The sequence below is a fragment of the Providencia sp. PROV116 genome, from assembly GCF_028482485.1.
Lineage (GTDB): Bacteria > Pseudomonadota > Gammaproteobacteria > Enterobacterales > Enterobacteriaceae > Providencia > Providencia rettgeri.
The window spans coordinates 57,672-115,342 of the sequence record NZ_JAMPQO010000008.1 but is presented as its reverse complement, the minus strand read 5'-3'; the positions used below and the strand labels follow the sequence as shown (position 1 = coordinate 115,342).

The 57,671-nt window shown below is 39.8% G+C and carries 50 protein-coding genes (2 of these 50 cut by a window edge); 23 read left to right on the top strand and 27 right to left on the bottom strand.

Annotation, left to right across the window (positions count from 1 at the left end; genetic code table 11):
* The 3 genes from relA to dgt form a co-directional block, all read right to left on the bottom strand.
* Positions 1 to 1,248, bottom strand: partial view of a GTP diphosphokinase gene (relA, locus tag PSE72_RS06870; protein WP_115166795.1) — the 5' portion only. It extends 984 nt beyond the left edge of the window; 1,248 of the gene's 2,232 nt are visible here — the first part of the coding sequence; it begins with the start codon at positions 1,246 to 1,248; the stop codon falls past the left edge of the window.
* A 16-nt stretch (positions 1,249 to 1,264) separates the two neighbouring features.
* Positions 1,265 to 2,596: a 23S rRNA (uracil(1939)-C(5))-methyltransferase RlmD gene (gene rlmD / locus PSE72_RS06865; RefSeq protein WP_115166794.1), complete on the bottom strand. Its 1,332-nt coding sequence runs from the start codon at positions 2,594 to 2,596 to the stop codon at positions 1,265 to 1,267.
* Positions 2,597 to 2,768: 172 nt separating this feature from the next.
* On the bottom strand, positions 2,769 to 4,295 hold the full coding sequence (gene dgt / locus PSE72_RS06860; RefSeq protein WP_115166793.1) for a dGTPase: 1,527 nt from the start codon (positions 4,293 to 4,295) through the stop codon (positions 2,769 to 2,771).
* A gap of 246 nt (positions 4,296 to 4,541) precedes the next feature.
* Between dgt and mtnN the strand changes: the two genes are divergently transcribed.
* Positions 4,542 to 5,234, top strand: a complete 693-nt coding sequence (gene mtnN, locus PSE72_RS06855; RefSeq protein ID WP_115166792.1) for a 5'-methylthioadenosine/S-adenosylhomocysteine nucleosidase — start codon at positions 4,542 to 4,544, stop codon at positions 5,232 to 5,234.
* 65 nt (positions 5,235 to 5,299) lie between these two features.
* Positions 5,300 to 6,130, top strand: coding sequence for a vitamin B12 ABC transporter substrate-binding protein BtuF (btuF, locus tag PSE72_RS06850; protein ID WP_198641375.1), 831 nt, complete (start codon positions 5,300 to 5,302; stop codon positions 6,128 to 6,130).
* 323 nt (positions 6,131 to 6,453) lie between these two features.
* Here the strand turns inward: btuF and erpA are convergent, their stop codons facing one another.
* Positions 6,454 to 6,798, bottom strand: coding sequence for an iron-sulfur cluster insertion protein ErpA (gene erpA / locus PSE72_RS06845; protein ID WP_004260480.1), 345 nt, complete (start codon positions 6,796 to 6,798; stop codon positions 6,454 to 6,456).
* Positions 6,799 to 7,012: 214 nt separating this feature from the next.
* Between erpA and hemL the strand changes: the two genes are divergently transcribed.
* On the top strand, positions 7,013 to 8,302 hold the full coding sequence (gene hemL, locus PSE72_RS06840; protein WP_115166790.1) for a glutamate-1-semialdehyde 2,1-aminomutase: 1,290 nt from the start codon (positions 7,013 to 7,015) through the stop codon (positions 8,300 to 8,302).
* Positions 8,303 to 8,547: 245 nt separating this feature from the next.
* Here the strand turns inward: hemL and mrcB are convergent, their stop codons facing one another.
* Both mrcB and hrpB read right to left on the bottom strand, forming a co-directional pair.
* Complete coding sequence (gene mrcB / locus PSE72_RS06835; RefSeq protein ID WP_115166789.1) at positions 8,548 to 11,073, bottom strand: bifunctional glycosyl transferase/transpeptidase; 2,526 nt, start codon at positions 11,071 to 11,073, stop codon at positions 8,548 to 8,550.
* A gap of 181 nt (positions 11,074 to 11,254) precedes the next feature.
* A complete protein-coding gene (hrpB, locus tag PSE72_RS06830) occupies positions 11,255 to 13,714 on the bottom strand; it encodes an ATP-dependent helicase HrpB (protein WP_217007911.1) in 2,460 nt (819 codons plus the stop codon).
* A 100-nt stretch (positions 13,715 to 13,814) separates the two neighbouring features.
* Here hrpB and sfsA point away from each other — a divergent pair, with 100 nt between their 5' ends.
* The 7 genes from sfsA to panD all read left to right on the top strand — a co-directional run bounded on the left by sfsA (position 13,815) and on the right by panD (position 20,114).
* On the top strand, positions 13,815 to 14,525 hold the full coding sequence (gene sfsA / locus PSE72_RS06825; protein WP_217007910.1) for a DNA/RNA nuclease SfsA: 711 nt from the start codon (positions 13,815 to 13,817) through the stop codon (positions 14,523 to 14,525).
* 195 nt (positions 14,526 to 14,720) lie between these two features.
* Positions 14,721 to 15,176 (top strand): RNA polymerase-binding protein DksA, encoded by a 456-nt coding sequence (dksA, locus tag PSE72_RS06820; protein ID WP_004260494.1) that lies wholly within the window; start codon positions 14,721 to 14,723, stop codon positions 15,174 to 15,176.
* Between the two features lie 744 nt (positions 15,177 to 15,920).
* Positions 15,921 to 17,267 carry a polynucleotide adenylyltransferase PcnB gene (gene pcnB / locus PSE72_RS06815; protein WP_206608472.1) on the top strand — a complete coding sequence of 449 codons (1,347 nt, stop codon included), beginning with the start codon at positions 15,921 to 15,923 and terminating at the stop codon, positions 17,265 to 17,267.
* Between the two features lie 17 nt (positions 17,268 to 17,284).
* Positions 17,285 to 17,776, top strand: coding sequence for a 2-amino-4-hydroxy-6-hydroxymethyldihydropteridine diphosphokinase (gene folK / locus PSE72_RS06810; protein ID WP_004913705.1), 492 nt, complete (start codon positions 17,285 to 17,287; stop codon positions 17,774 to 17,776).
* Positions 17,777 to 17,834: 58 nt separating this feature from the next.
* The gene (panB, locus tag PSE72_RS06805) at positions 17,835 to 18,626 is read left to right on the top strand and encodes a 3-methyl-2-oxobutanoate hydroxymethyltransferase (RefSeq protein ID WP_004913707.1); all 792 of its coding nucleotides are present in this window, start codon (positions 17,835 to 17,837) and stop codon (positions 18,624 to 18,626) included.
* A gap of 30 nt (positions 18,627 to 18,656) precedes the next feature.
* A complete protein-coding gene (gene panC, locus PSE72_RS06800; RefSeq protein ID WP_115166787.1) occupies positions 18,657 to 19,520 on the top strand; it encodes a pantoate--beta-alanine ligase in 864 nt (287 codons plus the stop codon).
* A 213-nt stretch (positions 19,521 to 19,733) separates the two neighbouring features.
* Positions 19,734 to 20,114, top strand: coding sequence for an aspartate 1-decarboxylase (gene panD, locus PSE72_RS06795; RefSeq protein WP_109912045.1), 381 nt, complete (start codon positions 19,734 to 19,736; stop codon positions 20,112 to 20,114).
* 124 nt (positions 20,115 to 20,238) lie between these two features.
* Here the strand turns inward: panD and PSE72_RS06790 are convergent, their stop codons facing one another.
* Positions 20,239 to 21,009 carry an ABC transporter permease gene (locus PSE72_RS06790; RefSeq protein WP_004913713.1) on the bottom strand — a complete coding sequence of 257 codons (771 nt, stop codon included), beginning with the start codon at positions 21,007 to 21,009 and terminating at the stop codon, positions 20,239 to 20,241.
* Positions 21,006 to 21,947, bottom strand: coding sequence for an ABC transporter ATP-binding protein (locus PSE72_RS06785; RefSeq protein ID WP_004913716.1), 942 nt, complete (start codon positions 21,945 to 21,947; stop codon positions 21,006 to 21,008). Before PSE72_RS06785 ends, PSE72_RS06790 begins: the two co-directional genes overlap by 4 nt.
* A 257-nt stretch (positions 21,948 to 22,204) precedes the next feature.
* Here PSE72_RS06785 and can point away from each other — a divergent pair, with 257 nt between their 5' ends.
* Complete coding sequence (can, locus tag PSE72_RS06780; RefSeq protein ID WP_042851647.1) at positions 22,205 to 22,858, top strand: carbonate dehydratase; 654 nt, start codon at positions 22,205 to 22,207, stop codon at positions 22,856 to 22,858.
* A gap of 254 nt (positions 22,859 to 23,112) precedes the next feature.
* On the opposite strand, the gene hpt is transcribed toward can, so the two are convergent.
* Complete coding sequence (hpt, locus tag PSE72_RS06775) at positions 23,113 to 23,649, bottom strand: hypoxanthine phosphoribosyltransferase (protein ID WP_004260548.1); 537 nt, start codon at positions 23,647 to 23,649, stop codon at positions 23,113 to 23,115.
* A gap of 126 nt (positions 23,650 to 23,775) precedes the next feature.
* Complete coding sequence (gene cueO / locus PSE72_RS06770) at positions 23,776 to 25,377, bottom strand: multicopper oxidase CueO (RefSeq protein WP_217007909.1); 1,602 nt, start codon at positions 25,375 to 25,377, stop codon at positions 23,776 to 23,778.
* 240 nt (positions 25,378 to 25,617) lie between these two features.
* On the opposite strand from cueO, the gene PSE72_RS06765 reads away from it, so the two are divergent.
* Complete coding sequence (locus tag PSE72_RS06765) at positions 25,618 to 25,965, top strand: YacC family pilotin-like protein (RefSeq protein ID WP_004913725.1); 348 nt, start codon at positions 25,618 to 25,620, stop codon at positions 25,963 to 25,965.
* Positions 25,966 to 26,024: 59 nt separating this feature from the next.
* On the opposite strand, the gene PSE72_RS06760 is transcribed toward PSE72_RS06765, so the two are convergent.
* Entirely contained in the window at positions 26,025 to 27,074 is a 1,050-nt protein-coding gene (locus PSE72_RS06760; protein WP_272690933.1) for an AbrB family transcriptional regulator, read from the bottom strand.
* Positions 27,075 to 27,271: 197 nt separating this feature from the next.
* Positions 27,272 to 27,904 carry a TetR/AcrR family transcriptional regulator gene (locus PSE72_RS06755; protein ID WP_115166784.1) on the bottom strand — a complete coding sequence of 211 codons (633 nt, stop codon included), beginning with the start codon at positions 27,902 to 27,904 and terminating at the stop codon, positions 27,272 to 27,274.
* Positions 27,905 to 28,280: 376 nt separating this feature from the next.
* Between PSE72_RS06755 and PSE72_RS06750 the strand changes: the two genes are divergently transcribed.
* Together PSE72_RS06750 and PSE72_RS06745 are read left to right on the top strand one after the other, a co-directional pair.
* The gene (locus tag PSE72_RS06750) at positions 28,281 to 29,498 is read left to right on the top strand and encodes a Tm-1-like ATP-binding domain-containing protein (protein ID WP_115166783.1); all 1,218 of its coding nucleotides are present in this window, start codon (positions 28,281 to 28,283) and stop codon (positions 29,496 to 29,498) included.
* Between the two features lie 12 nt (positions 29,499 to 29,510).
* Positions 29,511 to 30,338, top strand: coding sequence for a phosphoenolpyruvate hydrolase family protein (locus PSE72_RS06745; RefSeq protein WP_004913739.1), 828 nt, complete (start codon positions 29,511 to 29,513; stop codon positions 30,336 to 30,338).
* 73 nt (positions 30,339 to 30,411) lie between these two features.
* On the opposite strand, the gene PSE72_RS06740 is transcribed toward PSE72_RS06745, so the two are convergent.
* Together PSE72_RS06740 and PSE72_RS06735 are read right to left on the bottom strand one after the other, a co-directional pair.
* Positions 30,412 to 31,134 (bottom strand): hypothetical protein, encoded by a 723-nt coding sequence (locus PSE72_RS06740; protein ID WP_004913743.1) that lies wholly within the window; start codon positions 31,132 to 31,134, stop codon positions 30,412 to 30,414.
* 171 nt (positions 31,135 to 31,305) lie between these two features.
* A complete protein-coding gene (locus tag PSE72_RS06735; protein ID WP_109912038.1) occupies positions 31,306 to 32,202 on the bottom strand; it encodes a diaminopimelate dehydrogenase in 897 nt (298 codons plus the stop codon).
* A 339-nt stretch (positions 32,203 to 32,541) separates the two neighbouring features.
* On the opposite strand from PSE72_RS06735, the gene PSE72_RS06730 reads away from it, so the two are divergent.
* Together PSE72_RS06730 and PSE72_RS06725 are read left to right on the top strand one after the other, a co-directional pair.
* The gene (locus PSE72_RS06730) at positions 32,542 to 33,888 is read left to right on the top strand and encodes an MATE family efflux transporter (RefSeq protein ID WP_004913749.1); all 1,347 of its coding nucleotides are present in this window, start codon (positions 32,542 to 32,544) and stop codon (positions 33,886 to 33,888) included.
* A gap of 208 nt (positions 33,889 to 34,096) precedes the next feature.
* A complete protein-coding gene (locus PSE72_RS06725; RefSeq protein ID WP_115166782.1) occupies positions 34,097 to 35,419 on the top strand; it encodes an L-cysteine desulfidase family protein in 1,323 nt (440 codons plus the stop codon).
* A 270-nt stretch (positions 35,420 to 35,689) separates the two neighbouring features.
* Here the strand turns inward: PSE72_RS06725 and yjiA are convergent, their stop codons facing one another.
* The 7 genes from yjiA to PSE72_RS06690 form a co-directional block, all read right to left on the bottom strand.
* Positions 35,690 to 36,658, bottom strand: a complete 969-nt coding sequence (gene yjiA, locus PSE72_RS06720) for a GTPase (protein ID WP_109912036.1) — start codon at positions 36,656 to 36,658, stop codon at positions 35,690 to 35,692.
* A gap of 22 nt (positions 36,659 to 36,680) precedes the next feature.
* Positions 36,681 to 36,884, bottom strand: coding sequence for a YbdD/YjiX family protein (locus PSE72_RS06715; protein ID WP_004260586.1), 204 nt, complete (start codon positions 36,882 to 36,884; stop codon positions 36,681 to 36,683).
* Between the two features lie 101 nt (positions 36,885 to 36,985).
* A complete protein-coding gene (locus tag PSE72_RS06710) occupies positions 36,986 to 39,139 on the bottom strand; it encodes a carbon starvation CstA family protein (RefSeq protein ID WP_004913760.1) in 2,154 nt (717 codons plus the stop codon).
* Between the two features lie 432 nt (positions 39,140 to 39,571).
* Positions 39,572 to 40,024 (bottom strand): WG repeat-containing protein, encoded by a 453-nt coding sequence (locus PSE72_RS06705; RefSeq protein ID WP_115166781.1) that lies wholly within the window; start codon positions 40,022 to 40,024, stop codon positions 39,572 to 39,574.
* 464 nt (positions 40,025 to 40,488) lie between these two features.
* Positions 40,489 to 41,667 carry a formate-dependent phosphoribosylglycinamide formyltransferase gene (gene purT / locus PSE72_RS06700; protein ID WP_115166780.1) on the bottom strand — a complete coding sequence of 393 codons (1,179 nt, stop codon included), beginning with the start codon at positions 41,665 to 41,667 and terminating at the stop codon, positions 40,489 to 40,491.
* Between the two features lie 124 nt (positions 41,668 to 41,791).
* The gene (gene rarD, locus PSE72_RS06695; RefSeq protein ID WP_115166779.1) at positions 41,792 to 42,718 is read right to left on the bottom strand and encodes an EamA family transporter RarD; all 927 of its coding nucleotides are present in this window, start codon (positions 42,716 to 42,718) and stop codon (positions 41,792 to 41,794) included.
* 170 nt (positions 42,719 to 42,888) lie between these two features.
* The gene (locus PSE72_RS06690) at positions 42,889 to 43,836 is read right to left on the bottom strand and encodes an aminoimidazole riboside kinase (RefSeq protein ID WP_115166778.1); all 948 of its coding nucleotides are present in this window, start codon (positions 43,834 to 43,836) and stop codon (positions 42,889 to 42,891) included.
* Positions 43,837 to 44,039: 203 nt separating this feature from the next.
* Here PSE72_RS06690 and PSE72_RS06685 point away from each other — a divergent pair, with 203 nt between their 5' ends.
* Positions 44,040 to 45,494: a glycoside hydrolase family 32 protein gene (locus tag PSE72_RS06685; protein WP_272690932.1), complete on the top strand. Its 1,455-nt coding sequence runs from the start codon at positions 44,040 to 44,042 to the stop codon at positions 45,492 to 45,494.
* Positions 45,495 to 45,524: 30 nt separating this feature from the next.
* Here PSE72_RS06685 and PSE72_RS06680 read toward each other — a convergent pair whose 3' ends face one another.
* On the bottom strand, positions 45,525 to 46,520 hold the full coding sequence (locus tag PSE72_RS06680) for a LacI family DNA-binding transcriptional regulator (protein ID WP_115166776.1): 996 nt from the start codon (positions 46,518 to 46,520) through the stop codon (positions 45,525 to 45,527).
* Between the two features lie 472 nt (positions 46,521 to 46,992).
* On the opposite strand from PSE72_RS06680, the gene PSE72_RS06675 reads away from it, so the two are divergent.
* Positions 46,993 to 47,622 carry a response regulator transcription factor gene (locus tag PSE72_RS06675; protein WP_115166775.1) on the top strand — a complete coding sequence of 210 codons (630 nt, stop codon included), beginning with the start codon at positions 46,993 to 46,995 and terminating at the stop codon, positions 47,620 to 47,622.
* 610 nt (positions 47,623 to 48,232) lie between these two features.
* Here PSE72_RS06675 and PSE72_RS06670 read toward each other — a convergent pair.
* From PSE72_RS06670 to PSE72_RS06660, 3 genes are all read right to left on the bottom strand, one after another.
* Positions 48,233 to 48,874, bottom strand: a complete 642-nt coding sequence (locus tag PSE72_RS06670) for a helix-turn-helix domain-containing protein (protein ID WP_115166774.1) — start codon at positions 48,872 to 48,874, stop codon at positions 48,233 to 48,235.
* Between the two features lie 214 nt (positions 48,875 to 49,088).
* Positions 49,089 to 50,423 carry a 30S ribosomal protein S12 methylthiotransferase RimO gene (rimO, locus tag PSE72_RS06665; protein ID WP_115166773.1) on the bottom strand — a complete coding sequence of 445 codons (1,335 nt, stop codon included), beginning with the start codon at positions 50,421 to 50,423 and terminating at the stop codon, positions 49,089 to 49,091.
* A gap of 176 nt (positions 50,424 to 50,599) precedes the next feature.
* The gene (locus PSE72_RS06660; RefSeq protein ID WP_109912089.1) at positions 50,600 to 51,529 is read right to left on the bottom strand and encodes a DUF7916 family protein; all 930 of its coding nucleotides are present in this window, start codon (positions 51,527 to 51,529) and stop codon (positions 50,600 to 50,602) included.
* Between the two features lie 282 nt (positions 51,530 to 51,811).
* Between PSE72_RS06660 and PSE72_RS06655 the strand changes: the two genes are divergently transcribed.
* The 5 genes from PSE72_RS06655 (at position 51,812) to efeB (ending at position 55,826) form a co-directional block, all read left to right on the top strand.
* Positions 51,812 to 52,369 (top strand): iron transporter, encoded by a 558-nt coding sequence (locus PSE72_RS06655; protein ID WP_115166772.1) that lies wholly within the window; start codon positions 51,812 to 51,814, stop codon positions 52,367 to 52,369.
* 95 nt (positions 52,370 to 52,464) lie between these two features.
* On the top strand, positions 52,465 to 52,800 hold the full coding sequence (locus tag PSE72_RS06650; RefSeq protein WP_110732217.1) for a cupredoxin domain-containing protein: 336 nt from the start codon (positions 52,465 to 52,467) through the stop codon (positions 52,798 to 52,800).
* 11 nt (positions 52,801 to 52,811) lie between these two features.
* Complete coding sequence (locus PSE72_RS06645) at positions 52,812 to 53,645, top strand: FTR1 family iron permease (RefSeq protein ID WP_115166771.1); 834 nt, start codon at positions 52,812 to 52,814, stop codon at positions 53,643 to 53,645.
* Positions 53,638 to 54,540, top strand: a complete 903-nt coding sequence (locus PSE72_RS06640; protein ID WP_272690931.1) for an EfeM/EfeO family lipoprotein — start codon at positions 53,638 to 53,640, stop codon at positions 54,538 to 54,540. Before PSE72_RS06645 ends, PSE72_RS06640 begins: the two co-directional genes overlap by 8 nt.
* A gap of 11 nt (positions 54,541 to 54,551) precedes the next feature.
* Positions 54,552 to 55,826 carry an iron uptake transporter deferrochelatase/peroxidase subunit gene (efeB, locus tag PSE72_RS06635; RefSeq protein ID WP_272690930.1) on the top strand — a complete coding sequence of 425 codons (1,275 nt, stop codon included), beginning with the start codon at positions 54,552 to 54,554 and terminating at the stop codon, positions 55,824 to 55,826.
* 112 nt (positions 55,827 to 55,938) lie between these two features.
* Here the strand turns inward: efeB and PSE72_RS06630 are convergent, their stop codons facing one another.
* Both PSE72_RS06630 and PSE72_RS06625 read right to left on the bottom strand, forming a co-directional pair.
* Positions 55,939 to 56,673, bottom strand: a complete 735-nt coding sequence (locus PSE72_RS06630) for a vWA domain-containing protein (protein WP_198641362.1) — start codon at positions 56,671 to 56,673, stop codon at positions 55,939 to 55,941.
* A 180-nt stretch (positions 56,674 to 56,853) separates the two neighbouring features.
* Positions 56,854 to 57,671, bottom strand: the 3' portion of a protein-coding gene (locus PSE72_RS06625) for a hypothetical protein (protein ID WP_115166769.1). 79 nt of this gene lie beyond the right edge of the window; the window shows 818 of its 897 coding nt (coding positions 80-897); its start codon lies beyond the right edge, outside the window; the stop codon is at positions 56,854 to 56,856.

Sequence of the window (57,671 nt, the reverse complement as noted above, 5' to 3'; positions counted from 1 at the left end):
CACCACATCCCCTTTTGGGGTAAAGACATACACTCGGTCATCAAACACTTGACTACGAACTTCATCTAGCATTTCGCCAGAATCTGCCATTTCTTCTTGCCATGCAATCAGCTTACGTAACCATGCAATGCGGTTTTCGTAACTACTGCCTTTACCAATGCCAGTCGCGCCTTCTTTGTATTTCCAATGTGCCGCAACTCCCAGCTCTGCATCTTCATGCATTTGGCGAGTACGAATTTGAATTTCAAGCGTTTTACCGTTTGGCCCTAACACTACTGTATGAATAGATTGATAACCATTAGGTTTCGGGTTCGCCACATAGTCATCAAACTCATCAGGAAGGTGGCGAAAATGGGTATGCACAATCCCTAATGCAGCATAACAATCCTGCAAGCGTTCAACAACAATACGCACCGCTCGCACATCAAACAGTTCATCAAATGCCAATGATTTTTTCTGCATTTTACGCCAAATACTGTAAATATGCTTAGGCCGGCCATAGATATCTGCTTGAATATTCTCTTTTAACATGTACTTACGTAAGGTTGTTACGAAAGTATCTATATACTCTTCACGGTCAATACGACGTTCATGGAGGAGCTTTGCAATTTTCTTATATTCATCGGGATGCAAATAACGAAAACAGAAGTCTTCTAACTCCCATTTTAACTGCCCAATTCCTAGGCGATTTGCTAAAGGAGCATAAATATTTGAACACTCTTTAGCCGCTAAAACGCGCTCATCTTCCGTTGCATCTTTGACTTCACGTAAATGGGCAATTCGTTCCGCTAACTTAATAACAACACAGCGGAAATCCTCTACCATTGACAGTAGCATACGACGAATATTATCGACTTGTGTCGAGCTCGTTTCACTCGATTGCGTGGCTTTAAGTTGACGAATCGCATCCATTTCCAGCACGCCTTTAACGAGTTCGTGAATGGATTTACCAAATTCATCAATAACTTCTTGCTCTTCCAACTTCCCCTCTTCCACTAAGGGAAAAAGTAAAGCTGCTTGTAAGCTGCCGATATCCATACTTAATGTCGATAGGATTTCGGTCATTTCAATACCGCGCCACAGTAACAGAGGGGCGATTTCTTGTCCGGCTAGTTTATCGTGACAATATTGCCAGGTATGGATGAGCTTTTCTTCTGATTGTTTATTGCTCAATCCCAGACCGTTAACCCACTTTTCTGGGGCAAACTCACCTGCTGGGGTAAGATGCGCACTTCTTACTGCAACCATATATTCTCCCTACCTATTAAACCTCTGGGCGACGGATAAATAACGCCATTGACTCTAAATGGCTAGTATGCGGAAACATGTCTAGCATCCGCAACTGTAATAACTGATAGCCCCCATCAAGTAAAACTTTGCTATCTCTTGCCAATGTTGTGGGGTTACATGAAACATAGACAATTTTTTCTGGCATCAGTTTAATTAAATGTTCCATAACACCAGCGGCTCCAGCTCTAGCGGGGTCTAATAATACTTTATTAAAGCCACGAGCCGCCCAAGGTTGTGTGTGTATCTGGGCTTCTAAGTTTTCATTATAGAATGTCGCATTACAAATAGTATTGAGCTGTGCGTTATTTCGTGCCTGTTTGACTAAATTTTCCACACCTTCAACACCCACAACGGATTTCACTAACCGTGCGATAGGTAATGTAAAGTTACCCATTCCACAAAAAAGGTCTAATACCCTATCTTCACTGTTTAGATCTAACCATGCTAAAGCTTGTTCTACCATCAACTGGTTAACTTGCCCGTTCACTTGAATAAAATTTAATGGGTTAAATTTTAGTATTTCCCCAGCAACTTGATACTCAGGTTGTGGCGAATTTGGTGACAGAGCTTGTAAGTTTTCATCATTACCCGCTAACCAGATAGACACTCCATGCTGATTTTCAAAATTGCTTAACTTTTGAGTATCTGATAACGAAAAAGGTGTTAAGTAACGAATCAATACAATTTTGCTATTGTCTGCGTGAATAAGCTCTACGTGGCCCAATTTCGCTTTATTACTGAGCTGGTTAATGCATTCAGAAAGTGGTTTTAATAAGATATCCAAATCAGGAGATAATATAGGGCAATTTTTTATATCAACTAATGTGTTAGATTGAGATTGACGAAACCCCATAACGACATTTTTACTTTTAGGCTGATATTGTAGCCCCAACCGAGCTCGGCGACGGTAGCCATATGACTCACCATAAATCACCTCGGCACAGGATATATCTTGCAATGTTTCGCGTCGCATCAGATAAGCTAAAGCATGAGCTTTACTTTCTCTTTGTAGTGCAATGTCAACATGTTGCTGTTGACATCCCCCACATTGGTTAAAATAACGGCACCGTGGCTTTACTCTTTGAAGGCTCGTGCTCAAACGTTTAATTACCTTCCCTTTAGCAAACTGCCGTTTCTCTTCCGTCAATTCAATTTGGGCTTCTTCTTCAGGCAATAAACCTGTTACAAAAATGGTTTTTCCTTCGATACGAGCAACACCTTGCCCTGCGGCATCAAGGCTATCAGCTACAACCGTGATCTGGCGGCGTGGAGTGGTACGGCGATTAGGAGAGTAAAATTGAGCCATAAAATAGTCACTACAGAATATTAAGTTATAAAAATCATGATTGCCGAGTTTTCAATTTTAATGCGTTTTTTTTTCGCTAATTAATCAAGGAAAACGAGCAGACTATTATACCTACTTTCCTATCATTTGATTGACTACTTTTCTATTTTTATTACGCTATTCAGTTATTATATCAATTGCTAACCATAAATTTACGGTATTCTTCATAGGCATAGTGGTCTGTCATACCGCTAATATAGTCTTGAATCAAACGAGCTCGATAATAAAACTCAAGAATAGATTTATCTGCTTCATTCGTTGCAGAAATTTTCTCAAGTGCTTCTGTGTAAGATAATCGATGCTTATTAGATAATTTATGGAATAACCTCGTTTCAATGAAAAAATGCTTGTGGTAATTTTTGTCCACGAGGTCAGCAAAATCACTTCTATCCATCATCAGTAGTGGACTATAAAAATCTAATAATCCACTGATAATTCGATAGCCTTGTAACTCTAACTCTTCAACTTCATGGTGATTAAACACATGTTTAAAAGCCACTGTTTTCAGCACTTTCAATAACCTATGCTCTGGACTTTTATCTTCTAACAAAGCGCTATTAAAAGTGCCGTTATAAATTTCGGGCAGATTCTTAATAAATTGTTGCGCGCTGTAATGAGATAATTTTCCTGTGATATTTACGCGCAAATACATAAAGAATTGGTCTTGCTGAATGCGCCTTGTGTGGTTGTCACTGATATTATTGAAAGCTCGCATAATGGTTTGATCGAATAAATCATTTTGTTCAATATTTCCCCACTCTGCTTTTAAATACTCAATTAACTGCTCAACAGTAAAAATTCCTTTTTCCGCAGCGTCATCCAAATCAGCAATGCAATATGAAATATCATCAGCCGCTTCCATAATATAGGACAGCGGGAAACGGCAATATTTTTCCATATCGAGCTTTTTGGTTAGCTCACTTACAAAGTCCATCTCTGACCAATAATATCCTGGTTTTTTCATTAAATAATCAAATTCAGGGGGAATTGGCTCCAAATCATAAGCTCCACGCGTATATTTTAAGATAGAGCCAACTTGCGCATAGGTTAAGTTTAGTTTGAGTAAGCGATGCGCCATACGTAGCCCTTGCGCGTTACCTTCAAATGAGCATAAATCTTGCTTTAATTGACGGCGGAATAAATCTTGCTTTTCATTTCCAGTTAACTGTAATGCAGGGATTTGGCATGGATCAGGGGAATTGGGTGTATATAAGTAACTAGGCGATAGTAATTTAGTAAACCACCGTTGAATTGCAGCCTCACCAAAGTGCCCAAATGGTGGATTGCCAATATCATGCATTAAGCAGGCCATTTCGACTAAGCTCTCAAAAGCATCACACCGTTCATCTAGCCCATAAGGTTCAAGCAATTTTTTCTTTTTTAGTTCGCCTAAAACCGTTTTACTGATGTAACGGCCAACCTGCTGTACCTCTAATGAGTGAGTTAAGCGACTGCGAACTGCTGCATTTTGCTCTAAGGGAAAAACTTGCGTTTTTTGTTGCAAACGGCGAATGGCAGCTGAATTAATGATCCGCCCACGGTCACTTTCAAATAAGCGATTAACCGCGTCTTCATCTTTAGGTGAAATTTTTTGGTTTTTCGCACTGCTCATGTAGTTACGCTGAAAGTTTAACTTCTTAACAAAATTAATCTCACCCACTCTGCCCCCCTCCCTATCTCGATTGATGCTTCATTATATAGCCTAAATATAGGAAAAAAACTTCACGACTCACCTTTCAATGTTACACTTCGTGCATCTTTGTAATTTCGTTGTCTAAATCCGAGTTGTTGCAATTAAAATTGCGAACCCACTCGAAGAATACAGCAATAACACAATAAAACATTATCGTCCCTAGTCAAAATATTGACACTAATAGTGCAAATTGAGCAGGGAAAAGGAGACAAAATGAAAGTTGGAATAATTGGTGCCATGGAACAAGAAGTGGCGATTTTGCGCTCGCAAATTGAAAACTGCCAAACTATTAACCGCGCTGGCTGTGAGATTTATACAGGTCAAATTAATGGCGTTGACGTTGCGTTATTGAAATCAGGTATTGGTAAAGTCGCTGCCGCAATCGGCACAACATTGTTACTGGAGCATTGCCAACCAGATGTCGTGATTAACACTGGCTCCGCCGGTGGGCTAGACCCTCGTTTAAATGTCGGTGATATCGTGGTTTCTACTGAAGTTCGTTACCATGATGCTGATGTGACAGCATTCGGTTATGAACCTGGCCAAATGGCACAGTGCCCACCCGCTTTCGTCGCGGATACTAAACTGATTGAAGTTGCTGAGCAGTGCATTCAGCTATTGGATATGAACGCTGTTCGTGGTTTAGTTTGTAGCGGCGATGCTTTTATTAATGGTGCTGAACCACTGGCTCGCATCAAAGCGATGTTCCCGCAAGTTGCGGCAGTAGAAATGGAAGCCACCGCGATTGGCCAAGTGTGTCACCAATTTGGTACCCCGTTTGTCGTTGTCCGCGCCATTTCAGATGTGGCTGATAAGGAATCCCACACAAGCTTCGATGAATTCTTACCCGTTGCTGCCCGTCAATCGTCATTAATGATCACTGCAATTTTATCCAAACTCGCTTAATAATTCTCATAAAAAGTATAACTAATTGTTAGTTATACTTTTTTAATGTCACGATGAATTTTGTTATGAAAAGAATAACGCATTATTTCTCTCTTTCTATTACCTTGTTATGTGCTTTATTGGTGGCTTTTTCTGCTCTAGGAGCGGCAAAGCAACGCGTTATTAGCTTATCACCTGCCAATACTGAGCTTGCTTATGCAGCAGGGCTTGGGGATAGCTTAATTGCGGTCAGCGCTTACTCCGATTACCCAGAACAAGCTAAAAAACTAGAGCAAGTCTCTGATTGGCAAGGATTAAATGTAGAACGTATTATCGCACTAAAACCTGATTTAATCCTCGCATGGCGAGGAGGCAACCCCCAACGCCCTCTTGATCAGCTTGCGAATCTCGGCATTCCAATTATTTATTTTGACCCTCAAACCATTGATGATGTCATTAATTCAGTCACTGAGTTGGCACAATACAGTCCAAACCCAGAGCTTGCACAACAAAATGTAGGAATAATGCGCGCTAAGCTAGCGCCTTATCAAAATACAAAAATTTCTAATAACAAACCTAAGAGAGTGTTCATTCAGCTCGGCTCTCAACCTCTATTTAGCGCTGGTAACCACACGCTGCAAAATGATGTCGTCGAGTTTTGTGGGAGTGAAAATATTTTTGCTAATAGCTCAGTTCAATGGCCACAAGTCAGTCGTGAGCAGGTACTCACTCGCAAACCAGATGTAATAATCATGACGGGCTCAGCAGAACAGGAAAAAGCAGTGAAAGAATTTTGGCACGCCCAGCTCAATATCCCAATAATCCGATTAAATGAAGATTGGTTTCACCGAGCAGGCCCAAGGATTGTGAACGCGACCGAACAACTGTGTGAGCAGTTAAATTCACTATCCAATTGATAATTAAGAATTAAGAATTAAGAATTAAGAATTAAGAATTAAGAATTAAGAATTAAGAATTAAGAATTAAGAAAATTTTCTAAATAGTTCGAGTTGTGGCAAGGCGGCAAATGAAGGTATCTCGGGGAGCATACATAAGTACGTGACCCGAGTAGCTGAATGAAGCCAACACAGCTACAGGTTGAAAAAGAACTCAATAATTCTCTAAATCATTCGGCCTGTAGCAAGGCGGCAAATGAGCTAGAACCTAGGAGCATACAAAAGTATGTGACTAGGTCTAGTGAATGCAGCCAACACAGCTACAGGTTGAAGGATGACGAGAATTAGACGCTAAAGGACGAACCACACCCACAAGTAGACTTAGCATTCGGATTAGTCACAATAAAACGCGAACCTTCCAAACCTTCGGTATAATCAACACTTCCGCCGACTAAATATTGTAAACTCATTGGGTCTACGACAAGAGCAACACCTTGCTTTTCAATTGTCATATCGCCTTCGTTGATTTGGTCATCAAATGTGAAACCATATTGGAAACCGCTGCATCCGCCACCAGTGATATAAACACGCAGACGCAGATTTGGGTTGTCCTCATCAGAGACTAGATCTTTAACTTTAATTGCTGCCGCATCAGTAAATTGCAAAGGCAGAGCTGCATCATCACTCATTTTTTTACTCCAAACCGGTGACCGGTAAATTCATGCGTAGGCTAAAACCTACTCAGATCAATTAACCTAATTATCCGCCACTTGACTAAATGGTTCAAGTGTTGTTAAGCAATTAGACACATTGTGCATATCTTCGTATCAATATTTGGTTTAATTGGTGTGGTGCTTTAGAATGAGAGCAATTTTTTTCTTAGCCTCTTTCTGGAGCCCTGCGATGTCACAATCTGAAAAACTTTACGCACAAGCAAAAGAACAAATCCCTGGTGGTGTAAACTCCCCTGTTCGTGCTTTTAATGGTGTTGGTGGAACCCCATTATTTATTGAAAAAGCGGATGGCGCTTATATTTATGACGTTGATGGTAAAGCCTATGTGGATTACGTTGGCTCATGGGGACCGATGGTATTAGGCCATAACCATCCTGAGATCCGTGATGCCGTGATCAAAGCTGTCCATAAAGGGTTAAGTTTTGGTGCACCGACTGCCGCCGAAGTTGAAATGGCTGAATTAGTTTGTGAGTTAGTCCCCTCTATGGATATGGTACGCATGGTGAATTCAGGTACTGAAGCGACCATGAGTGCAATTCGTCTGGCTCGAGGTTACACAGGCCGCGACAAAATCATCAAATTTGAAGGCTGTTATCATGGCCATGCAGACTGTTTATTAGTCAAAGCTGGTTCTGGGGCGCTTACGATGGGTGAACCAAACTCTCCAGGCGTCCCCGAAGATTTTGTAAAACACACATTAACTTGTACCTATAATGACCTAGCTTCAGTCCGCCAAGCATTTGAAAATTATCCAGAAGACATTGCCTGTGTGATTGTTGAACCTGTTGCTGGAAATATGAATTGCGTACCACCAACGGCTGAGTTCTTACCGGGTTTACGTGCATTATGTGATGAATTCAATGCCGTACTCATCATTGATGAAGTCATGACTGGCTTTCGCGTCGCATTAGGTGGAGCACAAGATTACTATGATGTTCAACCTGATTTAACCTGTTTAGGTAAAATCATCGGTGGTGGTATGCCTGTAGGTGCCTTTGGTGGCCGCCTTGAAATTATGGAAAAACTAGCCCCAATTGGGCCTGTTTACCAAGCGGGAACCTTATCTGGTAATCCTGTCGCGATGGCTGCTGGTCTTGCTTGTTTAAAAGAAGTCTCTCAACCGGGTGTGCACTCACGTTTAAATGAATTAACAGAAAAGTTAGCTCGTGGTTTAAAACGTGTTTCCCAAGAGCAAGGTATCCCGATGGTTATCAATCACGTCGGTGGTATGTTTGGTATTTTCTTCACCGACGCACCAACAGTGACTTGCTACCAAGATGTGATGAAGTGCGACGTTGAACGCTTTAAGAAATTCTTCCACTACATGTTAGAGCAAGGCATTTACCTCGCACCTTCTGCATTTGAAGCGGGCTTTATGTCTATTGCTCATAGCGATGAAGATATTGAGAAAACTATCAAAGCGGCTGAAACAGCACTTGCGAAAATTAAAGCGAATTAATTCACATTGAAATTACGGAGGTGAAATGTTACCTACTTTCACCTCTATTCTTTTACATCGGTAGCGAAAGATTGGATAGCCACCAGTTGCAGCCTTACACCACAATTTTCTAGCTCATTAATTCTCTAAATAATTCAGCCTGTAGCTAGGCGGTCAGCGAGCTAGAGCCTAGGAGCATACAATAGTATGTGACTAGGTCTAGTGAGTGCAACCAACAACGCTACAGGTTGAAGTATGACGAGAATTTAGGGATTATTGCCAAACATATCCTTAACCCAATCCGGTGCATCATCTTGCTGCTCGCCATTATTACCATTGAGATCCCAAATTGGCGCTTCGTTTTCAGACGCTTGGCATAACCCTTCTGGGTTATCCGTCCAAATCGGCAACATTCTACCGCCGCCGAAGTTTGAGCAACTTAATTGGCCATCAGCTGTGACTTGCATCTCAACAATGCCCTCTGGCGCACGGTTGATGAGTGCCAATGGCGCTTGGTTATCTAAGTAACGTTGGTACACTTTTAGTGCCCCTGTTGCTCCTGATAACTGTGTTGGGCCATTATTGTCACGACCAACCCACACAATTGCGACCTCTTTACCATCAATTCCTGCATACCAGCTATCACGCAAGTCATTCGTTGTTCCTGTTTTACCCGCTAAATTATACTTGGCATATTTGGTCAACAACACTCGCCCCGTACCTTGTTTAACCACTTGCTGCATACCATACAATGTGAGGTATGCTGCTTGGGAAGGTACTGCTCGCTCTGCAGATGGATAGCTTTGGTAAATTTCATTGCCATCTCCATCAATAACAGAACGCAATGCCGATAATTTCGCACGATTACCGTTACCACCAATAGTTTGAAAAACTTGTGCGACTTCTGCCGGTGTTAGGTTAACAGCCCCTAAGAACATCGAGGGCACTTTTTCCATCGCCGCTGCGGGAGCTCCTAAGCGTACAAAAGTGTTAAACACTTGGTCTAAACCGACCTCTAGCCCTAAGTTTACCGTTGGAATATTTTGTGATTTTGCCAATGCATCAACTAACATCATACGACCGTTGAAGTTACGGCTGTAGTTTCTTGGGCTCCAATTTTGATTCCCGACTTTTACTGTTAGTGGCTCATCTTTTAACCACGTATTTAAACGAAAACGATCTGGTTCACTTAGTGCAGCGAGGTATACCGGAGGTTTTGCCAGAGAACCAATACTACGCCGTGCATTTAACGCACGGTTAAACCCTGAAAACTGTGGTTGAGAACCGCCAACCATCGCGCGCACTTCCCCATTAATGCGATCAACAACTACCATTGCACCTTCAATATCATCTAATTTACGAGATTTACGTAAATCAGCGACACCGTTCTCAACTGCATTTTCAGCCGCAGTTTGAGCCACTGGGTCTAAAGTTGTAAAAATTTTCGCACCAGAGAGTTCTTTAACTTTATCGCCCAATTTTTCATTGAGTTCTAAACGAACCATTTGCATAAAGGCAGGTTGAGAAGCCACCAGCCCTTCTTTGTTTTTCACACCGAGAGGCCTTGCGCTTAGCACTTGATACATTTCTTGGTCAATTACACCACGCGTTTCCAAGATTTTCAGCACGATATTTCGGCGTTTAATCGCATTTTGTGGCTTAGTCCAAGGGTTATACGTTGATGCCCCTTGCACCATTCCCACTAATAAAGCCTGTTGGTCAAAGCTTAACTCATTGATTGGTCTACCGAAATAATACAGGCTCGCTAACGGGAAACCACGAATTTCGTCATTACCGTTTTGGCCTAAAAAGACTTCGTTTAAATACAGTTCTAAAATGCGCTCTTTGCTGTAATTATAGTCCAGCAAAACCGCCATATAGGCTTCATTGGCTTTACGCTTTAATGTCCGTTCATTGGTCAAAAACAGATTTTTGACTAACTGTTGGGTTAAAGTACTTCCCCCTTGAACGGAGCGCCCTGCACTTAAGTTAGCAACAACAGCACGGCCAATAGAGTATAAACTGACGCCATCGTGCTCATAAAAGTTGCGATCTTCGGTTTCTAATAAGATTTTAACTAGAGATTCAGGAAAATCAGATAAGGGTAAAACTAACCGTTGCTCATTATTCGCCGACTGCATCATCGTGATCAGTTTCGGGTCTAAACGGAAAAAGCCAAATGAGCGACCGTTTTCCATGTTTTCAATCTTGCTCAACGCGTTATTTTCAAACACCATGCGCGCAAGGATTTGCCCTTCTTTTTGATCAGGGAAATTAAACGGCCTACGTAAGATTTCGATGCTATTACCACGCACCACAAATTCGCCCGATGTCGTTATCTTACTCACCTTACGGTATTGCATACCTTCAAGTAGGCGAACCATTTCTGCCTGGCTGTAATCCATCCCCGGCTCAAGGTTGACCATTCGGCCGTATACTGCGGCGGGTAAATCCCAAACCTTACCATCAAGGCGTTCTTTAATTTGTTGATTTAAATAAAAACCATATGCCGCAAGTAAAACAGCAAACACGATCATCAGTTTGACTAGCAGCCAAAACCAACGCCATTTACTTTTTACCTTTCGAGGTTTGTTATTTTTTGAGCCTTTTTTAGCCATTTGCTCTTCTTCATCTTCATCATCGAGATATTGTTCGTCAATATCATCATCTTCGAATAAATCTTCATCGTCATAGTCATCGCGGTCTCTACGGCGGCGGCGGGATGAAGACTGTTTTTTCCCAGCAGTTTTTTTGTTACGTCTGCCGATTGGTTCAAAATCTTTACCTGACATGGTCACTCCATATCACATTACAAAATAACTTAATAACGCACTAGTAATGTCAGTTTAGTGGTTAATTTTGGCCTAGAACCCCAGAGATTTCACCAAAGAAAGCTCTTAATTACATTTCCTTACTCAGTCGGCTCATTGATAGAGCCAATGAGGAAACCCGCTATTAGAGCATAAAAATAGATTATTTCGCACCCATCATCGCTTTTTTTGTTTGTCTCGTTGGCGCAGTATTTACAGGGTCATCTGGCCATAAATGTTTTGGATAGCGCCCTTTCATCTCTTTTTGTATCTCTTTATAGCTGCCTTGCCAAAATGCACCAAGGTCTTGCGTGATCTGTAACGGCCGCATGGCAGGAGACAACAGAGATACTGTTACGGTTATTTTTCCTTGTGCAACAGTCGGATTCGCTTTTTCCCCGTACATTTCTTGCATACGAATCGCTATGACTGGTGGCTTATCTAATGCGTAGTGAATGCTTACATCATGTGAAGATGGCGCTCGATAGGTTACCGGAAACATGCGTTCTAACCACTGTTGCTGCTGCCAATCTAATCGATTAACCAATAAAGAGGCTAAATCAATCTGCTGTAATTTTTGCTTATTTGTTATGCCATCAAGATAAGGTTCTAGCCATTCATCCAGTGAATCCAATAGTGCCGCTTCATCAAAATCAGGCAAATTAATATCAGGAAAATACTGCTTAGCTAACGTGCAGCGGATACACAGTTGTAGAGCATTTTCCTGCCAGTTTAATTGCTGCAAGCCATTTTGCTTCAACCAATATACTAGCGCTTGGCGAATCTCAGTGTTATCAGGGTTGCTTAAACGCTCTGATTTCACCACTAATTGACCGCATTGCAAGCGTTTCCAAGCTAGTAATGTCCCTTTTTGATCATCCCATTCGACCGTTTCTTGTTTATTAAACAGCGATGGGCAATCTACTTGTAGTCTGTCAATCTCGACAGGATAAGCCAAGGAAATACGCGCATCCGCCATATTTTCGGGTTGCCATAAGGACATCACAATTAGCCATGGAGAACCAATTAATCTTTCAGATTCGTTCAGCATCGCTCCTAAACCACTCGCTAATTGATAGCGTTGTTGGTTATCTCGAGATTTCGCAATGCGGTCGGGAAAGCCCGTAGCCAACAACGTTGGTAACCACTCACTAATGAGTGCATCTTGCTTACCAATGGTACTCGATACTCTTTGTTCACAAAGCACTGATGCTCTCTTACACCATCCCTCTGTTGGCCTTTCTATGTAATAACGAAGATCCGCATCTTGTTGCCGAGGAGGCTCCTCGATAATCGCCACCAGTAGTGCAGCTAATTGAATAACATGCTGATTTTTACTTTGTTGTGCTTTACATAGCATGGCCGCTGTTCGTACTGAACTGCCTAACGCCGCCATCTGCTGCCCAAAAGGCGTTAACTTACCTGCGGCATCAATAGCACCTAGTTTGCCAAGTAAATTTTTTGCCGAGGATATTGCCGGTTTCGGGGGTAAAGTCAGCCAGTTTAGCTGTGCGGCATCGTGACAACCCCATTGTAATAAAGATAACCATAAGCTGCTCAAGTCACTTTGCGCAATTTCGGCCTCGCTAAATTGTGCCGCACGCTCAGCCTGCTCTTCACTGAATAAATGCCAGCAAACACCTTCTTCCAAACGGCCTGCGCGGCCTGCACGTTGTGCCATCGACGCTTGGCTAATTCGCTGTTTAACTAGTTTTGTTAGTCCTGTTCGTGGATTGAATTGCCCCACGCGTTCAAAACCACTGTCTATCACAAGGCGGATCCCTTCAATCGTCAAGCTAGTTTCCGCAATATTGGTGGCTAATACGACCTTTCGCACTCCTTCTGGTGCTAGCTGAATCGCCTGTTGCTGGGCTTGTAGGGATAATGCACCGTATAAAGGACATAAAAGTATGTCCTCACTAACCATCAAAGCGAGCTCTGCTCTTACTTTCTCTATTTCCCCCATACCTGGAAGAAATAATAATAAAGACCCATGTTCTTGCTGCAATAACTGCCAAGCCGCCAATGCGACTTCTTTATGAAAGAGTTTATTTGGGTTAATTGGATGATATTCACGTATTACGGGGAATGTACGCCCTTGTGACGTGATAACCGGAGCATCAGGAAACAGCTGAGACAGCCCTTGATTATCCAATGTCGCAGACATCAATAGAATACGTAAATCTTCACGTAAGGCTTGCTGTGAATCAATTAGCAAAGCGAGACCAAGGTCTGCCTGTAAATTTCGCTCATGGAACTCATCTAAAATGACTAAACCAACCCCTTCAAGCTTGGGATCATTTTGCAGTAAGCGAGTGAGTACGCCTTCGGTAACCACTTCAAGACGCGTGTGGCGGCTAACTTTAGTTTCAGAGCGCATGCGTAAACCGATGGTATGACCGATATCTTCACCGAGTTGCTGTGCGAGGCGAGCAGCTACTGAGCGTGCCGCTAAACGACGAGGCTCTAACATGATAACCCGCCCGTTAATAACCCCACTCTTTAATATTTCTAACGGTAAAACTGTTGATTTACCAGCACCTGTCGGTGCATGAAGCAAAACTTGAGGAGAAGAGGTTAATGCGGTAAGTATGTCCTCACAAACTTCAAATATCGGTAACACTGGGGTTATCACTCCATGTATTTAACTTTTACTGTTAGACATTGTAGCATTAGCCTCTTTTGCCAGTAAGCATATTACCGACAACGATAGCGGAGACCCCATGGAATTTGAACCCGCCTTACAACCAGCTACTTTAATTAAGCGTTACAAGCGCTTTTTGGCTGATGTCACTTTACCGAGCGGTGAAGAAATTACCATTCACTGTGCAAATACAGGCGCTATGACAGGTTGTGCTACCCCTGGTGATACCATTTGGTATTCGACTTCCAATAATACAAAACGCAAATACCCGTATAGTTGGGAGTTAACCCAAACCGCAGACGGCCATTTTATTTGCATTAATACCCTTCGTGCGAACCAATTAGTTGCACAAGCATTAACCGAAAAACACATTCCAGAATTATCTGAATATAGTGTAATAAAACCTGAAGTTAAATATGGCACAGAAAATAGTCGAATCGATTTTTTTCTAACGCAAAATGGATTGCCAGATTGCTTTATCGAAGTAAAATCAGTAACTTTACTCGAAAATAATCAAGGATTCTTTCCTGATGCAGTGACACTTAGAGGCCAAAAGCATTTAAGAGAGCTCATGCATATTGCGAAAGAAGGAAAAAGAGCCATACTATTGTTTGTTGCTTTGCACACAGGTATTCACGTAGCATCAGCAGCGGCTCATATTGATAAGCAATATGCGCAATTATTAGAGGTAGCGAGACAAAGTGGTGTTGAAGTGCTTTGTTATCAAGCTGATATAACTGTTCAACAAATGGTGTTAAGTAAGCAGATTCACTTTAACTCTATTAAATAAAGTTTTTTTAACCGATTTTTATACGAGGCCGCAGAGTTCTGGGCGCTAAAAAGGGAATAAACACGCTCGCCCTCACAGCATTACAAAACTCATTGCAGGAACGATTGCCAAGAGAGCAGTCTTCTGCTATTTATAGCGACCTTAATTTTTCCCCCTTGGGGTTTTTGTAAAATTTGCGTGTGTAGGAGAAGCATTATGCAAGAAGGGCAAAAACGTAAGACATCGTCCTTAAGCATTCTCGCCATTGCTGGGGTTGAACCCTATCATGAAAAAGCTGGCGAAGAGTACATGAACGAGGCCCAGTTGGCGCATTTTAAGCTCATTCTCGAAGCATGGCGCAATCAACTCAGAGATGAAGTGGACCGGACTGTTACTCATATGCAAGATGAGGCAGCTAACTTTCCAGACCCCGTTGATAGAGCCGCTCAGGAAGAAGAATTCAGCCTTGAATTACGTAACCGGGACCGTGAACGTAAACTGATTAAGAAAATCGAAAAAACGCTGAAAAAAGTTGAAGATGACGACTTTGGCTATTGTGAATCATGTGGTGTAGAAATTGGTATCCGTCGTTTGGAAGCCCGTCCTACCGCTGATTTATGTATCGACTGTAAAACATTAGCAGAAATTCGCGAAAAGCAAATGGCAGGCTAGTGTCTATATGGAGTCCTGAACGGCGCATATTACTGCGCCGTTACAAGGGAAACGCTTCATGCTATTATGTTCCACTCCTGACATGTTCCGCTCCTGACTTTTGATTTACATTAACCATCAAGTCAACCCCATCCTACTCCCTATTTTCTGCCAGTTGATGGCCACGATCGCCTCTCACTCACCTTTAAATAAGATAAATATTTACTTTCACATAATTTTTTACGCAAATAGATTATGTTATTTTTTTGCTCTACAGTTTGAGCTTAAATAATTAACTGACAACAAAAAATCGCTTAAAATAAGGCTTCTAATCGTATCCGCCTATAGCGAGAACGCTTTTCTGGCTATTATTTTACGTAAATTTTATTGGTAACGTTTATAATTAGAGGTGACTTTTATTCGTTTAACCATTCTCAAAGAAACTTCTGTGAGCTATGATTAGCCGCTTATTTTGTTTAATGAATATTGGTAATGACATCGAGGTGTACTATTTTTAACCGAGTAGCAAATTTCTGCCGTAATATTTTATCTCGCAATACAGACGCATCCCCTGAAGATGCAGTACAACATCGTGATCCTTCGCGAGATATACAGGCAGCCGGTAAAAGGCCAGTCACTCATTCTGCTCATGCGCAAACCGCATCTAAAGAGCAGAACACAGCTCAACCCCATAAAACAACCCCTATTAAAAAAACGGTTCGTCAATCTCAACGTGCCGATTCAACACCTGAGAAGCGCCCTACAATGACAACCGTAAACGACGAAAACATTACTGTTATCCCGCGTTCCGAGCACCCTATTTCACGCAGTGATATTAGTGACAATGCATTAAAAGTGCTGTATCGCTTAAACAAAAGTGGCTTTGAAGCCTACTTAGTGGGTGGTGGTGTGCGTGATTTGCTTTTAGGTCAAAAACCTAAAGACTTCGATATTACGACAAACGCAACGCCTGAACAGATCCGCAAATTATTCCGTAACTGCCGTTTAGTGGGTCGCCGTTTTCGGCTGGCACATATTATGTTTGGCCCCGAAATCATAGAAGTTGCAACTTTCCGTGGCCACCATGACCAAAATGCATCAGATGACAAAAACTTATCTGCACAAGCACAAAACGGCATGCTATTGCGCGATAACATCTTTGGCTCCATTGAAGAAGATGCGATTCGTCGGGACTTCACCGTTAACAGTCTATATTACAACATTGAAGACTTCACATTACGTGACTACGTCAATGGCTTGAATGACCTCAAAGCTGGCGTTATTCGTCTAATTGGTGATCCTGAAACGCGCTATCGTGAAGACCCTGTTAGAATGCTAAGAGCGGTACGTTTTGCCTGCAAATTAAATATGAGCATCGAACCAAAAACCGCTGAGCCAATTTACCAACTTGCTCATTTATTGAGAGAAATTCCATCTGCTCGGTTATTTGAAGAGTCTCTCAAATTACTCCAAGCAGGCCAAGGTTACGCTACCTATAAAATGCTCAAAAAGTATGGTTTGTTTGAGCAACTTTTCCCTGTTGTCGCAAGCCGTTTTACAGATAACAGTGATTCGCCAATGGAAAAAATCATTGAGCAAGTTCTTAAAAATACTGACTTCAGACTAAAAAATGATAAGCGTGTTAACCCTGCTTTTTTATTTGCTGTTATGTTATGGTACCCAGTTACAGAGCATGCTGAGAAGTTATCTCAAGAAGGCGGGTTGGCCTATTACGACGCCTTTGCGCTGGCAATGAATGATATTCTAGACGAGCAGTGCCGTTCAATTGCTATCCCAAAACGCATTACAACCACAATGCGTGATATTTGGTTATTGCAGTTACGCTTACCTCGCCGCCAAGGCCGTCGTGCCAATAAATTAATGGAACACCCAAAATTCCGTGCAGCGTTTGATTTATTAGAATTAAGAGCTAATGTCGAGCACCGCAACGAGTTACAAGAGCTAGCGTTATGGTGGACTGATTTTCAGCAAGCAAATAATATCAAACAGCGTGAAATGATTTCGGAATTAGGCAATGCACCCACTCGCCGCCGCCATCGTCCACGTTCATCACAAGGCGGTTCTGGGGCACGTCGGTCAAATAAGTCATAATAGATAGAGAGAATATAATGGAACAAGTCTATATTGCTGTAGGAAGTAACCTTGGTGAGCCACTATTACAGGCACAGCAAGCTATTGCAGCTTTAGATGCGATACCCAATAGCCGCGTTGTTTCTACCTCTTCTGTTTATCGAACTAAGCCTCTAGGCCCGCAAAATCAGCCAGATTTTCTTAATCTGGCTGTGTTACTTGAAACAACTCTTGAGCCCGAAGTTCTCCTCAACTATACACAAAAAATCGAACTTGAGCTGGGCCGTGTACGCAAAGAGGAGCGTTGGGGGCCACGAACGCTGGACCTCGATATCATGCTTTTTGGTAACCGTATCATCAATACTGAACGGTTGATCGTTCCACATTATGGGCTAAAAGAGCGTGAATTTATGTTGTATCCGCTTAGTGAAATCGCCCCTTCTCTTGTTTTTCCTGATGGCGAAAAGCTTTCAGAAAGACTCACACAAGTCCCTCGAAATGGCCTAACGTTTTGGGATATTCCAGCCTGAAATGTTCAACCTCTTATGAGGTATGGTCGCAGGGAGATCATTTCCGGAGGTTATTATAATGAAACCAATTTCTCTGGCTGATTTATGTCAGTTTAAAAAAGACAAACACAAATTTGCAACTATGACAGCCTATGACTCAAGCTTCGCTCAATTATTTTATGAGCAAGGTATCCAAGTGATGCTCGTTGGAGACTCACTTGGAATGACGATTCAAGGTGAATCCTCCACCTTACCCGTTACTGTCGAGCAAATTGCTTACCACACCCGATGCGTTCGCAAAGGCGCGCCAAATGCCTTCATTATTGCAGATATGCCATTTATGAGTTACGCCACACCAGAACAAGCTTGCGCCAATGCGGCTATTTTAATGCAGGCAGGCGCAAACATGGTCAAAATTGAGGGTGGCAGTTGGTTATGTGATACGGTAAGAATGCTAGGAGAACGCTCTGTTCCTGTGTGTGGCCATCTAGGTTTAACGCCACAAGCCGTCAATGTCCTTGGCGGTTATAAAGTCCAAGGACGTGATGAAGTCACCGCCAATCAATTACTCAAAGATGCGATTGCACTAGAAAATGCAGGCATCCAATTGTTGGTTCTTGAATGTGTCCCAACCACCTTAGCCAATCATGTTACGGAAGAGCTACTATTGCCCGTGATTGGTATTGGTGCGGGAAATGGGACTGATGGACAAATTCTTGTTATGCATGATGCGCTGGGTATTACCGCACGAGCCCCTAAATTCGCAAAAAACTTTTTAGCTCAAGCGGGCAACCTTCATGATGCTATTCGTATGTATATCCAAGAAGTGGAAGATGGCATTTACCCAAGTGAAGCCCATTCTTTTTCTTAATTGATGTCAGAAATTATAAGGAACACACGTATGCTTATCGTTGAAACGGCGCTTATCTTACGCCGTGAAATCCGCCGCTGGAAACAAGAAGGCAAACGTATTGCACTTGTCCCAACAATGGGTAATTTACATGATGGTCACTTAACACTTATTGACCAAGCGAAAAAACAGGCTGATGTTGTAATTGCCAGCATCTTCGTTAACCCGATGCAATTTGATAGGCAATCTGATTTAGCTAATTACCCACGAACGTTGCAAGAAGATTGCGAAAAACTAAAACGTCGTGACATCAATTTGGTTTTTGCACCTTCCCCTCAAGAATTCTACCCAGAAGGGATGGAAAAACAGACTTTTGTTGAAGTTCCAGAGTTATCGACCATATTAGAAGGCGCAAGCCGCCCTGGGCACTTTAAAGGTGTCGCAACGGTTATTACTAAGTTGTTCAACTTAGTACAGCCAGATATTGCCTTGTTTGGTGAGAAGGATTACCAGCAATTACAATTAATTCGCAAGTTAGTTGCTGACTTATCATTTGATACACAAATTGTTAGCATCCCAACAGTTAGAGCCAAGAATGGCCTAGCACTGAGCTCACGCAACAATAATTTGTCAGCGGAAGAGCTAAAAACAGCGCCTAAGCTGTATCAAATTATGCAACAAGCGGGTGAAAAATTAGTGGCTGAACCTGATGCATCTGAAGTTATTATTGAAGAGATGAACAATAGCTTACGAGAAGCCGGCTTTACTCCTGATGAGCTATTTATTCGCGATGCAGATACATTATTACCACTTGGTGAGTCCAGTAAACGTGCGGTTATTTTAATGGCGGCATGGTTAGGTCAAACGCGTCTTATTGACAATTTACAAGTTGACCTACCAAGTAATATTGCATAAAAATAAATCACTTATAAAAATAAAATAACACATTGCAATTACTGTGTTTATAGCGTTAATTAAAATGCTGTGCTCTGAATGACTTTTATTTTTCAAACTCATTTGATTCACAGCTAGGCGGTAAGTAAACGAGACCCTAGGAGCATACATAAGTATGTGACTAGGGCGAGAGAACGCCACCAACAACGCTGTGAGCCAAATGAGGAAGAAAAAATGTTAAGAAGAATGTTGCAAGGCAAACTCCATCGCGTCACAGTCACACAAGCAGACTTACACTACGAAGGCTCATGTGCGATAGATCAGGACTTTATGGATGCCGCTGGGATCCTTGAATACGAGGCCATTGATATTTACAACGTTGATAATGGCGAACGTTTTTCGACTTATGCAATTTCAGGCGAACGGGGCTCAAAAATCATCTCGGTTAATGGTGCTGCTGCCCGCCGCGCTGCGGTTGGTGATAAGCTGATTATTTGTTCTTATGTACAAATGGAAGATGAAGATGCGCGCCTACATAAGCCAAAAGTGGCTTATTTTGATGAAAACAATAAAATGAGTCGCATCGCAAAAGCAGTCCCTGTTCAAGTGGCATAATGTTGGATTTTATTTATCCAACAATTTGATTAGTATTGCCATTTATATACATATCAATAAAAAACGGCTTTTGATTACGCTAAGTACCAAAAGCCGTTTTTTTTACACAATTTCAGCCCAAAATTTAACTTCTTAAGCCTCTACCTTGCTCAATCAAAAACCATGTTAATGCATAAAAGACGACTAAGAAAATCATTAAGACGCCTAACGTAATCGCGATAGAAACATCGGCTATTCCCAGAAAACCATAACGAAAGCCGCTGATCATGTACACAATTGGGTTCAGTTTAGAAACGGCTTGCCAAAACGGTGGTAACAGCGATAGTGAATAAAATACACCACCTAAATACGTTAATGGTGTTAAGACAAAGGTTGGAACAATACTAATATCATCAAATGTCTTAGCGAAGATGGCATTTAGTAAACCAGCAAGTGAAAATACAATTGCGGTTAGCAATAACGTTATGACTACCATTGCCCATGAATGCACTTGCAATGGAATAAAGAATAACGATACCAATGTAACAAGAAAACCCACTAAAATCCCTCTAGCAACACCACCGCCGACAAAACCTGCGATAATAATATGCGTCGGAACGGGGGCAACCAGTAATTCTTCGATATTTTTCTGAAATTTAGAGCCAAAGAAAGAAGAACAAACATTTGAATATGAATTAGTGATCACCGCCATCATGATTAGCCCAGGGACGATGAATTGCATATAATCCACACCACCCATATCACCAATTCTAGAACCAATTAAGTTACCAAAAATCACAAAATACAGTGACATGGTGATCACCGGTGGTAATAGTGTTTGTATCCAAATACGACCAAACCGCGTGACTTCTTTTATCCAAATGGTTTTCAATGCGACCCAATATAATGAGATCATCTTGCAATCTCCTTCTCGGTTGCATTACTTTCTCTTTTAACTAAGTTAACAAATAACTCTTCTAATCGGTTTGCTTTATTTCGCATACTTAAAATCTGAACACCTTGCTCACTAAATTGGCTAAAGACACTATTTAGACCTTGCTCTCTTTTAACATCCACCTCAAGTGTTGAAGTATCTATCAAACGAGATTCATACCCTAATAATTGAGGGATCGGACTTTTTGGCATTAAATCAAAAATAAAGGTTTCTGATTCTAATTGGCTCAGTAATTGCTTCATACTAGTATTTTCAACTAATTCACCATGTTGAATAATGCCAATATTACGGCACAACATTTCAGCCTCTTCCAAATAGTGAGTTGTTAAAATAATTGTCGTCCCCTGAGCGTTAAGATTCTTTAAAAATGTCCACATTGAGCGACGAAGCTCAATATCAACACCCGCCGTGGGTTCATCCAAAATTAATAGCTTTGGTTGGTGCATCAATGCACGGGCTATCATTAAACGGCGTTTCATACCACCGGACAAATTACGTGCCCGCTCATCACGCTTTTCCCATAAATCAAGTTGGGTTAAGTACTGCTCCGCTCGTTGTACCGCAACAGAGCGCGTAACCCCATAATAACCGGCTTGGTTAAGGACAATTTGTAATACCGTTTCAAATGGATTGAAATTAAACTCTTGAGGCACTAATCCAAGTTGCTGCTTTGCTTGCACAACTTGCTTTTCTAAATCATAACCAAATACTTTTACAGACCCGCTTGTTTTGTTTACCAGCGAGCTAATAATCCCTATTGTGGTTGATTTACCCGCGCCATTTGGCCCCAACAATGCGTAAAAGTCACCGTCTTCAACGCTCAGATCAATCCCTTTCAGGGCTTTCACACCACCTGGGTAGGTTTTGGTTAACTGCGATAACTCAAGTGCATATGTCATATGTAAAAAAAACCTTTATTCTTAGAACGGTTTGAAGGCAATATATCACCATGATGCCACTTTTTTCTGCTCTATGTTATGCAGAAAAGAGATAATTAGTTTATACAATATAATTCAATATGTTATAAATTTAGGGTTGTCTTGTCTAAAAGACAGGTTCATCATAAGGGCATTAAAATTAGTATAACTAATTATTAATTAATCAATAAATGTTGTATAAGATTTTATCGCAAAGTAACACAACTAGGCTATAAGTCATGATGAGAAAAATCGAAGAGCTGTTTGCTAACAATGAAGCATGGTCAGCATCAGTCAATGAACAAGACCCCGAATTCTTCAAAGAATTATCAAAAGCACAAAAGCCGAGATTCTTATGGATAGGCTGCTCTGACAGCCGAGTACCTGCAGAAAAACTCATTAACGCGGCACCTGGGGACCTTTTTGTGCACCGTAATGTTGCCAACTTAGTCATTCACACTGACCTAAACTGTTTATCAGTCATTCAATATGCGGTTGATGTCTTACAAGTTGAGCACATTATTATTTGCGGCCACTATGGCTGTGGTGGTATTGAAGCGGCGGTTGATAATACCGAACTTGGCTTAATTAATAACTGGCTATTACACATAAGAGATATTTGGTACAGACATAGCTCTATGTTGGGTGAATTAAAACCTTGTGAGCGTCTTAACCGTTTATGTGAGTTAAATGTTGTTGAGCAAGTTTATAACTTAGGGCATTCAACGATCATGCAGTCTGCATGGAAACGTGGCCAAAAAGTGATGATCCACGGCTGGGTATATGGGATTAATAATGGTCGATTACAAGACTTACATATTACTGCCGATAGTCGAGAAAAACTTGAATTGTGTTACCGTGAAGCCATTTCTACTTTAACTCAAAAAAAGTAATTTAAAATATAAATTGGAGGCTCTTATAATTAAGAGCTTCTTTCTTATTAATCCCCAAATCAGCATAATTAAAATATAAAAAACTTTCCTTTCAATTGACTAAAAAAAAGAAAATAAAATTCAATTAAAGCAAATTTATCATTAACAACAAATGAGAGTAAACAATTAAAATTAAGATATAATGTGTTGTTAATATTATATTAAAACAAAAGGACAGCTTACGCTGTCCTTTTTATTCATGCTATTCTAAAGTTTTATTCTTCAAGTAACGTTACATGGCCAATATAAGGTAAATGGCGATATTGTTGAGCGTAGTCAATACCGTAACCCACCACAAATTTGTCTTCGATAGAATAACCAATCCACTCAACAGGAACCTGTACTTCTCGACGTGAAGGTTTATCCAGCAATGTACAAATAGCGACAGATTTAGGGCCGCGTAATTCGAAAATCTCACGTACTTTATTTAAGGTATTACCTGAATCAATAATATCTTCAACAATTAAGACGTGTTTATCGCGAATATCTTCATCCAAGTCTTTGACAATTTTAACATCACGGCTTGATGTCATCGCATTACCGTAACTTGAAACAGTCATAAAATCGACTTCATGGGGAACATCAATCTTACGGCATAAGTCGGCCATAAAAATAAATGAACCTTTTAGTAAGCCAACAAGGACTAACTCACCATCAAGTTTTTGATAATGAGCACTAATTTTATCGGCTAATTCGCTGATTCGCTGAGCAATCTCTTCTTCAGAGATCATCACTTCAAGGGTATGTTTCATCTTCTATTACGCATCTATGGGAATGGAAAGCGCGTAATTTTATCATAGGCAGCACGCATATACTAATAAAGGAAAATGCAGTGCTAAAATTTCACACTACATTTTCTCTGAAAGTAAATGTGGCTGTTAACTCACAGTGAAGCCCAACATCATCCCTGTATCTTCATGCTCTAAGAGATGGCAATGAGCCATATAAGGGTGCTGTTGTGTTGCAGGGTGTTTAAATTCAACTAAAATTTCACTCACCTGCCCTTCTACTTTGACAATATCTTTCCATCCTTGACGATGAGGCTCTACGGCTTGGCCGTTTTCTTTTAGGATACGAAAACGCGTGCCATGAACATGGAATGGATGCAACATCATATCGCCACGCCCTGAAACGACCCAAATTTCTTGTTGATTCATAGGAGCGTTGAATGCAGGATGCGTCATTGAGAAAACTTGCCCATTTATAGTATTCGCATTATGAATATCCAAGCCATCAGAACCTGTACCACAATGGCCGCCACTTCCCATTTTGCCATTCATATTTCCATGGTTCATATTACCGTGGTTCATATTCCCCATCATTGCACCATGACCGCCCATATTCCCCATCGCCTGGTCGCCATATTTTTCACGCAACATCATCATGCCTTGCATATCTAAGCGCATATCCATCATTAAATGGAAACGACGGCGATTTAAGCCAGCAAGAGAAGGAATAGCGGGTATGGCTGCTAGTGTTGATGGTAAGTCACCTTCCCCTTTCGTCAACGTTGTTTCGATACGCAGCACTGGCAAAGGCTGGTCAAATGGTGCAATCGTCATTCCCATTTGCCCGACAGGTAGCGTTACCAAATCAAATACGCGGCCATCGGAGGCGTCAATTAATACCTCAAAACGCTCTCCCATCAAGATAGGTAATTCGGTTAGCGCAATCGGCTCAGCTAATAAACCACCATCACTCGCAACGACATACATTTTACGTCCATCACTGGTGGAAATATTTAAGCTTCTAGCATTACAGCCATTTAATAACCTTAATCGTATCCAACCTTTCGGGACAACATGTTTAGGATAAACAGCACCATTCGTTAGCATGATATCGCCAAACCAACCCACTGCGGCACTCATCACATCAAGTTGATAATCAATTTGGCCATCATCTTTTAGGCGTTTGTCTTGCAAAATGACTGGAATATCATCAACCCCCCAATCGTTTGGTAAGCCATGCTTTGTGCTGTCATCATCTTTAATTAATACAAGGCCTGCTAACCCCATAGCCACTTGATAGCCGGTTTTTCCATGAGTATGAGGATGGAACCAACATGTCGCTTCACTTTGGTTTACCGTAAAATTCACTTTTCGGCTTGCGTTTGGTTGGATTATTGCTTGGGGGCCGCCATCTTGTTCACCTGAAATTTCTAAACCATGCCAATGAACTGTCGTGTCTTCTGCCAGTTGGTTAACAATATTGATATTAACATTCTGTCCATTTTTCAAGCTAATTGCAGGGCCTAATAAATTGCCGTTATAACCCCATGTTGTCGTTTGCTTTCCAGGAACAAATTGTGAAACGCCCTTCTGGATAACCAACTGAATGTTACCTTGCGCATCAGGCTCCAATAAGGGGGGGATCGCTAATGTTGGATAATTTCCCGCTGCGACCGCGATGCGGCTCCAAATAGGCAGCGCACTTGCAGCATATGTGATAGCACTTAATTTAAGAAAATCGCGACGTAGCATTGATAACCTTCCTTTTATTTATCAAATCGATAATCATCTGTGGTGTGATTTATGACAAATTACACTTTCGAAGCAAAACATGGTTTAATGACGGTATGATAAAGCTTCCCCTTACAGGAAGGTCAATAAAACCACTCCATAAATGTGGGTTTATTACATGGATTTAAGAAAAATATAGTTGACTAACAATTCTATTCTTATGCTAACGTAACTTGACATAGAAAACAGATAGAATAACGAATGCGCAAATTTATATTGATGTCATGCTTAATGACTCTGTTAGGGATAACCAATTCTGCCAGAGCTCTTTCCACCAACGAAGCTGAAGATCTTGCTGATCTCACGGCCGTTTTTATTTATCTAAAATATGATTGCGGGTATTCACAAATCCCAGATAGAGAAATTGAACGTGCTATTGTTTACTTTGCGAAAAGTAACAAATGGGATCTTAGTAACTATAATGCGGAAAAAATGACCGTTCTTAACAAAGAAAGTTATAGTGATCTAAAAGGGATACCACTCACCACCGAGTTTAAATGCCAGTCTCTTGCTCGCGATTCACTAGGCCTCTTTGCTTACGTCAAATAAGCAGATGAAAAAAGCCTATCAAGAAAACATGCCAAATATCGCCTGCATGTTTTCTTTCTTTACTTTAAATGACTATTTCTTTTTTGCCTTCTTTCTTGCCAAAACAACGCTATCGATGGAATACTTTGAATAATTACCATCCTGATAATGTGGTTTGACATAACAAAGCCCGCGTCTAAATTCATGGTGATTGCTGCGAATGTCATCGCTTCCATACTCCCCGGAGCCCACGCTAACAATAGTACCGAAATATCATAGCCTGTAATCCAAGAGGCAAATACCGTGAAAAGAAAAGTCAGCACGATATTAACCACCACAACTTGGGCCGAAGAGTATATATTTTTAATTAACGATGAAAGTGGAAACACAATGAAATGGTTACCAATGTTCATCCCAATTAATACCATACTGAGTTCAGTCAACATCAACGGGAAATTTAATGGGATATCCGCCCAACCTTGAATGAGAGTTGCTGCCGCTAATGACGTTAACATAAAAGGTGCGGGGACTTTTAAACGCTGTAATATTGCCCCTGAAATTACCCCAACTGCAATAATGAGCACTAGCCATCCCGTTGCAACTAATGTCAATTCTGGAAATTCTATTATCGGTTGAGGATCTCCATCGCTCCCCACAACAATTCCTGCTAATAAAATAAGAATAATTAAGCGAATTGTATGGGAAATAACAATTTTCTGAGGTGGGGTATGAGTATGGTCAGTTAATGCCAGAATAGCTGCCATAGCACCGGGCACAGAGCCAAGCATCGCTTCTTGTTTTGTCCAACCGACTTTGCGGTAAAACCAAAAAAAACTAAATGAAAATTGTACAGCCAAACAGACAACTAGCATCAATAGTAAAAGAAATAAATTGTCTGCTTCATTAAGTGATACTTGATTGAACATCAAGCCCACAGAGGTCCCGAGCGTGACTTGAACAAAGGTAATAGTATGTTTAGGGATGGCAAACGAAATACCAAAACGATGAAAAATGATAATGGCAATGATTGGGCCAAACATCAATGCAAGGGGAACTCCGAGGTAAGTCAGCCCGCCACCAATCAAGGCACAGATGGAAATCCCACCTAACATTTTTAATAATTTCATCATATGGTATTAACCATTAAGTCTTTTTATAGTCCTAATTTATATCATATTATTTTAAGTCATATGGCTTTAGTTTTTATTTATTTATTACCCTAGTGGTATCCACCAGAATTTATCTATTTATTAGGTTTTGATCTTATTATTTTGACTTGGTTTGAAAAATTTCTCTTAACTAAAATTAACATAACGTAGCCATAAAATTATTTTTTCCGTTTTATATTATCAGCACGAGCTTGATTCATTATTGCTTTGGACATCCATTGAGCTAACGCAGTGACTTGGGCATCATCCATTTTCCAAATATCTTTTAATACTAAAAATATTTCGGAACCATAAATAACAGAAAAGGCTCTAATCACTTTATCTATAATTTCTTGCGGATATTCTGATTTCATTGGCGATGTCACCATCGCAAGAATTTCTTTGCGATTTCCACGTTCTAGGCGTTTATCCTTAATACTTTGAGGAGCAGCTCGACCCTGAGCCCACTGCTGCAATGACGCTTGCAATGCGGCCCGTAAAACACCTTCATGTTCAAACATACGCGGAAATGCATAGGTTAATAACTCGTCAATACGATCTTCAGTTTGCTCACTTTGTGGGCGCCAAGTTAAAATTGGCCCTAAACTCTCATTAACCGTTGCAGTAATTAAATCGGCCTGCGTCGGAAAATAACGATAAGCTGTCGCACGAGAAACTCCCGCTTCAAGCGCTAATTCAGAAACAGAAGGCATTGCCCCTTTTTCAAATAAATCTAAAGCCGTCGTAACCAATAATACATAGGTCCGTTTTCGTGCTCCTTTGTATTCTGAGTATGAATTAGTTTTAGACATTAATTTATCCTTAAAATACTGTCACTTACTATAAATCGAGTTAATACTCATGAAAACATATAAGTGTGAATAGGTAAACATACTTGATTGATAATTTGTAAAAATTTATCCATAAAGATGATTTTAAAAGTAATAACAAAAGACAGAATAATTATATTTAAATATTATAAATTTCCACATCCATTCAAAATAATTCAAGACTCTTATTGAGAATTTATTTCTATTAATCAATAGGATATATTACCTAGACACCAATACTCTTCACCATAAAATGTAAAATGAGACTACAATCTCATTTTACAACCAAACAAAATGATACTATAGTCTCATTATGATGAAAAATTCAACGTTAGTTTTACTCTGAAAGGGTTTTTCTATGAAAAAATATCCGAGTTTTATTTATATTGTAACAACGCTTGACACGAAAAGTGCTGAACTATTTTATGTCAGTGAATTAATCAAAAACGCCGGATTGGCGGTACGTACCGTTGACCTGACAACACAACCAACGCAATTAGATAAAAACGCAGATATCAGCGCGCATGCCGTTGCAAGTTTTCATCCACTTGGCGCTGAAGCCGTTTTCTGTGGTGATCGCGGTAAAGCCATTGAAGCCATGGCACACGCTTTTAGCCTTTACCTTGCCGCACAAACAGATGTTGCCGCTATTCTTGGTTTAGGAGGGTCAGGCGGAACCGCACTCATTACACCCGCCATGCAAGTGTTGCCTGTAGGTATTCCAAAATTAATGGTTTCTACGATGGCATCAGGGGATATTTCCGGTTATATCGGCGCCAGTGATATTTCGATGATGTACTCCGTCACTGATGTGTCTGGTTTGAATATCATTTCCCGTAAAGTATTAAAAAATGCAGCCAACCAAATTGCAGGAGCGGTTTGGTTTGATAGCGAAGAACAACCTCACGACTTAAAGCCTGCGATTGCCCTAACCATGTTCGGGGTAACGACCCCATGCGTCCAGCAACTTACAACACAGTTAGAAGCCCAATATGACTGTCTAGTCTTCCATGCAACAGGCAGTGGCGGTAAAGCCATGGAAAAACTGATTGATAGCCAGTTATTGCATTCTGTTTTAGACATTACAACCACTGAAGTGTGTGATTACTTATTTGGTGGCGTACTAGCGTGTGATGAAGACCGCTTTGGTGCCATTGAGCGTACTCAAACCCCTTGCCTGATGTCTTGTGGAGCCTTGGATATGGTGAATTTTGGTCGCCCTTCCACTGTGCCTGAACACTATCAAGATCGCTTATTTTATCATCACAATGCTCAAGTCACTTTAATGAGAACGACCAAAGAAGAAAATCAGCAAATGGGTCGTTGGATTGCCGAAAAGTTAAATCGTTGTCATGGTGAAGTGCGCTTTATTATTCCAACAGCAGGTTTCTCAGCTTTAGATGTTGAAGGTGCTCCATTTTGGGATCCTATCGCAGACCAAGCCTTCATTGATGCTTTAACCGCAAATTTAATAATAACAGAGAAAAGACAGCTTATTTTGAGTCCTTATCATATTAACTCCTCAGAGTTTTGTGATCAGGTTATTCAGCTTCATCAGGAAATTTTGAACAAATAATAGAGGTTAATTATGAAACATAACCGCACAGATTTATTAAAAAAATTTAGAGACATGATTGCTCGGGGAGAACCAATCATCGGTGGTGGCGCAGGAACAGGACTATCGGCGAAATGCGAAGAAGCGGGCGGTATTGATTTAATCGTTATCTATAACTCAGGCCGTTACCGCATGGCGGGTAGAGGCTCCCTTGCTGGTTTATTAGCTTATGGCAATGCGAATGAAATCGTTATGGATATGGCAAAAGAAGTTTTACCTGTAGTAAAACAGACGCCAGTTCTTGCGGGTGTGAATGGAACAGATCCATTCTGCCAATTCGATAAGTTCCTTGATGATATCAAAGCAACAGGTTTTGCAGGGGTGCAAAATTTCCCTACTGTCGGTCTAATTGATGGTAATTTTCGCGCCAACTTAGAAGAAACAGGTATGGGTTATGGGTTAGAAGTTGAGATGATCCGCCTAGCCCACGAAAAAGATTTACTTACAACGCCTTACGTTTTTAGTGCTGAAGATGCCATTGCGATGACTCAAGCTGGTGCTGACATTATTGTACCACACATGGGGCTAACGACTGGCGGGAATATTGGCGCAGAAACGGCACTGACGCTCAAAGATTGTGTGCCATTAATCAATGAATGGGCAAAAGCGGCAAAAGCAGTACGCGAAGATGTGATTGTTCTGTGCCACGGTGGCCCAATAGCTACCCCAGAAGATGCTGAATACATTTTAGCCAACTGCCCTGATTGCCATGGCTTCTATGGTGCCAGCTCAATGGAACGTTTGCCAACAGAAGTGGCATTAACCGCCACCACACAAAAATTTAAATCAATTACACGTTAGTTTTTTACTTTATATTTTGCCAACACCAGGCGCCTACTTTGGTAGGCGTTTTTTTATCTTTCTAGCCACAAAGTTATTTCCCTTTTTCCTGGTAAATAGAATGCCCTTTGCATAAAAAATGTGTTAGGCAAGCCATAAATATAGGCATACCAAAATAGAGCACGCCAAAGGCAAAAGCCACATGGGGTTTATCTGGAAACTCGCCCCCCGTAGAAATACTCGAATAATAGTCAATCGACCTTAAATATTCAGGCGTTAATCCGCCATAAGGTACGAGAAAAGATAAAATTAACACCGAGAAAATACAGAACATAAAATTGAGTGCCATTAACGCTGAATAGCCCATATTTTCAGAGCGTTCTTGCTCTGTTCGACTGGTTAAACCAAAAAGCATTCGATTTGCGACAGTGGCACTATACAAATATAAAATTAATGGGGAATCCCCTAAGACTGACATATTAATAGCCAGAGCAAAAAGGCCATAGAAAAGGGCAAATAACGTTAATATTCGCCAATCACGAAATACCGCCATAAAGACGCCTGAGTGAACTAAAATAAATTCAAAAATCAGGATCAGTGTCAGGTTATAAATAATTTCTACTGTATAGTATTCAGGAAAAAACCATACCGATAAAATAAAACCGACATAAAATAATGAAAAGCCATAATTTATTATTTTAGAAAAAGCACGAATAATGCTGAAAGAATGCGGAGTTTCCTTCACACTTTTTACTGAAGATTGTTTTGGGAAAAAACCTTGGTTGTTATCTTTCCCATTCCTTGGTGGCTTTACCATTACCTCACTCCATGTCATCAATATCACTTTACTAATAAGCTACTTGATAACACAAAAAATAAACAGTGGCTAAAGTCCGAATGGCGGATTCAGGATAAGATAAAGTGTAAGGAATATCGACAAGATGGCATGAACGTACACTCGCCATGCCACAGATAGATTAAATTGAAATTAAACCAATTTGGCGATCAGCGTATCTAAATCACCTTGTAAGAAATTCACGGGTGGAATTTCAATCACGGTATATGCACCTGCAGCTTGTTTCATGGTCGCACGTGCGGCAGAAACCATAAACTGAGAAGTGAGTGCGGGATTATTAATACGCATTGAATATTCGAATAACTGGTTATGTGTTGCCCCTGAAACCCCTTTATGGGTCATGTGCACACCATGCCCAACATCTTTTAATGCATCAATGCTATCGACTTGACGAATATGTGTTTCATCAGAAGAAAAATAGCTATCTGCTTTAATTGCTTGAGTCACTGCATCAAAATTCACGCCACTTTCTAATTCAACATAAACCATACGGCGATGAACCCCAGTCCCTAATGGGATTGTGACAGAAAGTGCATCTTTGACGCCATCAATTGCTTTGGCAGCCACACTGTGCCCCATACTCATCCCTGGTCCAAAATTAGTAAAAGTTACCCCTTTTGGTGCCATCGCTAACATTAGAGTTCGCATAATCGAATCCGAACCAGGATCCCATCCAGCAGAAACAACTGCCACGCTATTATGTTGCTTCGCAATATCATCTAAGCTGTGTTTTAAAGCGACAATATCTGAATGAACGTCAAAGCTATCAACCGTATTAATTCCCAAACTTAAAATTTTTGCTGCTAATGGACCGATTGCACGCGTAGGTGAACAGAGTAGCGCAACATCAACTTCTCCTAGTTTTTCAATATCATCAACCACTTTGTAGGCTGAAAGTTCAGCGGGAATATCTTGTGTATTGCGACGAACTACCCCGACTAACTCAAAATCTTCAGCGGCCAGAACAGCTTCTAGTGCATAGCGGCCAATATTACCGTAGCCCACTATTGCTGCTTTAATTTTTGTCATTTTTACTCCTATACCGTGCTGATGTTGCTTATTAAATTATTTATACCCGTAATCCTTCAAGTTGCAGCGCTTTTCGTTGAGGTATAAGTGACTACGCTCAGCTCGCCGAGTCACATAGTTTATCTATGTTCCCCACCTATCTTCCCTTGTCGCCTACCTGCAACTCGAATTATTTAGGGTATATAGCGAAATTAAATTTAACAGAATAATTAAAAGTAAACAAAACATTAGCCTAATTAAATCAGATGCATTTTAACCCTATTTTCATTGTTGAAATCCATGTAGAATTAGCCACTCAACAAGCTTTCCCTAACATTCATGAATATATAAAGGTTCTCAATGCATCAATCTGATGTGACTGAGCGGTCACTCTTTTCGCTCAGCTGGCCAATTTTTATCGATATTTTTCTTCATTTGGCCACATTATTAATTAATACCTATATGGTTAGCCACGTTTCTACTGCCTACCTTGCTGCTATGGGGGTGGGAAACCAAGTGTTTGACCTATTTATTACTATTTTTAACTTTATAAGTGTGGGGTGTAGCGTTGTTATTGCCCAATACTTAGGAGCAGGCCGCAGAGAAAAAGCCAGCCAAGCAATTCATATTTCAATCGCGTTTAACTTTATTCTTGGTTTTTCTAGCGCGCTAGTCGCATTATTTTTTGGCTATAGCATTCTAACTATCATGAATATGCCATCACATTTAATGGCTGATGGTTATACTTATTTACGTATTTTAGGGATATGTTTAATTCCTGAAGCGATTTCAATTATTTTAGCCGCATGCTTGCGAGTTTATGGTAAAGCACAGCCTGCAATGTGGGTCACATTAATCGCTAATGTGATTACCGTGTTTGGTAACATCATTGTTCTTTATGGTTTCTTTGGGTTACCACAATATGGCCTTGAGGGCGTTGCTTGGTCAACTGTCGTTGGGCGTATTGTTGCCGTTATTTTACTCTTCTGCCTACTGTTTTATGGGTTGAGGATTAAATTTGTCCCAATGATGCTAATACACTGGTCGCGAAAAATGTTGGGTAAAATTTTACATATTGGCTTACCCTCCGCCGGTGAAAACCTCGTTTGGATCCTCCATTTTATGACCGCATCTGCGTTTATCGGTCTCATGGGAGAAACATCTCTTGCAGCACAAACACTCTATTTCCAATTGTCATTATTTATCATGCTGTTCGGTATCTCTATCAGTATTGGTAATGAAATTATGGTTGGCCATCTTGTTGGAGCAAAACGCTTTGAAGATGCCTTTAGGCGCGGAGTAAAAAGCCTCAAAATGGGTTTTTACGTAACAATTGGTGTCGTTATTGCCTTTTGGTTATTCCGTGATCCTATCCTAAATAATATTACGGACGACCACGGTATTATTGAATTATTGCTGCCATTGTTCTTACTTTCGGTGTTCTTAGAACCCGGCAGAACAATTAATATCGTGATGGTGAATGCCTTACGTGCCTCAGGTGATGCCCGCTTTCCTCTGTGTACCGCCATTATTTTTATGTGGGGCGTCGCTATCCCATTAGGCTACTTCTTAGGCATAAAAATGGAGATGGGTCTCTTAGGTATTTGGCTAGGTTTCTTTGCTGATGAATGGTTACGCGGCTTAACGAATGCATGGCGCTGGCGTTCACGTAAGTGGCAAAGTAAACGTCTTGATGTAGAAAGCTAATCTGTTCCGTTATCACTCAGTCCTGCCGAATTTTATAGGCAGGACTTTTGTGACCAGGCTCAAAATTAGAATTTTTTCATTTTTATAATTCAAATTAGAGATAATATTTCTCTTCACTCTCTTTAAATCCCCTAACTTAGTGAAGTTTTTCTCCAGACTGTTGTTTAAAATAATAAAATCGAAAAAGATTTTATTAAGGGGACTTGCCATGCATGCTCAATCACAACCACTACTTTGGCAATATTTTATCAAAGCAGTAAAACAAGAAGTAAAACCTGCCTTAGGTTGTACTGAGCCAATTTCATTGGCATATGCTGCTGCTAAAGCTGCTTCATTTCTTGATGGGCAAGTGATCCGTGTCTGTGCTTTTGTCTCTCCTAACCTCATGAAAAATGGCATGGGTGTAACCGTCCCCGGGACAGGTATGGTAGGTCTACCTATCGCAGCTGCGCTTGGTGCTGTTGGGGGCGATGCCGATGCAGGTTTAGAAGTTTTAAAATCAGCGTCCGCGGATGCCATTGCTTTGAGTAAAACCATGTTAGCGCAAGGAGCTATTACTGTAGATATCAAACACCCTTGTGATGATGTTATCTACTCTGAAGCCACGGCATACACACAAACTGAATCCGCAACCGTCATCATTGCAGGGTCGCATACCAATATTGTTAAAATCGTTCATAACAATCATACCGTATTTGATGCCACAACAGCTCAACCTCACCATGAATCGCCCGTTGACTGTGCGGCTGATGTCCCTCTGCCCCCCGTCACCGCTAAGTCTGTTTATCAATTTGCTACCGAAGCACCTTTAGAGGATATTCGTTTTATTCTTGAAGCCGCACATTTAAACGAAGCTTTATCTCAAGAAGGCTTACGCAACGTTTATGGCTTACATATCGGTAAAACATTACAAACCCAGCGAGACCGTGGCCTGCTTTCAAAAGACTTAATGTCAGAAATTATGATCCGCACCTCTGCCGCCTCAGATGCGCGCATGGGCGGTGCCGTATTACCCGCAATGAGCAACTCCGGCTCAGGCAACCAAGGTATTGCAGCCACCATGCCTGTTGTTGTGACTGCTGATTACCTACAATCTTCAGAAGAACAACTGGCTCGTGCATTGATGCTCTCCCATCTGATGGCAATCTACATTCATAACCAGCTTCCTGCATTATCGGCATTGTGCGCTGCGACAACAGCGGCGATGGGAGCTGCCGCGGGCATTGCTTGGTTACTAGAATCCCGCTATGAAGTCGTTGCAATGGCAATTTCCAGTATGATTGGTGATGTTAGTGGTATGATTTGTGATGGCGCATCAAACAGTTGTGCAATGAAGGTGTCAACCAGTGCGAGTGCCGCTTATAAAGCCGTGCTAATGGCATTAGATAATAGCTGTGTTAGAGGGTCGGATGGTATTGTGTCTGATGATGTCGACCAATCTATTGCCAATTTATGTTCTTTAGCCGCGGGTTCAATGAAACATACTGACGTGCAGATTATTGAAATTATGGCCGCTAAAGCACGCCCTTAACGCCGTCGCGTTGTTGGCTACATTCGCCAACCCTAGTCACATACTTGTGTATGCTCCTAGGGATTATTTCTTTTGCCGTCTTGCTACGTCGCTAATTCTTCGCCCTTAACGCCGTAGCATTGTTGGCTACATTCGCCAACCCTAGTCACATACTTGTGTATGCTCCTAGGGATTGGCTCTTTTGCCGCCTTGCTACGCCGCTAATGACTTTGAATTTCGTTTTGAATTTCGTTTTGAATTTCTTTTTTGAAATTATTTTTTTGAATTGTTCTATTTTGAATTAACTTCTAGGGCTGCGAATTTTTCACGAATTATATCTTCTGGTAGGTCAATACCAATAAACACTAATACACTGCGGCGTTGTTCATCAACTTCCCAGTCTCTATCCCAATCCGCACTATAGAGGCGTTGAACACCTTGGAATAATAAGCGTTTTGGTTCACCCATAATGGAAAGAATTCCTTTATAACGCAGTAAGTTATCTGCAAAACCGAGTAATAGGTCTTCCATTACTTGAGAAACGGCCATCAGTTCAACAGGATAATTAAATTCAAGGACAATCGAGCCGACTTCATTTTGTTGTTTAGGCGCGAAACGGAATGTCGGTTGTTTGACATTCAACTGTGAATCCAATAAAAACCCTTCGATATCCAATAATAAACTCAGGTCGATATCACCTTGAATAACTGGGTAAATCGGTGCTCTCGCATTAATACGTTGTAAACGTTCAATTAAAGCTTCGTTATTCGGCTCAATATCTGTTTTGGTCAATAAAATGCGATCTGCATAGCCAATTTGCGCTTGAGCAATGGCAAAATCATTCAATTGTTTATCAGCGTGAACAGCATCCACTAGTGTAATAATGCCATCTAACACATAACGTTCGCATAGGACTTCATGGGAAAAAAAAGTTTGAGTGATCGGGCCTGGGTCTGCCATTCCAGTGCACTCAATGACGAGACGCTCAAAGTCTAATTTTCCATTATCAAGGCCATCTAATAGGTCTAATAAGGCATTTTCTAATTCATTCGAACGACTACAACAAATACAGCCATTACTTAATGTGGTAATTTGTGTCGCACGATCACCAATTATTGCGTTATCAATGGGGACTTCACCAAACTCATTTTCAATCACTGCAATTTTATGACCGTGCTCAGCATGAAGAATATGGCTAAGGAGAGTCGTCTTACCAGCCCCGAGAAAACCGGTTAAAATTGTTACGCTAATAGGTTTCATTATTGCCCTCACACTTCATTGATTAACAGCAGCGAAATCCGCCTTTACCGCTACCACCATACCGTGCATCTTGTCTTTCGCGAAAAAATTCTTTGTAGGTCATCACAGGTTTATCTGGGTGATTATCACTCATATGCTGCACATAGGTATCATAATCAGGAATACCAATTAGCATGCGTGCTGCTTGCCCGAGGTATTTTCCTGTTTTGCCGAGATTTCCAAACATCAGCCTCTCCAATACAAATGCCCTACATCATGAACACACAATGTAGGGCGACCTTTCATTTACCGAACATCTTCCGATGTTCAATTTCGTTGAAGGGTGACTTAATGTGAAGATGAAACTTTCACGCCCTCTTTAGGTACAGGAACATAAGGTGTTTCTTTGTCTGTACGCTCTGGGTTTTTGTGCGCTTTCATCCCAACGCGAATACCATAGAAAATGATACCGTAGACAACCACCAAGAATAGAATACTCAGCCCTGCGTTGGTGTAGTTATTAATAATAATATGATTCATATTAGTAATTTCTTGTGCAGTTAACTCTGCACCACCTGCCGCAATCTTATCTTTATAAGATTTCGCTAAGTATAGGAATCCTTCCAGTTGTGGGTTATCACTGAATAATTTCAGTCCCAATGCCCAAGTTGTACAGATTAATAGCCATACTGCAGGTAATACAGTCACCATAATGTATTTACTGCGTTTCATCTTAATCAGCACTACTGTACTTAAGACTAAAGCAACCGCTGCTAACATTTGGTTCGAGATACCAAACAGAGGCCATAAGCTCTTAACACCGCCCAGTGGGTCAACAACACCTTGGTACAATAAGTAACCCCACAGCCCAACACAACCAGCTGTACCTATGATACCAGCAACCAGTGAATCTGTTTTCTTCAAGAATGGAACAAAGTTACCCAATAAATCTTGCAGCATAAAGCGGCCTGAACGAGTCCCTGCATCCAATGCGGTTAAGATAAACAGAGCTTCAAACAGAATACCAAAGTGATACCAGAAGCCCATATTTGCCGCAGGCATGATTTCGTGGAAAACAAACGCAATACCCACCGCTAATGTTGGCGCACCACCTGCTCGGTTTAATACCGACGGCTCACCAATATCTTTCGCAGTTTGCATGATTTGTTCAGGTGAAATCACAAAGCCCCATGAACTCACTGTAGCTGCTGCATGAACAGATACATCTTTCAGTTGAGCCATGATAGCCGCGCCATCTGGCCCCCCCAGCTCATGCAAGTTAGGCATGGTAATACCTAATGCGGCTGGCGGCGTATTCATTGCAAAATACAGGCCAGGTTCGATAATAGAAGCCGCGACCAAAGCCATAATCGCAACAAATGACTCCATTAACATCGCACCATAACCGATGTAACGCGCATCTTTTTCATTTGCTAATAACTTCGGAGTTGTCCCTGAAGAAATGAGCGCATGGAAACCGGATACCGCACCACAAGCGATGGTAATAAACAAGAATGGGAATAGAGTACCTTTCCAAACAGGACCTGAACCATCAACAAATTGCGTCACTGCTGGCATTTTTAATTCAGGGTTTAGAATAACGATACCAATCGCTAAACCAACGATAACCCCAATTTTCAAGAATGTCGCTAAATAGTCACGAGGCGCTAAAATTAGCCATACAGGTAATAATGCAGAGACAAACGCATAACCTACTAACGCGTAAGTAATCGTCGTGTCTTTGAATGTCAGTGCTGGGCCCCAGTATGGGTCGTGAGCAATCACACCACCAAACCAGATAGAGGCAACTAACAAGACGATACCAATGACAGAAACCTCACCAACACGCCCTGGTCGGATATATCGCATATATATCCCCATAAATAAGGCGATTGGTACCGTTGACACAACAGTAAAGACACCCCATGGGCTTTCTGCCAAGGCTTTCACCACAATCAATGCTAATACAGCAAGGATAATGATCATGATTAGGAAGCACCCAAAGAGTGCCAGCGTTCCCGGAATTGGGCCTAGCTCTTCTTTAACGATTTCCCCTAATGATGCACCATTACGACGTGATGAAATAAATAACACCATGAAATCTTGCACTGCACCGGCTAACACAACCCCTGCAAGTAACCATAAGGTGCCGGGTAAATAGCCGACTTGAGCAGCAAGAACAGGTCCGACTAATGGCCCCGCCCCTGCAATCGCGGCAAAGTGGTGACCAAATAGAACGTTTTTATTTGTCGGAACATAGTTTAACCCGTCATTATTAATGACGGCTGGAGTCGCACGTGTTTCGTCCAGCTTCATCACTTTTTTAGCGATATATAAGCTGTAATAACGATATGCTATGAGATACACCGCCACAGAAGCGACGACAATCCAAAGAGCACTGATGTGCTCACCACGCCTGAGTGCAACTACCCCCAGACAGACCGCACCGATTATCCCAAGGATCATCCACGGAATGTGCTTTAAAATACCATTTTTGTTCATAGAACACCCTTCTGAGGTAAAACGAACATGCCATTGATTTTGTATTAGCCATCATAAAAAACGATATCGCTGTGTTTTCATTGCTTATCATTTATCGTTGATGGGTTTTTAATTGGCAGTGGTTGAACTGTATTGAATCAAAAAATTGAGCTCTGCCATGGTCTATATGGTATGAAATTACACTCAGCAAATGACTAAAGTTATGCTAAGTGGTGCCATATGGAATTAAGCGGTTTGTTTTTTACTTTGAATGGTTTTTAGGGAGGTCAAATGAGCTTAAAAACGTGATCTGCATTACAATTTCAATTTGTTTTCAATAAGTTAAAAAATGAAGTATGCATGGTTAAAATGACGTTTATTGTGAGTAAATTTCACTAATAACGTAAAAACCTAAAGCTGAGTTACCTGAAACCTTATGATATCTATATACGTTTATCGTGTAATCGTAGTCCAATTACCACCAACCCACCAACTGTGCTCACCATCAGTTTGTGTTTCACATCCGATACCGACTTTCGCTTTCCCTGCTTCAAAGGGATATGCGCAATCATAAATTGCATCAATCACGACTTCCCCTGATATCGCATCTGCAAAACCAATTTTATTTTCTTTACGAATTCGATATACCCCGTCCTGTGCTTCATCTGGCCAGTTGTCAAAATAATAAAGCTGGTAAACTTCTTGCCCTTTCTGGTCAAAAACAGCCAAACCGCTATTTGGTCGTTCACCTAAGCAATACTTAAATGATGATTGCGGTTCAAAACACTCGATTTTATCTTTTTTATTTTCCACCCATAAGCTAAATTGCTGTTCAAGATTTTGTGCTGTTGATAAAAAAGACATTAATCCTAATGACATTAAGCCAGCGACATAACGAATCATCATCACTTTCCTTATTCTACTTTTACGCCGGATTATAGTAAGAAGTGGAGCGCACCAATCTTACTCCAATAAATACTCGCTTATTAAAGATAGCGGATATCTCTTTCAATGAAACTAGGAATAAGGGTAAATAAAATCTTGTACAAGAATAACCTTAAGATTCAAATTAGTAAGAATTCAGCCCCAAGAAGATGCATTTAAAAATATTTACGTAACTCAAAATGCTAATGGGGTTAAGTTAGTCAATAAGCTACCTTACTCTATCAATCTGGCTGGATTAGCGATTAATAATAATTTCTTTAATGACGAGCACTCTAACGGGGCTATTGGCATTCAATTATTAGGTGGAACCCCCGTTATTAGTGCCAATCAAACCCCATTAGCCAAACCAGATGTAACCTCAATTATTTGGGATAATATAAAAAGCAGTAGCGAAACAAAAATGTTCAGCACTAACTTCATTAAAATCAACCAGAAACACACACTGTATTAGCGGTTTTTTGCGCCAGCTCTAATGCACTTTCAATCGAATCTGCAATTGCCAAAGCAACACCTAACCGGCGAGTTCCTGCAATTTCAGGTTTACCAAATAACCGTAATTGAGTATCCGATCCCAATGCTGCACCAATATTTGAAAAAATCACATTTTGGCTTTGTAAACTAGGTAAAATAACCGCGGACGCACTTGGTCCATATTGGCGGATCACACCGATTGGGAAGCCAAGAAATGCACGAACATGTAAAGCAAACTCAGATAAATTTTGTGAAATCAGCGTCACCATGCCTGTATCATGGGGACGAGGCGAAACTTCATTAAAAATAATATCGTCACCGCACACAAATAATTCAACACCAAATATTCCGTAGCCCCCCAGAGAGGTAACAATTTTCTCAGCAACATCCTGCGCTTTTTTCAACGCCACCTCACTCATGTACTGTGGCTGCCAAGACTCACGATAATCCCCTTTTTCTTGTCGATGCCCTACTGGCGCACAAAAGTGAATCCCATCCACTGCACTGACCGTTAATAATGTAATTTCAAAATCAAAATTAACCATTTTTTCAACAATTACACGGCCTTGACCTGCTCGACCACCTTCCTGTGAGTAATCCCAAGCTTGATTTAATTCGTCTCGAAAGCGGATCACACTTTGCCCCTTCCCTGACGAACTCATCACTGGCTTAACAATACAAGGAAAGCCGATTTTTTCTGCTGCTGCGATAAAATCGAGTTTACTGTCTACAAATTGATACTCTGATGTTGGCAATTTCAACTCTTCTGCGGCTAAACGGCGGATCCCTTCTCTATCCATAGTAAGAACAATTGCTTTCGCAGACGGAACCACTTTTTGTCCTTGTTGTTCCAGTTCCATTAATACCTGTGTCGCAATCGCTTCAATTTCAGGCACAATAATATCGGGTTTTTCAATTGAAACTATTTGCTTCAGCGCTTCGCCATCAAGCATGTTTATTGTATAGCTACGGTGTGCAATATGCATCGCTGGCGCATTATCATAGCGATCAACCGCAATAACTTCGATACCCAACCGCTGACACTCAATCGCAACTTCTTTGCCTAGCTCCCCAGCACCTAACAACATGACTTTTGTTGCAGATTTACACAGCGCAGTACCTAATTGATTCATGATTGATAACCTTACCGACAAAAAAGTTACTGCCAATTATATACGCAACCGTTTGCTTTTACTATCAAGGAAAAAAACCATAAGACAAAAAATTTATAATCTGTTGATAATATGATTAATTATTTTAATCTAATGGTGTTTTGTCACGCCCTGTAATAAAGGGTTCTTTATGAGAAAATTTAATATACTGTTTGCGTATGATAGCTAACACACAAAATATTAAACCAATCCAAATAAGTGAAAAACTAATTCCTTTGACCCAATCAAATAGCTCATTAAATAAAAATACGGCTAATAAGAATTGAATTGTTGGTTCTATATATTGTGCTAAACCTATCACCGTTAATGACGTTCGTTTAATTGCCGCAGTAAAAAAGAGCAAAGGAATGATCGTGACTGGAGCCGCTAACATATAAAGAATTTTAATTTGCCAATCCCCTTGCGCCACAGCGCTTAAACCATTAGAAGCTAACCACCAAGAGATCGCTATTGCAATGGGCAGCAACCAAAGCGCTTCTAGAAATAAAGACGTAATCACATCAAATCGAATAAATTTACGGATTAATCCATATACCGCAAAAGCACTCCCCATAACTAACGCTAAAATAGGTAATTCACCATACTGCCAAATTTGGTAACCAACCCCCGCACAAATAAAAATAACAGCCATTTTTTCTGCAAAAACAAGCCGTTCGCGAAGGAACAAAACACCAAGTAGAATAGAGAATAATGGGTTAATAAAATACCCAAGACTCGCGGCTAACACCTGTCCATGAGTTAATGCGTAGGTAAATGTTGTCCAAGATATCGCCATAACAGACGAACTAAATAAACACAAAATTATCGACCGTTTATCAGACCATACCTCGAGCCATAAAGATTTATTTTTAATAATTAAGCGAACAAAAAAAAGTATAGGCACAGACCAAATAAGACGTTCTGCAAGTAGCTCTAAAGGTTCCGCTCCGGGAAGTAAACGATAAAATAATGGTGTGATTCCCCATAAGATATAGGAAAAAATAGCAAGAGCTACTCCCGAGCGAAGCAACATAATTTATCCACAATAAAATCTGATTAAATAATATTAGCTACTTATCATACGCCAAAATGCAAAAAATAAAACTTATCAACATCATAATATAGGTTGAATTATATCAAGTATTCTTAAAATAAAAGGTAACTATATCGCTACCTTTTATTTACTCGCTGCATATATCTTCATCAAAAAACATCACGCTGATGTAATGGTGGTTGCTGCTGCATAAATGCACATAATTCCTCTTGTGTCGGCGCTGCGGCAATAGCACCTTTTTTGGTTGTCGCCAATGCACCACAAGCAGTAGCTTGCGAAATGACCTTCATCAGCCCCTCTTTTTCGTTGACTAGACCATATTGTGAAATGGCCGCCAATAACCCCGCCATAAATGCATCGCCAGCCCCTGTGGTATCAATACTTTCCACTAAATAAGCACTTACGGCCATTTGAATCGAAGAAGTGAACACCTGACAACCTTTAGCCCCTTGAGTAACAATTTTTAATTGGGCAGGATAGCTTTGCAATTTGGCGATTGCATTTTCAAAACGACTTTCTTGCGTTAACCACAGCAGCTCATCATCAGAAAGTTTTAAAATATCCGCTCGTTTTGCAAAATTATCAACAACTTGGTGCATTTCATCGGGATCAGACCACATTTGTGGACGAATATTAATATCAAAACTCAGTAACCCACCAGCGAGTTTTAGTTGTTCGATAGCTGTTGATAGAGACGCTCTACATTGGTGATGCACTAGAGCTAATGAGCAAAAATGCAAAATATCATGACCAAATTGCGGTAAGTTATTTGTCGTTAAAAATTGGTCAGCCGAAGGAGAAACTAAAAAAGAAAATTCACGTTCTCCGTTTTCATGCAGTGAGACGAGAACAGTACTTGTTTTGTACTTTTCATCAAACTCCATCGCACTAGTATCAACCCCTATATCAAATAAGGTTTTTTGCATGAAATGCCCGAAAGCTTCTTCACCGACTCGTCCAATAAAACCACTATTTTGCCCTAAGCGTGCAACCCCAGCGGCGACATTTACAGGCGCACCACCAGCACAAGCTTCATATTGCATGTTTTGAAGAGGAATTAAATCAATAACTGCATCCCCTAATGCCCAAACTTTCATTATATCTCCTTTGCGAGTTTTATATTTTTAACCTTTATTCTTATTCATAAATAACACATTACCAACTCATGAAAATAAAACTAGTAAACGCAAACTGTTAACGTTAACATTAAGTATAAAGAAGCCAGCAAATAAACGCACCTATTATTGAATTTCATGTGCCCATTTTGTTATCGCGATCGAAAAATGTTCAGGAAGCCATAATGAAAAAACAACTTGAATTAGCCAACGAAACCATCAAAACAGCAAGAAAAAACATAAACTTGCAGTTCTACCCACAATACCACCTTGCCCCTTATGTAGGCTGGATGAATGACCCTAATGGTTTGATCTATCACCAAGGACAATACCACGCTTTTTATCAACATCATCCATTTAGTGCGATTTGGGGTCCCATGCATTGGGGCCATGCAACAAGCACTGATATGGTCCATTGGCAACACCAACCCATTGCGTTAGCACCAAGTGAAGATTATGACCGAGATGGTTGTTTCTCAGGCTCCGCAATTAGTTACGATAACAAATTGTATTTGTTTTACACAGGCCATATCTGGTTAGCAAATCCAGGTGATGACAGCCAAATCATCCAATCACAGTGTGTTGCAATCAGTGAAGATGGTATTCATTTCGAAAAGAAAGGTGTTGTACTCCCTTCCCCTGATGGCTATATGCACTTTAGAGATCCTAAAGTTTGGCAACAAGATGGTAAATGGTGGATGGTGGTTGGTGCAAGAGACTCTCAAGATCAAGGGCAAATCCTCTTATTTAACTCTACTGACTTATTAAATTGGGATCAAAACTATCAAATCCTAGCAAAAACTGACGACAATAATGTTTATATGTGGGAGTGTCCTGATTTCTTTCCATTAGGCGAAAAAGTTATTGCCCTTTTTTCTCCTCAAGGAAAAAAAGCAAAAAATTATCAATATCGAAATTTATTTCAAAATGGCTATTTGGTTGGTAATTGGTCACCTAATTTACCTTATCAAATTTCACATTCATTTACTGAGCTTGATTTTGGCCAAGACTTTTACGCACCTCAAACCTTTTTAGCTAAAGATGGCCGTCGTATTGCTATCGCTTGGATGGATATGTGGGAAAGTCATATGCCCACGCAAAAACATGGGTGGTCAGGGTGTTTTACTTTACCTAGAGAGCTAACACTGAATGAGCAAGGTAAAATTATCTCTAAACCTATAGAGGAATTGAAATCATTACGCCAGTCTGCAAGTCATTTTTCCGCAACAATGTTAGCCAAAAACAGCACCATGGTGTTGAATGAAAATGCGACAAGTTGTGAAATAGAACTTATTTGGGATTTACAGCAAAGCCCAGCTGAAAAATTTGGCTTTTGGATAGGATACGGCGTGCAGTTCTATGTTGATAACCAAAGTCAGCAATTAACCTTAATGCGTCATTACCCTGAATATACCATTAGTGATAATCGCTGTGCCCCAATACCGCAAGGTCATCAACTTAAAATAAATGCTTTTATCGACCACTCTAGCTTGGAAGTATTTATTAATGATGGTGAACTCAATTTTAGTTGCCGTATCTACCCACACCAAAGTGAACGAGATTTAAGATTATTTGCAATAAATCACCAGGCTAAGCTAGAAAAAGCGATTTATTGGGAACTCAAGAAAGCGATTGAATAACTGTCTATTCGATTTGCCTTCTCGGCGAAACTAAAAAGAATTACGTTCTAACAAGTCGCAAGCAACATATTCAACACTATTTTGCTGCCGTTCTTCGATGATGTGCAAAGCGGCTTGTTGACCTAACTGATAGTGCGGTAACACAACCGTACTTAATGGTGGATAAAATAGTTCTCCAACACCTATCATATTATCGTAGCCAAGTACTGCGATATCTTGTGGGATACGTAAACCACGGCTAAGTAGTACTTGGTAAGCTAAAAATGCAATACGGTCATTTCCACAAATAATGACATCAAAATCCGGCTTTTTATTCTTAAAGTGACTATTAATTAAAGCTATAACATCTAAATAGTGTTCATCACCTAACTCTAAATGGTATTGCTGAAGCGATTCTAGCGGTAAATTAGCCGTTGCCCACGCAGATTCCACCGCTTCACGGCGCGTTTTTCCAGCAAGTGTTTCTTGCGGGATATAAAGACAAAGAGGATTCCGATACCCTTTCTCTATTAAGCGATTAACTGCATTCAATTGACCATTAAAATCATCTGGTACATAGGCTGGAAACTGTCCTTTTTTATCTATACAATTGGCAAGAACCAAACGATTATTATGTAATCCTTCAGGAATAGTCACTTCTCGAAGGCCCATCGTAGTATAAATAATACCATCTGGCCGCTGGGATAATAATTGTCGGACAGCTCTTTCACTATCTTCACTGGAGGTAATATTAACAACAAAGCTACTCCAGCCGAATTGCCTCGCGGTTTGCTCTATTGAAAGAATGATTTCCACAGAAAACGGAGTTGTTGCTGTATCAAGGGCCAAAACGCCAACTGTGGAAACCCTAGAACTTTTTCCCCTAATCTTACGAGCAGAAAAATCAGGAACATAATTGAGTGACTCAATAGCTTGTTGGACCTGTTTCAAGGTTTCAGGCTTGAGTAATTCAGGACTATTAATTGCCCGTGATACTGTCATCAATGAAACATTTGCAAGTCGAGCTACGTCCTTTAAAGAAGCCATTAAGTATATTCACTCATCGAAACTAGGTTAGAGTAAATTTTAACATGTTAGATATAAAAAGCACTTAATCTTCGTCAATTCACAAGTTAAGTACTATCACCTAAGAAAACAGCATAAAGTGTACATCTAAGACTTTTTATGACTAATGATTTAAGATATTATTGATTAGCTTTAACAATATTTCTATCTATTAATTTATGTTAAAAAACACATTTAATAAGTAAGTTCACCTAACATGTTACACGTCATTAATCGAATATTACCCAATGACACAAACTTTAACTATTGTTTCTATTTTTATATTAAATTTAACTAGATGATGTTTTTAATATAAATTAAGGTCAGTAATACACTAATAAAAAGAACAACGAACAGTAGAAAATATTATTGTGAAATTTTAATTTCACTTTATTTATCTACGTATTTAATCAGATTGGTATGAATATCAAATCAGTTCAACAGGAGTATGGTGATGAATAACACCATTCACGTAATCGTAGAAAGTGATAATGTCTTTAAGAATAAACTGAAACTAATGATGGAATCTTTTGGTTTTATCTTTAGATTCTATAATAACGAAGAAGTGTTTATGAGTAGTTATACTTACCCTGATGAGGATAATGTAAAAGAATGTATTTTATTATTCTTAAACAATGATGAAAGTCGTATTAGTCGATTAAACAATATAAATAATTCATTTGGTATTGTTCCATTCATTGTGCTTGCTGAAGAACCTTCTATCAGTTTGTGCCGTGAGAGTTTTAAAGCCGGAGCTTTTGATTTTTTCACTTTTCCTTTCAAGGACATTGAAATTTTAAACTCCATTAGTAACGCAACAGAATTATTTTTAAATATGTATAAAAAGTATAAGAAATATACCTACCTCTCTGATAAATTTAACCGTCTTTCGGTTAGAGAACGAGAAATCATGGATATGATATTAGAAGGTAATACCAGTAAAGAAACCGCTGAAAAACTGTCACTATCACCAAGAACTGTAGAAGTTCATCGCTCTAACATTTATACGAAACTAGGTATTAAATCACTGCCACAACTTATTCAAGAATACGAATACATTAATACCTACCCTAAATATATTTAATTTATATGATATGTTCATCTTGTTATAGCGTAATTAGTTTCTGGTGGTTTGACTCTAAGCCATCAAAAACTAATTACCTAAAAAATGCCGAGGGCACTATAATTTAGATAAATATAGATAAAAATCCTGTCAATTTTAAAATAATAACTTGTTTTTATAAGTGATAAACAATAGTTCTACTCTATCACAGATTAAAGAAACCTAAGTGAATTGATAATTCCACTCGTAATAATAACTACTAATACTTGTAAAATAATACTTTTTTGTGTTACTGAAATATCATTTAAAATAATAGTGCACCTATCACACCATTTTTTAGTAAGACAATGCGCTTTCTCATCGATATTTATCCATCACAAATCTAAAAAAATAGGGCTGTAAACGACATACAGACTTACCTAACTCAAGCATAATAAGCACCGTTTTCATTTTCTTTTCTCGATGCATCAAGTAACGACACAAGCAGATAGATTACGCTTTATTTATCTATCGACTGTCGTTCAAAATGTTGGTAAATTTTTCGCGCTTCGCTGTTTTTATGTGTTGTTGTTGTCCACAAAAACATGCGAAAGCGCTTTTTTTACGCTCCAAAGCAAGCATATGTGAGAAGCTATTTGTAATCTTTAATGTTAATTTCATACTGCTTTAGTTTGCGCCATAATGTTGTCCGTCCCATATCAAGGACTTTATGCATTTTTTGAATTTTACCTTTACAAGCCTGAGCCACTTCAATAATCAAAGCTTTCTCAACTGAATGAATATCCAAGCTAGCGAATCGTTGCTCTACCTTATTTTCCTTAAAAATTTCTTGTTCATAATAGTGAAATTTCAATTTCCCACTCGCTTCCCTTGCTAAAGCCTGCGTGAGTGCAAACAAAATATTGCAGCTATTCTGAGTTGAAGATAAAGCGACAACTAGAACTGGCTCTCCAGCATGTGAATACACTGGAGCGAGATAATAAAAAATCCCATGTAATTCGATTGGCGCAGCATACAACTTAGCCTGTGCTCCATAAGTTAAATTATCAGATAATAAAGTTGCTATCTCAAAATTGCCACCAAACTCATGACTAAGCCAAAGTGTTTTTCCATCAGGGCTAATTAAAGAACTTCGAATATTATTATCATGTAGTGAGGCTAATCCGCCTTCAATAGTTGTATAAGCAAGCTCTACAATATATTTATAATCATCTGAATTATAAATACTTTCTTTTACAGGTGTTGTAGTTGGAAATATTAAATGAATCGACATAGTTTTCCTTATTCTTCGATAAGAGTTATCTGATTATGTCAATTTTGCATTTAATTATTATATTCTAGATCAAGTTATTAATTGATAGATTTAAATCACTTGATATATATCAATTTCCCACAATTAAAAGCAGTAAATCAATGAGGTAAAAACAAAATGGCTAACTTAATTTACCTAAGTTAGCCATTTGCACTTTTAGAGCGCTCCGATTAAATTAAGAAGTGACAATATTTCCCCACAGGTCATATTCATCTGCATGCTCAACAAATACTTTCACTATATCCCCAGCGTTAACACCAAATTCACCATTAAGATAAACCATACCATCAATTTCTGGCGCGTCTGCCATACTACGCCCAATAGCACCTTCATCATCAACTTCATCAATAATGACTAAAATTTCCTTACCAATTTTATCTTGTAAGCGCTGTGTAGAAATTTGTTGTTGCAATTGCATAAAACGATGATAACGTTCTTCTTTAATTTCCTCAGGGACTTGATCCGCCAGCTCATTCGCTTTCGCTCCCTCGACAGGGCTATACTTAAAGCAGCCTACTCGGTCTAACTTAGCTTCCGATAAGAAATCGAGTAGCATTTGAAAATCGTCTTCTGTCTCACCAGGAAACCCCACAATAAATGTTGAACGTAAGGTGAGTTCAGGGCAAATTTCACGCCAACGCTTAATTCGCTCAAGTGTTCTTTCTACAGCGCCAGGGCGTTTCATTAACTTTAAAATTTTGGGACTTGCATGCTGTAATGGAATATCTAGGTAAGGTAAAACTTTACCTTCTGCCATCAAAGGGATGACATCATCAACATGTGGATAAGGATACACATAATGTAAACGTACCCATACACCCAGTGAAGCAAGTTGTTCACATAACCCCACCATGCTAGTTTTTACCGGCTGCCCATCCCAAAAACCCGTTTTATTTTTAACATCAACACCATACGCAGAGGTATCTTGTGAAATAACCAGTAACTCTTTTACCCCTGAAGCGACTAAACGCTTAGCTTCATTTAACACATCTCCAATTGGACGGCTATCTAAATCCCCTCGCATAGAAGGAATAATGCAAAAAGTACAACGATGATTGCACCCTTCGGAAATTTTTAAATAGGCATAATGCTTTGGAGTCAGTTTTACCCCTTGTTCTGGAACTAAACTCAAGAAAGGGTCATGTTCAGGTTTTGGAACGTAGTGGTGCACGTGGTTAAGTACTTGCTCATAGCTATGTGGACCAGTGATTTCTAAAACTTTTGGATGTACTTCGCGAATTTGGTTCTCTTTCGCGCCAAGGCATCCTGTGACAATCACTTTGCCATTTTCATTCAGAGCTTCCCCAATCGCTTCTAGTGATTCCTGCACCGCGCTATCGATAAACCCACACGTATTCACAATGACTAAGTCAGCATTATCATAGCTTGGAACGACTTGGTAACCATCAGTGCGCAACTCAGTTAAAATGCGTTCTGAATCAACTAGGTTTTTCGGGCAGCCGAGTGAAACGAAGCCAATTTTTGGCACCGGATTAGTATTTTGCGACATAACTCACTTCTTTTATTGTTTTAAAAAATGGGCGAAATTTTACCTGAAGAATTGAGGGAATTGTATAAATTTTTATCGAAAATAATCTGTAATTAACGCGAGGATAATAGAAAAAGCTTATGTTAAATAGGTGATTTCTACAAACCATTTTTGTAAAAATCACCTAAAAATGTCAACTAGCGATTAACCGAACGAGCAATACGTGAATAGGTGTGACGAACACCACGGATAACAATACTATAATTTAAAATATTCTCAGGTAATGCGATTCCGTTATAACCCGAATCACCAATATGGTGTAAATCTGTCCCGGCCATTTTGCACATTAATGCAATTTGCCGAATAGTTTGTAAATCTGCACCTTCTTGAGAAGTGCCAATCGCCGTCATTGTCATCACGCCTTGGGAATGGCAATAACCTACCATTTTTTGCACAAATTCTAATGAAATCCCAGGTACCGTTCCCGGAGCTGGGAGCAAAATAATATCCGCACCATTGTTAATAAAGGTACGAATATCATCATCTGTGATGAGTTGCTCTGCGGAAGCATTTAAAACACCAGCAGCGTGCATTTTTCCCGTAATAAGCACAATATCTTCACCCACAACAGCTTTAAGCTCTTTAAGGCTCTGGTTAATTTCCTGATTAGTTACTCCATTGCCAGGGTTCCCCGTTAGAACAATAATATCCGCACCCATTTCTTTTAATTTAAGAGCATTTTTTACTGTTGCTAATCGCCCTTCTGACATTTTCCATTGCGCATCTTGTGTCGGATTATTAAAGCCCTCAGGTACAGGCTCTAAATTAACACCGATTGCTCGTCCTGTTAAATGCTTAAGTGTGCGAATGATTTCCTCAGGTTCAACCCCTTCGGGTAGGCCTTGCATAATCGGTTGATTAACATCAAAAACATTCAATAATAAAATGTCTGCACCTTGGCTTGCGGCTAATTCAGCATTCGTCACTGTCATTAATACGGGTTGAATTGTGCCTATGGTTTCAGAAACCAAAATTCGCCCTTCACTTGCTTTAATTGATTCTAATAAATTCTTTTTATTGAGTTTTACAATTTCTGAAGCAGAGCAGTCAAGATAACGTCGTTGCATGGCTATACCTTTATTTTCAACAAAATGAATGAAGTGTTCTTTCGCAGTAAAATTCACACCTTCAAAATATATCATGTAGACAATAATAAACTGCCTAATAGAACACACTATTAGCAAGTTATTTTTCAAAGAATAATAACTTTTTCTAACACTTAGATTTTTATATAAAAACAAACATTTTTAGCGACGAGTAATTTACTTATCGTAAATTACCACTTGTTTTTTAGTAATAGTAATGATTATCATTACAGCTCTATATCACTTATGGTAAGGACGAAAATAATGAAACTCGTCTATAAAGCTGCTGTTTCAGGTCTCGCGTTGTTTTCAATCTCAGCATTAGCTCAAGAGTACCCTCTCGGTCACCCTGTGATCAAAAACGGAATGGAAATCCAAGGTGTTTACCTACAACCAATTACAATGGATACCGAAGAAGGCCATCATGCAATGTCTCACTTAGCTGCAGATAAAGCAGATGTCCACTTAGAAGCAGATATCCACGCTGTTGAAGATAACCCAAATGGCTTTGCAGAAGGTGATTGGATCCCTTACCTAACCATTGAATATTCAGTCACTAAACTTGGTGATAAACCACAAACTCAAACAGGCACATTTATGCCTATGGTGGCAAGTGATGGCCCTCATTATGGGGAAAACATCAAATTAGATGGCAATGGTAAATACCGTGTCACCTATAAAATCTATCCGCCATCACACAATAAAGATGTTGCCTTTGGCCGTCATATTGATAAAGAAACGGGTGTGGCTCCTTGGTTCCAACCTTTCGAAGTCTCTTGGGATTTTGACTACGCAGGTGTTGGCCGTAAAGGTAGTTACTAATTTTTTAACCTAAATTAGTTAAGGGCTTAACCAAGGGAATTTTCTTGCGTAAGCCCTTTTTTGTTTGTCGTTATAAAAGGATAAACCAAGCCAAAATGAAAACATTACTGAGCTTTTTACTGGTTATCACTTGTACAATAATTCCCCTATCTTCATTTGCTGCAGAAAAATATACTGTCGAATTAGAAATGAAAAATGGTGATCTTATCCCGCGAGTTCTTGAAGTCCCTGCAAAAACAATTATCCGCATTAAAATTACCAATACAGGCACTGAGCCCGCAGAATTTGAAAGTATTCAATTAAGAAAAGAAAAAGTTTTAGCCCCCGGAGCAAGCTCTGTTGTTGTTATCGCACCATTGAAACCTGGCACATATACTTTTTTTGATGACTTCCACCTTTCTCACCCCAAAGGCGAGATCATTGCGAAATAAAAGGATTTAGCATGGGACAAGTTCTGTTTGTTGTGTGGCGTGAAAGTTTTGAAGCGTTGCTTGTCATTGGTATTATTTATGCATGGATTAAACGTCACCCTGACGCACATAATGGTATGAAATACCTTTGGGCCGGTGTCGCTATTGGGGTTATTACCTCCATCTTACTCGCACTTCTCATCTATGGCGTATTTAATGTCCTTGATGATACAGGGCAATCACTGTTTATGATTTTTATGGAGCTACTCGCTTGTATCCTGATTGTCCAAATGGTGTATTGGATGAACAAGCATGGCAGCTCAATGAAATCAGAAATTGAATCAGGAATAAGCCGTAATGCGGCTCACCATAACTGGTGGGGCGCCGCATTGATTATTGCCATTGCCATTGCCCGTGAAGGAAGCGAAATCGTCGTCTTTTTATCTAGCTTTATTATGTCGTTAACCGCGTCTAATGCATCGGCTTTCTTTATTGAAGTCGGTGGTGGAATTGCAATTGCAGGCCTTACACTCTATGCATTCTTATTAACAAATCGTTTAGTTTCATGGTCTATCTTCTTTAAGGTTACCGGCGTTATTCTATTATTCCTCGCGTTATCTCTCCTACTTAAAGGGGTAGAAGAAAGCGCTAACTTACTGATTGAATATGATTTTTCCATCCCTGATTTTTTAATTTATCCCGCTTGGGATACAACTGCATTTCTTGACGATTCGGGTATTGCTGGTAATTTTATCTCATCTTTCTTTGCCTATCGTTCACAGCCTATTTGGCTCAGTGTCATTACCTTTATCCTTTATTGGGCTATTGTGATCCCATTGCTTACTCGGAGCAAAAAAAATGTCTAGCTCACTGAGGCATAACATCAAATGGGTCTCGATTAGCTTAATACTCAGTATGGCACTACCTAACTTGGTTCAAGGTAAAGCACTGAGATCCCCTGTACAAACAGGGGATAACATCATTATCGCTAAAGGGGATATTCCTACTCCTGAAAAATATCAACATGCTATCCAAACCTATTTAGCCTTTGCCACTGCTGAATTGGCAGAAATGGTGACGCAATTGGAATTGTTACAACAGAGTTTACAACAAGGAAAGCTAGAACAAGCCCAAGCCGCGTATATTCAGGCTCACCAACATTATGAAACAGTACGCCCGATTATTATTTTATTTGGTAATACGGATAGAACAATTAATCCAAGAGCCGATTACTTCCTTGATAAAGAAACTGATTACCGCTTTACGGGGTTTCATCTTGTTGAATACCAATTATTTATGCAAAAAAATACTGAACTTGCCTCAACGGCAAACCAAGAATTATTACTTAAAGGGCGTGATTTGTATAAACGGGTAGCAACTGAAATCATTGAAATTCCTAAGCTCGTGCAAGCCTCAGCTGATTTTATTGAAATGATCTTAGAAACAAAATTGGGCGGTAAAGAAAATATCTACAGTTTGTCTGATTTAACTGATATTGCTGCTAATTTAAAAGGGTCACAAAAGATAATTGAAATTATTAAGCCTTTTATCAAGCCAGAGACCCTTGAAAAAATACAAAAAAATGACCAACTGATTAACCAAATAATGCAGTCATATCAACTATCAAATACGACATATCAACCTTATAGCCAATTACAACTCAAAGACAAAATGGCGCTTTATTCATTACTCACTCAGCAAGCCGAAACTTTAGCAAAATTACGTGCTGAGCTCGATGTCGATGTTTACTATAAATATTAAGGCATACATTTATGCAAGCTAAACTGAGAAATATATTGCAAACCAACGGAATGTCCCGGCGTAATGCCCTAAAAATGCTCGCAATTAGTAGCGCAGTTTTAGCCGCCCCAGCATTAAAAGCACAAGATAAAATCGCCGATTGCCAACTCACTTATGACAAAGCAATCAATTATCTTGGGCCACACCAAGCCGGTGTTTTGACGCCTGAACCCAAAAATGCCTCCTTTATCGCATTTAATATGACGGCAAATTCCATCGAAGAATTACAGACTGTTTTTACTCTACTGACCCAACGCATTGCTGATTTAACCCAACCCCAAAAAGCACCTTCAATCAATAATGATAAAATGCCTCCCGCAGAATCCGGTATTCTGGGAACGCAACAACAACCTGATTCACTAACCATCACCGTTGCTTTAGGTAACTCTCTGTTTGATAACCGGTTCGGATTAAATAAAATCAAGCCTAAATATCTTAGTGAAATGACCAGTTTCCCCAACGATCGGTTAGAGCAGAAATGGTATGGTGGCGATCTTCTTCTACAAATATGCGCGAATAGCCAAGAAAGCGTTATCTATGCATTACGTGATATTTTGCGTCATATTTCTCCATATAGCTTTCCTCTCTGGAAAATCGACGGCTTCTTACCGGCACGAGATATTGATAACCATTCCACTCCTATCAATCTTTTTGGTTTTAAGGATGGAACGGGAAATGCGCCCGCTGATGACAAATTATTGATGAACGAATTAATTTGGATAACAAAAGGCAGTCAAGAGCCATCTTGGTGTGACGGAGGGACATACCAAGCAGTACGTCTCATTCGCTTTAATTTAGAATTTTGGGATAGAACGCCATTAGAAGATCAAGAAAATGATTTTGGTCGGCATAAAGATTCAGGAGCCCCTATCGGCATGAAAAAGGAGCACGATGATCCTGAGTTTGGCCAAGACCCTCATGGTGACCGTATTTTATTTGATTCCCATATGCGCCGTGCAGACCCCCGTAATCCTGAACGTTATACCGCAAAACTAAGGCGAAGAAGCTACAGCTATTCACTCGGGTTAACCGAAACAGGGGCTCTCGATATGGGGTTGATTTTCGTCTCTTTTCAGAAAAATTTAAAAACAGGCTTTATCGACACTCAAAAGCGCCTTAATGGTGAACCGCTTGAACGCTATATCAAGCCCTTTGGTGGTGGGTACTACTTTGTATTACCAGGAATCGAGTCGGCACAAAACATACTTGCTGAAAAAATGTTTACAGCCTTAAAGCAAACTAAATAATGATATGAATAAAAGCCCCTATTACCTTTGCTATAGGGGCTTTACTTGCAGCTCTATCATCAACTATTAGGCATTTTAAATAATAAAATACTGCCTAGATTTGAACATATTATTATTTTTTTCGTTCCTTCACATCCGCTTCAACTTCTTGTTTCCAATCCTCTGATATTGGCGCAGACTTTTGTTTAGCTTCCACCGCTTTATTTACCGCACGGTAAGCCTTGTCGTATCCAGTCCCATCTTGGACATAACCAGTGGCATTTGAACTTTTAATTCCAATATTTTCTGCTTCAGAAATGGCATCAATATTCGCTCCCAAGAAAATAAAATCCCATTTATCTTCTGTTTCTGCGGACTTAATCATGGCTTTAATTTTTGCTTGAGAATATTTACGGCTACTATTTTCTTGTCCATCTGTAATTATCACAAAAAGAACATTATTATTTTTTGTAACCTTTCTATTTTCTTGCATTTTTTCAATGCCGTCTCCTATCGCATCTAATAATGCGGTATAGCCACCAACGGGATAATCATCAAGTGTTAGATTAGAAACCTTTTCAATGGGTTCTCTATTATGAAGTAAACTTGTTTTGTCATTAAATAAAATAGTTGTAATGTAGGTTTTTGCTTTTTTTCCCTTATTTTCAGTTAATACACTATTATATCCACCGATTGTATCGGTTTCGAATCCTGACATTGAACCACTTTTATCTAGAATAAACACTAAATCTAAAATATCGGCATCTTTTTTAGTATCAATAATAGTAGTACTACTAGCAATAGAGGAAAATAAAAACAAAAATGCAGCTGATATGACGGTGAAAACGGATTGTATGGATAAATTCATCGCCGAGTTCCTTGGTGTGGTTAATATAAATATAACCGCACCAATCTCGCTTTTTCATCAGTTATTTAAAATAAGATTACTCTGTATACTTAATAAGCATTTTCTTAATTAATTTCAAAGATTATTACTTGAAAATAATTTTCCTGAGTAAGTATATAAGTAGTATATCCCCTTAAACAATTACTGTTTTAACCAAATACCATGTTCTCTTACTACATTAATTTCTTGAATAAAATTATTATACTTTATATTTTCTGTAACAGAGTTTGATGAAGCGCTTCGAGCCTGCTCATGTACTAACGCAGTAATAGCATGGTGAAATTCTTGGTTTAATTCTTTATGGATATCAACATCATCAGTATTTTTTAATCGTGTAGCTAACTGAATTAATTTCTCGGCTTTTATCTGTACATCCGTATTATCAAAAGTAACAGTTGGAACTTCATATATAAATGCCATATTGATAGAATCTGCAGCTTCATGATTAGCAGGATCCGGTAATAATTTTTGCCCATATTCATTATCTAAATAGGCAATTAATTCATGTTTATCAAAGCATTTAGATTTAATATTTCCATCTAACTTATCATCATAGAGTGTGATTGAGTCAGGAAAGCTTTCTCCTACTGGGTAGCTACACCTAAATATATTTGCATCAATAAGCGTTGCGTTAGAACTGCGGGCCGGTAGCTCAAGTTCGTGCCCATTAATTGTAATGGGATAGCTAGCAGGTTTAAACCTATCTTCTTTACCATCAACAGCATAAACTTCAGACAAGGTGTAGTAAACAAAATGATTTGGGTTAATAATCCCGCCAGAGTTATTTTCAAAAACAAAGAAATCCGTCACGTCACCTTCACCACTAACTAATTGGTGTGGTCCACTAGAAAGTAAAACAACGCCTTTATCATCCGGTAAAACATCATAACCTTTGCCATCTAGCTTAAACGTAATCGTGTTTGTACTTGGATTACTATAATAAAACTTACCCTTACCAC

Coding starts and splice junctions, on each gene's coding strand:
- rlmD (WP_115166794.1), bottom strand. CDS start 2,596: ATGGCTCAATTTTACTCTCCTAATCGCCGTACCACTCCACGCCGCCAG.
- mtnN (WP_115166792.1), top strand. CDS start 4,542: ATGAAAGTTGGAATAATTGGTGCCATGGAACAAGAAGTGGCGATTTTG.
- btuF (WP_198641375.1), top strand. CDS start 5,300: ATGAAAAGAATAACGCATTATTTCTCTCTTTCTATTACCTTGTTATGT.
- erpA (WP_004260480.1), bottom strand. CDS start 6,798: ATGAGTGATGATGCAGCTCTGCCTTTGCAATTTACTGATGCGGCAGCA.
- hemL (WP_115166790.1), top strand. CDS start 7,013: ATGTCACAATCTGAAAAACTTTACGCACAAGCAAAAGAACAAATCCCT.
- mrcB (WP_115166789.1), bottom strand. CDS start 11,073: ATGTCAGGTAAAGATTTTGAACCAATCGGCAGACGTAACAAAAAAACT.
- sfsA (WP_217007910.1), top strand. CDS start 13,815: ATGGAATTTGAACCCGCCTTACAACCAGCTACTTTAATTAAGCGTTAC.
- dksA (WP_004260494.1), top strand. CDS start 14,721: ATGCAAGAAGGGCAAAAACGTAAGACATCGTCCTTAAGCATTCTCGCC.
- pcnB (WP_206608472.1), top strand. CDS start 15,921: ATGACAACCGTAAACGACGAAAACATTACTGTTATCCCGCGTTCCGAG.
- folK (WP_004913705.1), top strand. CDS start 17,285: ATGGAACAAGTCTATATTGCTGTAGGAAGTAACCTTGGTGAGCCACTA.
- panB (WP_004913707.1), top strand. CDS start 17,835: ATGAAACCAATTTCTCTGGCTGATTTATGTCAGTTTAAAAAAGACAAA.
- panC (WP_115166787.1), top strand. CDS start 18,657: ATGCTTATCGTTGAAACGGCGCTTATCTTACGCCGTGAAATCCGCCGC.
- panD (WP_109912045.1), top strand. CDS start 19,734: ATGTTAAGAAGAATGTTGCAAGGCAAACTCCATCGCGTCACAGTCACA.
- PSE72_RS06790 (WP_004913713.1), bottom strand. CDS start 21,009: ATGATCTCATTATATTGGGTCGCATTGAAAACCATTTGGATAAAAGAA.
- PSE72_RS06785 (WP_004913716.1), bottom strand. CDS start 21,947: ATGACATATGCACTTGAGTTATCGCAGTTAACCAAAACCTACCCAGGT.
- can (WP_042851647.1), top strand. CDS start 22,205: ATGATGAGAAAAATCGAAGAGCTGTTTGCTAACAATGAAGCATGGTCA.
- hpt (WP_004260548.1), bottom strand. CDS start 23,649: ATGAAACATACCCTTGAAGTGATGATCTCTGAAGAAGAGATTGCTCAG.
- cueO (WP_217007909.1), bottom strand. CDS start 25,377: ATGCTACGTCGCGATTTTCTTAAATTAAGTGCTATCACATATGCTGCA.
- PSE72_RS06765 (WP_004913725.1), top strand. CDS start 25,618: ATGCGCAAATTTATATTGATGTCATGCTTAATGACTCTGTTAGGGATA.
- PSE72_RS06760 (WP_272690933.1), bottom strand. CDS start 27,074: ATGATGAAATTATTAAAAATGTTAGGTGGGATTTCCATCTGTGCCTTG.
- PSE72_RS06755 (WP_115166784.1), bottom strand. CDS start 27,904: ATGTCTAAAACTAATTCATACTCAGAATACAAAGGAGCACGAAAACGG.
- PSE72_RS06750 (WP_115166783.1), top strand. CDS start 28,281: ATGAAAAAATATCCGAGTTTTATTTATATTGTAACAACGCTTGACACG.
- PSE72_RS06745 (WP_004913739.1), top strand. CDS start 29,511: ATGAAACATAACCGCACAGATTTATTAAAAAAATTTAGAGACATGATT.
- PSE72_RS06740 (WP_004913743.1), bottom strand. CDS start 31,134: ATGGTAAAGCCACCAAGGAATGGGAAAGATAACAACCAAGGTTTTTTC.
- PSE72_RS06735 (WP_109912038.1), bottom strand. CDS start 32,202: ATGACAAAAATTAAAGCAGCAATAGTGGGCTACGGTAATATTGGCCGC.
- PSE72_RS06730 (WP_004913749.1), top strand. CDS start 32,542: ATGCATCAATCTGATGTGACTGAGCGGTCACTCTTTTCGCTCAGCTGG.
- PSE72_RS06725 (WP_115166782.1), top strand. CDS start 34,097: ATGCATGCTCAATCACAACCACTACTTTGGCAATATTTTATCAAAGCA.
- yjiA (WP_109912036.1), bottom strand. CDS start 36,658: ATGAAACCTATTAGCGTAACAATTTTAACCGGTTTTCTCGGGGCTGGT.
- PSE72_RS06715 (WP_004260586.1), bottom strand. CDS start 36,884: ATGTTTGGAAATCTCGGCAAAACAGGAAAATACCTCGGGCAAGCAGCA.
- PSE72_RS06710 (WP_004913760.1), bottom strand. CDS start 39,139: ATGAACAAAAATGGTATTTTAAAGCACATTCCGTGGATGATCCTTGGG.
- PSE72_RS06705 (WP_115166781.1), bottom strand. CDS start 40,024: ATGATGATTCGTTATGTCGCTGGCTTAATGTCATTAGGATTAATGTCT.
- purT (WP_115166780.1), bottom strand. CDS start 41,667: ATGAATCAATTAGGTACTGCGCTGTGTAAATCTGCAACAAAAGTCATG.
- rarD (WP_115166779.1), bottom strand. CDS start 42,718: ATGTTGCTTCGCTCGGGAGTAGCTCTTGCTATTTTTTCCTATATCTTA.
- PSE72_RS06690 (WP_115166778.1), bottom strand. CDS start 43,836: ATGAAAGTTTGGGCATTAGGGGATGCAGTTATTGATTTAATTCCTCTT.
- PSE72_RS06685 (WP_272690932.1), top strand. CDS start 44,040: ATGAAAAAACAACTTGAATTAGCCAACGAAACCATCAAAACAGCAAGA.
- PSE72_RS06680 (WP_115166776.1), bottom strand. CDS start 46,520: ATGGCTTCTTTAAAGGACGTAGCTCGACTTGCAAATGTTTCATTGATG.
- PSE72_RS06675 (WP_115166775.1), top strand. CDS start 46,993: ATGAATAACACCATTCACGTAATCGTAGAAAGTGATAATGTCTTTAAG.
- PSE72_RS06670 (WP_115166774.1), bottom strand. CDS start 48,874: ATGTCGATTCATTTAATATTTCCAACTACAACACCTGTAAAAGAAAGT.
- rimO (WP_115166773.1), bottom strand. CDS start 50,423: ATGTCGCAAAATACTAATCCGGTGCCAAAAATTGGCTTCGTTTCACTC.
- PSE72_RS06660 (WP_109912089.1), bottom strand. CDS start 51,529: ATGCAACGACGTTATCTTGACTGCTCTGCTTCAGAAATTGTAAAACTC.
- PSE72_RS06655 (WP_115166772.1), top strand. CDS start 51,812: ATGAAACTCGTCTATAAAGCTGCTGTTTCAGGTCTCGCGTTGTTTTCA.
- PSE72_RS06650 (WP_110732217.1), top strand. CDS start 52,465: ATGAAAACATTACTGAGCTTTTTACTGGTTATCACTTGTACAATAATT.
- PSE72_RS06645 (WP_115166771.1), top strand. CDS start 52,812: ATGGGACAAGTTCTGTTTGTTGTGTGGCGTGAAAGTTTTGAAGCGTTG.
- PSE72_RS06640 (WP_272690931.1), top strand. CDS start 53,638: ATGTCTAGCTCACTGAGGCATAACATCAAATGGGTCTCGATTAGCTTA.
- efeB (WP_272690930.1), top strand. CDS start 54,552: ATGCAAGCTAAACTGAGAAATATATTGCAAACCAACGGAATGTCCCGG.
- PSE72_RS06630 (WP_198641362.1), bottom strand. CDS start 56,673: ATGAATTTATCCATACAATCCGTTTTCACCGTCATATCAGCTGCATTT.